51 protein-coding genes, 1 pseudogene and 1 riboswitch (1 of these 53 cut by a window edge) are annotated in these 57214 nt (G+C 64.5%); of the genes and pseudogenes, 31 read left to right on the top strand and 21 right to left on the bottom strand.

From position 1 onward, the window contains the following. Positions 1-473 (top strand): zinc-binding dehydrogenase (locus AC5RU7_RS18170; RefSeq protein WP_494053409.1); only part of this gene is annotated, 473 nt, incomplete at its 5' end. After that, on the top strand, positions 473-1093 hold the full coding sequence (locus tag AC5RU7_RS18175) for an MBL fold metallo-hydrolase (protein WP_494053410.1): 621 nt from the start codon (positions 473-475) through the stop codon (positions 1091-1093). The genes AC5RU7_RS18170 and AC5RU7_RS18175, both read left to right, overlap by 1 nt. A gap of 79 nt (positions 1094-1172) precedes the next feature. On the opposite strand, the gene AC5RU7_RS18180 is transcribed toward AC5RU7_RS18175, so the two are convergent. Next, a complete protein-coding gene (locus tag AC5RU7_RS18180) occupies positions 1173-2441 on the bottom strand; it encodes a helix-turn-helix transcriptional regulator (RefSeq protein ID WP_494053411.1) in 1269 nt (422 codons plus the stop codon). 175 nt (positions 2442-2616) lie between these two features. Here AC5RU7_RS18180 and tkt point away from each other — a divergent pair, with 175 nt between their 5' ends. The 10 genes from tkt to AC5RU7_RS18230 all read left to right on the top strand — a co-directional run bounded on the left by tkt (position 2617) and on the right by AC5RU7_RS18230 (position 11986). After that, positions 2617-4770 carry a transketolase gene (gene tkt, locus AC5RU7_RS18185; RefSeq protein ID WP_494053412.1) on the top strand — a complete coding sequence of 718 codons (2154 nt, stop codon included), beginning with the start codon at positions 2617-2619 and terminating at the stop codon, positions 4768-4770. 24 nt (positions 4771-4794) lie between these two features. Then, positions 4795-5910: a transaldolase gene (gene tal, locus AC5RU7_RS18190; protein ID WP_494053413.1), complete on the top strand. Its 1116-nt coding sequence runs from the start codon at positions 4795-4797 to the stop codon at positions 5908-5910. Between the two features lie 72 nt (positions 5911-5982). Then, complete coding sequence (gene rpe, locus AC5RU7_RS18195; RefSeq protein ID WP_494053414.1) at positions 5983-6660, top strand: ribulose-phosphate 3-epimerase; 678 nt, start codon at positions 5983-5985, stop codon at positions 6658-6660. Between the two features lie 44 nt (positions 6661-6704). Beyond that, positions 6705-7178 (top strand): ribose-5-phosphate isomerase, encoded by a 474-nt coding sequence (locus tag AC5RU7_RS18200; protein WP_494053415.1) that lies wholly within the window; start codon positions 6705-6707, stop codon positions 7176-7178. Positions 7179-7322: 144 nt separating this feature from the next. Continuing rightward, positions 7323-7685 carry a cupin domain-containing protein gene (locus AC5RU7_RS18205; RefSeq protein WP_494053416.1) on the top strand — a complete coding sequence of 121 codons (363 nt, stop codon included), beginning with the start codon at positions 7323-7325 and terminating at the stop codon, positions 7683-7685. Between the two features lie 56 nt (positions 7686-7741). Beyond that, positions 7742-7880: riboswitch (TPP riboswitch) on the top strand. A 60-nt stretch (positions 7881-7940) separates the two neighbouring features. Then, a complete protein-coding gene (locus AC5RU7_RS18210) occupies positions 7941-8564 on the top strand; it encodes an ECF transporter S component (RefSeq protein ID WP_494053417.1) in 624 nt (207 codons plus the stop codon). A gap of 18 nt (positions 8565-8582) precedes the next feature. Then, the gene (locus tag AC5RU7_RS18215; protein WP_494053418.1) at positions 8583-9383 is read left to right on the top strand and encodes a thiazole synthase; all 801 of its coding nucleotides are present in this window, start codon (positions 8583-8585) and stop codon (positions 9381-9383) included. Positions 9384-9842: 459 nt separating this feature from the next. Beyond that, positions 9843-10115 carry a hypothetical protein gene (locus tag AC5RU7_RS18220; RefSeq protein WP_494053419.1) on the top strand — a complete coding sequence of 91 codons (273 nt, stop codon included), beginning with the start codon at positions 9843-9845 and terminating at the stop codon, positions 10113-10115. A gap of 127 nt (positions 10116-10242) precedes the next feature. Beyond that, positions 10243-10995 (top strand): YcnI family copper-binding membrane protein, encoded by a 753-nt coding sequence (locus AC5RU7_RS18225; RefSeq protein WP_494053420.1) that lies wholly within the window; start codon positions 10243-10245, stop codon positions 10993-10995. Further along, positions 10985-11986 (top strand): Gfo/Idh/MocA family protein, encoded by a 1002-nt coding sequence (locus AC5RU7_RS18230; protein ID WP_494053421.1) that lies wholly within the window; start codon positions 10985-10987, stop codon positions 11984-11986. Before AC5RU7_RS18225 ends, AC5RU7_RS18230 begins: the two co-directional genes overlap by 11 nt. Positions 11987-12082: 96 nt before the next feature. On the opposite strand, the gene AC5RU7_RS18235 is transcribed toward AC5RU7_RS18230, so the two are convergent. The 3 genes from AC5RU7_RS18235 to AC5RU7_RS18245 all read right to left on the bottom strand — a co-directional run bounded on the left by AC5RU7_RS18235 (position 12083) and on the right by AC5RU7_RS18245 (position 14866). Further along, positions 12083-12670 (bottom strand): TetR/AcrR family transcriptional regulator, encoded by a 588-nt coding sequence (locus AC5RU7_RS18235; protein WP_494053422.1) that lies wholly within the window; start codon positions 12668-12670, stop codon positions 12083-12085. A 328-nt stretch (positions 12671-12998) separates the two neighbouring features. Beyond that, complete coding sequence (locus AC5RU7_RS18240) at positions 12999-14399, bottom strand: trimethylamine monooxygenase (protein WP_494053423.1); 1401 nt, start codon at positions 14397-14399, stop codon at positions 12999-13001. Between the two features lie 86 nt (positions 14400-14485). Further along, entirely contained in the window at positions 14486-14866 is a 381-nt protein-coding gene (locus AC5RU7_RS18245) for a cupin domain-containing protein (RefSeq protein WP_494053424.1), read from the bottom strand. A 424-nt stretch (positions 14867-15290) separates the two neighbouring features. Here AC5RU7_RS18245 and AC5RU7_RS18250 point away from each other — a divergent pair, with 424 nt between their 5' ends. The 6 genes from AC5RU7_RS18250 (at position 15291) to AC5RU7_RS18275 (ending at position 21477) form a co-directional block, all read left to right on the top strand. Continuing rightward, positions 15291-15704: a cupin domain-containing protein gene (locus AC5RU7_RS18250; RefSeq protein ID WP_494053425.1), complete on the top strand. Its 414-nt coding sequence runs from the start codon at positions 15291-15293 to the stop codon at positions 15702-15704. Between the two features lie 333 nt (positions 15705-16037). Continuing rightward, positions 16038-17516, top strand: coding sequence for an APC family permease (locus AC5RU7_RS18255; RefSeq protein ID WP_494053426.1), 1479 nt, complete (start codon positions 16038-16040; stop codon positions 17514-17516). 1176 nt (positions 17517-18692) lie between these two features. Beyond that, a complete protein-coding gene (locus tag AC5RU7_RS18260) occupies positions 18693-18902 on the top strand; it encodes a hypothetical protein (RefSeq protein WP_494053427.1) in 210 nt (69 codons plus the stop codon). A gap of 85 nt (positions 18903-18987) precedes the next feature. Further along, entirely contained in the window at positions 18988-19224 is a 237-nt protein-coding gene (locus AC5RU7_RS18265) for a hypothetical protein (protein ID WP_494053428.1), read from the top strand. 52 nt (positions 19225-19276) lie between these two features. Next, positions 19277-20296, top strand: a complete 1020-nt coding sequence (fbaA, locus tag AC5RU7_RS18270; RefSeq protein WP_494053429.1) for a class II fructose-bisphosphate aldolase — start codon at positions 19277-19279, stop codon at positions 20294-20296. Between the two features lie 2 nt (positions 20297-20298). Beyond that, the gene (locus AC5RU7_RS18275; RefSeq protein WP_494053430.1) at positions 20299-21477 is read left to right on the top strand and encodes an HAD-IIA family hydrolase; all 1179 of its coding nucleotides are present in this window, start codon (positions 20299-20301) and stop codon (positions 21475-21477) included. On the opposite strand, the gene AC5RU7_RS18280 is transcribed toward AC5RU7_RS18275, so the two are convergent. The 9 genes from AC5RU7_RS18280 to AC5RU7_RS18320 all read right to left on the bottom strand — a co-directional run bounded on the left by AC5RU7_RS18280 (position 21449) and on the right by AC5RU7_RS18320 (position 32400). After that, the gene (locus AC5RU7_RS18280) at positions 21449-23269 is read right to left on the bottom strand and encodes a glycoside hydrolase family 15 protein (protein ID WP_494053431.1); all 1821 of its coding nucleotides are present in this window, start codon (positions 23267-23269) and stop codon (positions 21449-21451) included. The genes AC5RU7_RS18275 and AC5RU7_RS18280 overlap by 29 nt on opposite strands. A gap of 19 nt (positions 23270-23288) precedes the next feature. Beyond that, positions 23289-23696, bottom strand: a complete 408-nt coding sequence (locus tag AC5RU7_RS18285; RefSeq protein ID WP_494053432.1) for a hypothetical protein — start codon at positions 23694-23696, stop codon at positions 23289-23291. A gap of 754 nt (positions 23697-24450) precedes the next feature. Continuing rightward, positions 24451-25956: an NAD-dependent succinate-semialdehyde dehydrogenase gene (locus AC5RU7_RS18290; RefSeq protein ID WP_494053433.1), complete on the bottom strand. Its 1506-nt coding sequence runs from the start codon at positions 25954-25956 to the stop codon at positions 24451-24453. 18 nt (positions 25957-25974) lie between these two features. Beyond that, complete coding sequence (locus AC5RU7_RS18295) at positions 25975-26790, bottom strand: HpcH/HpaI aldolase family protein (protein WP_494053434.1); 816 nt, start codon at positions 26788-26790, stop codon at positions 25975-25977. Continuing rightward, complete coding sequence (hpaH, locus tag AC5RU7_RS18300; RefSeq protein WP_354175740.1) at positions 26775-27560, bottom strand: 2-oxo-hept-4-ene-1,7-dioate hydratase; 786 nt, start codon at positions 27558-27560, stop codon at positions 26775-26777. Before hpaH ends, AC5RU7_RS18295 begins: the two co-directional genes overlap by 16 nt. Positions 27561-27563: 3 nt before the next feature. Next, positions 27564-28649: a 3,4-dihydroxyphenylacetate 2,3-dioxygenase gene (gene hpaD, locus AC5RU7_RS18305; protein WP_494053435.1), complete on the bottom strand. Its 1086-nt coding sequence runs from the start codon at positions 28647-28649 to the stop codon at positions 27564-27566. Positions 28650-28683: 34 nt separating this feature from the next. Continuing rightward, complete coding sequence (hpaE, locus tag AC5RU7_RS18310; protein WP_494053436.1) at positions 28684-30222, bottom strand: 5-carboxymethyl-2-hydroxymuconate semialdehyde dehydrogenase; 1539 nt, start codon at positions 30220-30222, stop codon at positions 28684-28686. An 11-nt stretch (positions 30223-30233) separates the two neighbouring features. After that, complete coding sequence (locus tag AC5RU7_RS18315) at positions 30234-30917, bottom strand: GntR family transcriptional regulator (protein WP_494053437.1); 684 nt, start codon at positions 30915-30917, stop codon at positions 30234-30236. Then, the gene (locus tag AC5RU7_RS18320) at positions 30910-32400 is read right to left on the bottom strand and encodes a fumarylacetoacetate hydrolase family protein (protein ID WP_494053438.1); all 1491 of its coding nucleotides are present in this window, start codon (positions 32398-32400) and stop codon (positions 30910-30912) included. The genes AC5RU7_RS18315 and AC5RU7_RS18320 overlap by 8 nt, the downstream gene beginning before the upstream one ends. Positions 32401-32621: 221 nt before the next feature. Here AC5RU7_RS18320 and AC5RU7_RS18325 point away from each other — a divergent pair, with 221 nt between their 5' ends. Next, complete coding sequence (locus AC5RU7_RS18325) at positions 32622-34541, top strand: FAD-binding monooxygenase (protein WP_494053439.1); 1920 nt, start codon at positions 32622-32624, stop codon at positions 34539-34541. Here AC5RU7_RS18325 and AC5RU7_RS18330 read toward each other — a convergent pair. After that, positions 34514-35368: a prephenate dehydratase gene (locus tag AC5RU7_RS18330; RefSeq protein ID WP_494053440.1), complete on the bottom strand. Its 855-nt coding sequence runs from the start codon at positions 35366-35368 to the stop codon at positions 34514-34516. The genes AC5RU7_RS18325 and AC5RU7_RS18330 overlap by 28 nt on opposite strands. Before the next feature lie 51 nt (positions 35369-35419). After that, positions 35420-37339 (bottom strand): alpha-amylase family protein, encoded by a 1920-nt coding sequence (locus AC5RU7_RS18335; RefSeq protein WP_494053441.1) that lies wholly within the window; start codon positions 37337-37339, stop codon positions 35420-35422. Between the two features lie 85 nt (positions 37340-37424). Between AC5RU7_RS18335 and AC5RU7_RS18340 the strand changes: the two are divergent. Continuing rightward, positions 37425-37807, top strand: a pseudogene (locus AC5RU7_RS18340) (VOC family protein). 12 nt (positions 37808-37819) lie between these two features. Here AC5RU7_RS18340 and AC5RU7_RS18345 read toward each other — a convergent pair. After that, complete coding sequence (locus tag AC5RU7_RS18345) at positions 37820-38488, bottom strand: GntR family transcriptional regulator (protein WP_494009753.1); 669 nt, start codon at positions 38486-38488, stop codon at positions 37820-37822. A gap of 125 nt (positions 38489-38613) precedes the next feature. On the opposite strand from AC5RU7_RS18345, the gene glyA reads away from it, so the two are divergent. The 8 genes from glyA to AC5RU7_RS18385 all read left to right on the top strand — a co-directional run bounded on the left by glyA (position 38614) and on the right by AC5RU7_RS18385 (position 49193). After that, complete coding sequence (gene glyA, locus AC5RU7_RS18350) at positions 38614-39954, top strand: serine hydroxymethyltransferase (RefSeq protein ID WP_494053442.1); 1341 nt, start codon at positions 38614-38616, stop codon at positions 39952-39954. Continuing rightward, positions 39951-41171, top strand: coding sequence for a sarcosine oxidase subunit beta family protein (locus AC5RU7_RS18355; RefSeq protein ID WP_494053443.1), 1221 nt, complete (start codon positions 39951-39953; stop codon positions 41169-41171). Before glyA ends, AC5RU7_RS18355 begins: the two co-directional genes overlap by 4 nt. 28 nt (positions 41172-41199) lie before the next feature. Further along, the gene (locus tag AC5RU7_RS18360) at positions 41200-41610 is read left to right on the top strand and encodes a sarcosine oxidase subunit delta (protein ID WP_494053444.1); all 411 of its coding nucleotides are present in this window, start codon (positions 41200-41202) and stop codon (positions 41608-41610) included. After that, the gene (locus AC5RU7_RS18365; RefSeq protein ID WP_494053445.1) at positions 41607-44549 is read left to right on the top strand and encodes a sarcosine oxidase subunit alpha family protein; all 2943 of its coding nucleotides are present in this window, start codon (positions 41607-41609) and stop codon (positions 44547-44549) included. The genes AC5RU7_RS18360 and AC5RU7_RS18365 overlap by 4 nt, the downstream gene beginning before the upstream one ends. Then, the gene (locus tag AC5RU7_RS18370) at positions 44542-45186 is read left to right on the top strand and encodes a sarcosine oxidase subunit gamma (protein ID WP_494053446.1); all 645 of its coding nucleotides are present in this window, start codon (positions 44542-44544) and stop codon (positions 45184-45186) included. Before AC5RU7_RS18365 ends, AC5RU7_RS18370 begins: the two co-directional genes overlap by 8 nt. Next, a complete protein-coding gene (locus AC5RU7_RS18375) occupies positions 45186-46601 on the top strand; it encodes an L-serine ammonia-lyase (RefSeq protein WP_494053447.1) in 1416 nt (471 codons plus the stop codon). Before AC5RU7_RS18370 ends, AC5RU7_RS18375 begins: the two co-directional genes overlap by 1 nt. A gap of 3 nt (positions 46602-46604) precedes the next feature. Next, complete coding sequence (gene purU / locus AC5RU7_RS18380) at positions 46605-47501, top strand: formyltetrahydrofolate deformylase (protein WP_494053448.1); 897 nt, start codon at positions 46605-46607, stop codon at positions 47499-47501. A 216-nt stretch (positions 47502-47717) separates the two neighbouring features. Further along, on the top strand, positions 47718-49193 hold the full coding sequence (locus tag AC5RU7_RS18385) for an APC family permease (RefSeq protein ID WP_494053449.1): 1476 nt from the start codon (positions 47718-47720) through the stop codon (positions 49191-49193). Here AC5RU7_RS18385 and AC5RU7_RS18390 read toward each other — a convergent pair. Continuing rightward, positions 49190-49849, bottom strand: a complete 660-nt coding sequence (locus AC5RU7_RS18390; protein WP_494053450.1) for an AmiS/UreI family transporter — start codon at positions 49847-49849, stop codon at positions 49190-49192. The two genes, AC5RU7_RS18385 and AC5RU7_RS18390, sit on opposite strands and share 4 nt — an antisense overlap. Before the next feature lie 168 nt (positions 49850-50017). On the opposite strand from AC5RU7_RS18390, the gene gdhA reads away from it, so the two are divergent. Next, positions 50018-51355, top strand: coding sequence for an NADP-specific glutamate dehydrogenase (gdhA, locus tag AC5RU7_RS18395; protein ID WP_494053451.1), 1338 nt, complete (start codon positions 50018-50020; stop codon positions 51353-51355). A 15-nt stretch (positions 51356-51370) separates the two neighbouring features. Here the strand turns inward: gdhA and AC5RU7_RS18400 are convergent, their stop codons facing one another. From AC5RU7_RS18400 to AC5RU7_RS18410, 3 genes are all read right to left on the bottom strand, one after another. After that, on the bottom strand, positions 51371-52330 hold the full coding sequence (locus tag AC5RU7_RS18400; RefSeq protein WP_494053452.1) for an AraC-like ligand-binding domain-containing protein: 960 nt from the start codon (positions 52328-52330) through the stop codon (positions 51371-51373). A 135-nt stretch (positions 52331-52465) separates the two neighbouring features. Next, complete coding sequence (locus tag AC5RU7_RS18405) at positions 52466-53572, bottom strand: alanine racemase (protein ID WP_494053453.1); 1107 nt, start codon at positions 53570-53572, stop codon at positions 52466-52468. After that, complete coding sequence (locus AC5RU7_RS18410; protein ID WP_494053454.1) at positions 53569-54159, bottom strand: TetR/AcrR family transcriptional regulator; 591 nt, start codon at positions 54157-54159, stop codon at positions 53569-53571. The genes AC5RU7_RS18405 and AC5RU7_RS18410 overlap by 4 nt, the downstream gene beginning before the upstream one ends. Positions 54160-54282: 123 nt before the next feature. Here AC5RU7_RS18410 and AC5RU7_RS18415 point away from each other — a divergent pair, with 123 nt between their 5' ends. Then, entirely contained in the window at positions 54283-56223 is a 1941-nt protein-coding gene (locus AC5RU7_RS18415) for a primary-amine oxidase (RefSeq protein WP_494053455.1), read from the top strand. Then, a complete protein-coding gene (locus tag AC5RU7_RS18420; RefSeq protein WP_494053456.1) occupies positions 56207-56665 on the top strand; it encodes a hypothetical protein in 459 nt (152 codons plus the stop codon). The genes AC5RU7_RS18415 and AC5RU7_RS18420 overlap by 17 nt, the downstream gene beginning before the upstream one ends. Here the strand turns inward: AC5RU7_RS18420 and AC5RU7_RS18425 are convergent. Next, positions 56616-57214, bottom strand: the 3' end of a protein-coding gene (locus AC5RU7_RS18425; protein WP_494053457.1) for an alkaline phosphatase D family protein. Its footprint extends 1087 nt past the window's final position; only the last 599 of its 1686 coding nucleotides appear in the window; its start codon lies beyond the right edge, outside the window; its stop codon occupies positions 56616-56618. The genes AC5RU7_RS18420 and AC5RU7_RS18425 overlap by 50 nt on opposite strands.

Raw genomic sequence — 57214 nt, forward strand, 5'->3', positions numbered from 1 at the left:
ACATCGACGATAACAAGATCGAGATGGCCAGGTCCCTGGGCGCGACCCATGGCGTGAACTCCCGGCAGGAAGACGCGGTGGAGGCCATCCGCGCCCTGACCGGTGGCAACGGGGCGGACGTGGTGATTGACGCCGTCGGCCGTCCCGAAACGTACAAGCAGGCGTTCTATGCCCGCGACCTCGCCGGCCGGGTGGTGCTGGTGGGCGTCCCGACGCCGGAGATGCAGCTGGAGCTGCCGCTGCTGGACGTGTTCGGCCGGGGCGGTTCGCTGAAGTCCTCCTGGTACGGCGATTGCCTGCCCTCCCGGGACTTCCCGATGCTCGTCTCGCATTACAAGCAGGGCAACCTGGACCTGGACGCCTTCGTCACCGAACGCATCAGCATTGATCAAGTGGAGGAGGCTTTCGAACGGATGCATAAGGGCAAGGTCCTGCGTTCGGTGGTCGACCTGACGCAGAGGAGTGCAATCTAATGGCCGTCAGGATTGAGAACGTGGTCACCTCGGGGACGTTTTCGCTCGACGGTGGCACCTGGGACGTGGACAACAACGTCTGGATCGTGGGCAACGACGAGGAATGCGTGATCATTGACTCCCCGCACGACGCCGCTACGATCATCAATCAGGTCCGCGGCCGGAAGGTCAAGGCCATCCTGCTGACCCACGCGCACAACGACCACATCGGCGCTGCCCGGGAAGTTGCCGTCGCCGTGGGTGCCCCGATCTACCTGAACCCGGAGGACCTTGTGCTCTGGGAGCAGGTCTACCCGGACTACGAACCTGACCGTTACCACGGAGACGGAGACGTGTTCGAGGTGGGAGAAACGGCCCTGTTGGCAATTCACACGCCCGGCCATTCCCCTGGCTCCACGTGCTTCTATCTCGAAAGCGAAGCAACGGTCTTCACCGGGGACACGCTGTTCAACGGCGGCCCCGGCGCCACCGGCCGGTCCTACAGTGATTACCCGACCATCCTGGCTTCCATCCGGGAGCGGCTCCTGGTGCTGCCGCCCGAGACTGTGGTCCGCACCGGCCACGGCGACGACACCACCATCGGCGCCGAGCAGGAAACTCTTGCCAAGGTTCCGCAGTAGGCAGCAATTTCACCAGGAGTGAGTAAGTGAGGCGCGCCGGGAATGCCCGGCGCGCCTCTGCTGGTGTCAAAAAGCAGCGTTACCGGAGTCCGTGGCTGTGGGCCAAGGCGATAGCTTCGGTTCGTGACCCGACGTCGAGCTTCCTGAACAGGTTTCGCACGTGGAACTTGACCGTGTTCTCGCTGATGCCCATTGTTGAGGCGATAGTACGGTTGCGGTGTCCGGCGGCGAGGTGCTGGAGTACCTCGAGTTCCCTTGCGGCAAGATTCCATCCCGCTACATCTCCGGTGGGGCGGGCGGGCGGGTCCAGGGGGAGTGATACGAAGATGTCGGCCCCCCAACCGGACATGACGTCCATCCGCAGCTGTCCGGAGAGCGCTTGGACCCGGCGTTGCAGGCCCACGATGCTCGGCGTTTCGGCGGTGAGTGCACCGCCTCCGTCATCTCGCACGTTGATCAGCAGGTTTCCGCCATCGCAGTCCCACTGTGTCCGGATTCTGGTGATGTCTGTTTGTTCCATCATGGCCAGGACAAGTCCGCGGACGATGGCACGGGCAGCATGGGCGATCTCGCCGGGGAGGGCCCTGCCATTCAAGGGTGGTTCGATGAATTGGACGTCAATGCCGCTAAAGCCCGTGAGCGGCCGCAAGTCTTCCCGCAGCCGTTCGAAGGCTTTGGCGACGGGCTCTTCTGCTATGTCTGTTGTCCGGTCACTAAGGGTCCTTAACCCGAGGAGGGCCTTGGCAGTGAGTTCTATGACGGTTGTGCGGGCAGCTGCATCGTCCAGGGACGCCGAGCGCAGGGCTGCCATGAGGGTTTCGAGAGTGGTCGAATGCAGATCGGTCAGTTCGGCCGTCACACGGATGCGTTCAGCTGATGCTGCCCGGGACTCCAACAAGTACGACGGCGGTGCATCCGCCACTTTTTCCTGGATTCGCCGCGCCGCGATGCGCCATAGGAACGTCACAAGGTCCAGGTTGGCGTCATCTCCCGAACCGGTGGGGGAGGGATCGGTGAGGACGAGGAGGGCCTGGCTGGCGGCATGCTTGTGAGCTAGCACCTGCCGGGGTTTGCCGGCCAGGTCGGCTTCCCCAAACCAAGGCGTTTCGTCGGACAGGGTGGCGCGAAGCTCGTCCAATTCCGGGATGCTGACACGGGAAATGATGTCCTCCGCACCCGCCTTCTTCTGGGGCCTGCCAGTACAGTCCTCGGTGAAGATGACCAGCGCACTGCTCTTGATGTAAGGCAGGGTGGCGTTACGGAGCCGTTCCGCTATTTTGGCCAGTGGGGCATCAGCCAGGGCAGCAACGGTCTGCAACAGTGGCCATGGCAGGTCTGTAACGGTCATGTCATCTTCCTAGTGGCTGGTCGAGGAGAGGTGGATCACACCACCCAGTCCTAAAGTATAGTAAAAACTGCCAGAAAACAGGATTACTGCTACCCCTTTGTTTCGCGATGATGGATCTAACCGAAAGTTCATGTGGTCGCGCAAGGCCAAATCATTCAAACAAAGGGGATTAATAGTGAACCCGACAGCAAATGCCGTACTCACCCCGCGTCCTGATACTGCTGTACTGGACTGGACGTCCCAGGACCAGCGCGCGGTGGACACACTCCGCGTCCTGGCAGCCGACGCCGTTGAGAAGGTAGGCAACGGACACCCGGGGACCGCGATGAGCCTGGCTCCTGCTGCGTATCTCCTTTTCCAGAAGCTGATGCGCCACGATCCGCGCGATCCGGACTGGATCGGCCGTGACCGGTTCATCCTGTCCCCGGGGCACTCCTCGCTGACCCTCTACAGCCAGCTGTTCCTGTCAGGCTACGGCCTGGAACTGGAGGACCTTCAGGCGCTGCGGACCTGGGGGGCACTGACCCCCGGCCACCCGGAGTACAAGCACACTGCCGGTGTGGAGATCACCACCGGCCCGCTGGGCCAGGGCCTTGCATCCTCGGTGGGCTTTGCCTACTCCCAGCGCCGCCAGCGCGGCCTGTTCGACGCCGATGCCCCCGCCGGCGAGAGCCCGTTCGACCACACCATTTGGGTCATTGCCTCCGACGGCGACATCCAGGAAGGCGTGACCTCGGAGGCTTCCTCCCTGGCCGGCCACCAGGAACTGGGCAACCTCGTCGTCATCTACGACGAGAACCACATCTCCATTGAGGACGATACCGACATCGCCTTCACTGAGGATGTCCTGAAGCGTTACGAAGCCTACGGCTGGCACACCCAGCGCGTTGACTGGACCGAGACGGGCGAATACGTCGAAGACGTCCAAGAGCTCTACTCCGCGCTGCTGGCGGCCAAGGCTGAGACCTCCAGGCCGTCCATCATCTCGTTGCGCACCATCATCGGCTACCCCGCCCCCAAGAAGCAGAACACGGGCAAGATCCACGGGTCAGCCCTGGGCGCCGATGAAGTTGCAGCTCTGAAGGAAGTGCTGGGCTTCGACCCCGCCAAGTCCTTCGAGGTGGATGAGGACGTCCTTGCCCACGCCCGCAAGGTTGTGGACCGCGGCGCAGCCGCCCGCTCCGAATGGGAAGAGTCCTTCTCCGCTTGGCAGTCCGCCAACCCCGAGGGCGCCGCCCTGCTGGAGCGCGTCGAAGCCCGCCGGCTGCCCGCCGGACTCGACGCCGCCCTGCCTGTCTTCGAGGCAGGTAAGGACGTCTCCACCCGCGCCGCGTCCGGCAAGGTCCTGAACGCCATCGGACCGGTCATGCCGGAACTCTGGGGCGGTTCAGCCGACCTCGCCGAGTCCAACAACACCACCATCGAGGGATCGCCGTCGTTCATCCCGGCTTCCCGCTCCACGGAAGCCTGGAAGGGCAACCCCTACGGCCGCGTCCTGCACTTCGGCATCCGCGAGCACGCCGCCGCCTCGATCGTGAACGGCATCAGCCTGCACGGCAAGACCCGCGCGTTCTCAGGGACGTTCCTGATCTTCAGTGACTACCAGAAGCCGGCCATCCGCCTCGGCGCCCTGATGGGCGTCGGGTCCATCTATGTGTGGTCACACGACTCCATTGGACTGGGCGAGGACGGCCCCACCCACCAGCCGGTGGAACAGCTCTCCACCCTGCGTGCGATCCCGGGCCTGGATGTTGTTCGACCGGCCGACGCCAACGAGGTTGGCATCGCATGGAAGACCATGCTGCAAAACCACAGCAACCCGGCCGGCATCGTCCTGACCCGCCAGAACGTTCCGACTTTCGCCCGCGGCGAGGGGACCGCCGAGGGTGACACGTTCGCTTCCCCGGCAGGTGTGGCCAAGGGCGGCTATGTCCTGGCCGAGGCATCCAATGGCGGTGCCACCGTCCCGGCCCAGGTGCTCCTGATCGCCACCGGCTCCGAAGTGCAGCTGGCAGTCCAGGCCCGCGAAGCACTCCAGGCCGAAGGCATCGCCACCCGTGTCATCTCCATGCCGTGCGTTGAGTGGTTCAACAAGCAGGACGCTGCCTACCGTGAGTCGGTCCTCCCGTCCGCGGTCAGGGCGCGTGTCTCCGTTGAAGCAGGACTGGCCCTGGGCTGGAAGGAATTCGTCGGTGATGCCGGCCGTTCCATCAGCCTCGAGCACTACGGCGCCTCCGCTGACTACAAGCGTCTCTTCCAGGAGTTCGGCATCACGGCGGAAGCAGTCACAGCCGCCGCTAAGGACTCCCTCGCAGGCCTGCAGGCCTAACAACCGATTTCAGGAGAAAAGACAATGACTACTCCCACCCAACAGCTCTCCGACGCCGGAGTATCGATCTGGCTGGACGATCTTTCCCGAGGCCGGCTCTCCAGCGGCGGGCTGCAGAAGCTCATCGAAGAGAAGAACGTGGTTGGCGTGACCACCAACCCGTCCATCTTCCAGGCCGCGATAACTTCGGGCACCGACTACGACGCCGCCATCGCCGGGCTTGCCGCGCGGGGCAGCAGCGTGGAGGAGACGATCTTCGAGATCACCACCACCGATGTCGCGGACGCCTGTGACCTCTTCGCCCCTATCGCCGCCGCGACGAACGGCGTTGACGGCCGCGTGTCCATCGAGGTGGACCCACGCCTCGCCTGGGACACCGCCGGCACCATCGCCGAGGCCAAAGAACTGTTCAAGAAGGTCGACAAAGACAACGTCCTGATCAAGATCCCGGCCACCCTTGAGGGCCTTGAGGCCATCACTTCCGTTCTGGCCGAGGGTATCAGCGTCAATGTGACCCTGATCTTCTCGCTGGAGCGCTACCGTGCCGTCATCAACGCCTTCCAGGCCGGCCTGAAACAGGCCAAGGAGAACGGCCACGACCTCTCGAAGATCCATTCGGTGGCGTCCTTCTTCGTTTCGCGTGTGGATACCGAGATCGACAAGCGCCTCGACGCCATCGGCACCGACGAAGCCAGGGCGCTCAAGGGCAAGGCAGGCGTCGCCAACGCCCGCTTGGCTTACCAGGTCTACGAGGAGCTGTTTGCCACTGAACGCTGGGCAGTCCTGGCTCAAGCCGGCGCCCGCCGGCAGCGGCCGCTATGGGCCTCCACCGGTGTGAAGGACCCCGCTTACTCGGACACCCTCTACGTCACCGAACTCGCCGCCGTCGACGTGGTAAACACCATGCCCGAGAAAACGCTGGACGCCACTTTCGACCACGGCGTGATCACCGGCGACACGATCACCGGCACATACGAGGAAGCACAAGGTGTGCTCACCGCCATCGAGCGCCTCGGCGTCTCCTACAACGACGTCGTCACTCTCCTGGAATCCGAAGGTCTGGACAAGTTCGTGGCCAGCTGGAAGGAACTGCTGGCCGATGTTGAGGGCGCGCTCTCCAGCGCCCGGAAGGCATCCTGAACCATTGAGTGCGCCCTGCGCGGGACCCATAGGGGTCCCGCGCAGTGGCCGCAGATCAGAAAGGCGGACACCATGTCCAAGCCACCCCTAAATTGCTGTATCAATCCCAGCATCCTGTCGGCCGACTTCGTCAACCTCGAAGCAGAGCTTGCCCGCATCAGCAATGCCGATGCTGTCCACGTGGACGTTATGGACAACCACTTCGTCCCGAACCTGACCATCGGCCTGCCTGTCGTGGAAAGGATCCAGAAGGTCAGTCCTGTGCCGCTGGATGCCCATCTGATGATTTCCAATGCTGACACCTGGGCCCCCCAGTTCGCTGACGCCGGGATTGCCTCGGTCACCTTCCATGTTGAAGCATCGGTTGCACCGATCAAGCTTGCCCGTGAGCTTCGCGCCCGGGGCTCGAAGGCCGGCATGGCCCTGCGCCCTGCCACGCCGGTGGAACCGTACCTGGACATGCTTTCCGAACTGGACATGCTGCTGATCATGACCGTTGAACCGGGCTTTGGCGGCCAGGCCTTTTTGGACGTGATGCTGCCCAAGATCCGCCGGGCTCGCGCCGCCGTCGACGGTTCAGGGGTGAACGTAGCCATCCAGGTGGACGGCGGCATCACGGAAGAAACCATCACCCGTGCCGCCGAGGCCGGCGCCAACGTCTTTGTCGCGGGCTCGGCCGTGTACGGCAAACCTTCCCCTGCTGAGGCAATCGAGTCGCTGCGCGCGAACGGCCAGCTTGCCTTCGCATAGCAGCAGGCCGCCCCATCACCGTTACCAATCTTGAAGGACCCATAATGCGCGTTCACATCGCAACCGACCACGCCGGCATGGAGCTCAGCTCCCATCTGATCACCTCGCTCGCAGCCAGCGGCTACGAGATGGTGGACCACGGACCGGCCGCCTACGACGCCGAGGACGACTACCCCGCATTCTGCATCAACGCCGCCGCCGCCGTCGTGGCCGACCGGGCGGCAGGCATGGACGCGCTCGGAATCGTGCTGGGCGGCTCCGGCAACGGCGAGCAAATCGCCGCAAACAAGGTCAAGGGAGTCCGGGCAGCCCTCGCGTGGAACCTCGACACAGCCAGGCTCGCCCGCCAACACAACGATGCCAACGTGGTCGCCGTCGGAGGCAGGCAGCACAGCGTCGAAGAGGCCACGGAACTGGTCAAAGCATTCCTGGCAGAACCATTTACTAATGCCGAACGCCATGAGCGCCGCATCGGCAAAATCGCTACCTTCGAAACCACGGGCGAGATCGTCGAATAACCCCCACCAACAAAACCCCGGGCCAAGGTTGTCGTCAACCCTGCCGCCAGCCATCCCGGAAAGTTCTCCCGCTGCTTAGACCAGTCGGGGATCCCAACACCGACTCTCCCGTCCCGGGGGAGCAACCCAGAAAGGAAGATTCACATGAGCATAACTTTCGAGCCGACCGCCCTCTTCCAGGGGAAGCTGGACGAAGCACCGCTCGGTCCACCCCTGGCCGAAGTGCTGGGCGACGAGATTCCGACGCGGATCACTATCCCCTTTACCAGCGATGATTCCCGGATCCTCTCCGGAGTCTGGGAAGCTGACCCAGGCCTTTCACGATGGGAGTTTCTGGAGCGCGGCGAGTCGATCTACGTCCTTGAAGGCCGCATGGTGGTTACCGAGGATGGCGGAGAGCCGACTACCGTAGAGGCCGGAACCGCAGCTATCTTCCCCATCGGTTGGAAGGGCACCTGGGAAATCCAGGAGCGCATCAGAAAATTCTTCGTCATTTTCACGCCCTGACCCAGGGAAACTGTAAGGCCTGGACACGTGCCAGGCCTTACAGTTTGTAGCCATTCATACAACGACAGGGGAGCGCCGCCATCCGGCACTGGCCATGGCCGGGGACCGCAGGTGGGCGCTGAGAGTGCGGACAGCCGCAGACCCTCGAACCTGATCCGGTTAGTACCGGCGCAAGGGAGTCGAGTTCTCGAAGTCCGGTAACGGCAGTAGCCGCGTGCCGTGCTTTCCCCTCCTGTTTCCCAGGAGGATTTTTTCATGAGCACTGCAGCAATCAAGAAGACCACCAGCAAGTCCTGGCGCGTCGTGGACATCGTGGTGGCGGCCCTGATCGCCATCGCCGGCGGCGTGATTTTCTGGGCCTGGTCCCAGGGCGCGGCCGCGGTCTCCGGGCCCATGAACGCGGTTTACCCGCCCCTGACCGGCCTGATCGCCGGCGGCTGGATGATCCCGGCAGTGCTGGGCATGCTGATCATCCGCAAGCCCGGCGCGGCATTGTTCTGCGAGACCGTGGCAGCCACCGGTGAGCTCCTGATGGGCTCGCAGTACGGCGCCTCGGTGCTGTTCTCAGGCTTGGTCCAGGGCCTGGGCGCTGAAATCATCTTCGCGATCTTCGTTTACAAGAAGTTCAACCTGCCGGTGTCGCTGCTGGCCGGTGCTGCCGCGGGCCTGTTCTGCGGCCTGAACGATTCCTTCGCGCCGTGGGGCTGGAACATTGCGTACTCCGGCGGTGACAAGCTTGCCTACATCATCTTCACCGCGATTTCCGGCGCGGTCATCGCCGGTGCCCTGTCCTGGATCGCGACCCGTGGCCTGGCGAAGACCGGGGTCCTGAGCTCCTTTGCCTCGCGCAAGGCAGCCACGGAGTCCGTCCTCTCCTGAGGCCTGAAAGGTTAGCTGATGACCATCACCACCGAAATGTGCGTGGACAGCGATCCGTTGATCATTGACGGAGTCGAAATAACTCCGCGGCTCATTATGGGCATTGGCGGAGCCCCCAGCCTGGACGGACTCGGAAGCGCCCTCGTTGCTTCTGGGACCGAGCTGACCACCGTCGCCATGCGGCGCTATTCGCCGTCGGAGGCCGGTTCCTTATTCCAACTCCTGCTCGACCACAAGATCCGGGTGCTGCCCAACACCGCAGGCTGCTTCACGGCAAAAGATGCGGTGCTCACCGCCGAAATGGCGCGCGAAGCATTGGAAACCGACTGGGTCAAGCTCGAGGTGATAGCTGACGAGCACACCCTGTTGCCCGATGCCGTGGAACTGGTCGATGCCACGGAGCAATTGGTCAACCGCGGCTTCAAGGTATTCGCGTACACCAACGATGATCCGGTCCTGGCCCTACGGCTCGAGCATCTGGGAGCCTCCACCGTTATGCCCCTTGGCTCACCCATCGGCACGGGCCTGGGCATCCTGAGCCCGCACAACATCGAGCTGATTGTGTCCCGCGCTTCCGTGCCCGTCGTGCTCGACGCTGGCATCGGAACCGCCTCGGACGCGGCCTTTGCAATGGAACTGGGGTGTGACGCTGTCCTGCTGGCTACAGCTGTCACCCGGGCACAGAATCCGGTGCGCATGGCCACCGCATTTAAACACGCAGTCCTCTCTGGAAGGCTGGCGAACCGCGGCGGCCGCATACCCCGCCGCGAGCATGCACTGGCGTCATCACCCTTGGAAGGACGAGCCGAGTTCCTGTAACGGGGTGCAGGCACCACCGACTGCAAGCCGTCCAAAACGGTAGGTAAAACCATCCTGATACAGCGTTTCCCACGACCACACATGACGGGATCATGGATGCCGGGAAGGAGCAGAGATGACGACACAAACGTCCGTCCGGCTGCTCCGCGCCGGTCTGGTGGGATCCCTGATTTTCATTCTCGGTGCGGGCGGACACCTCGCTGGTGGCGGTCACGCGCCCCGGCCCGAGGTCATGACCGCGCTCTTCGTTGTGACCTTGGTTCCGATAGTGATGCTTTCCTCACACCGGTTCTCGGTACCTGGGCTTCTTTGTTCGCTGGGCGCCGGCCAAGGGTGGCTGCATTGGTCCCTTGACGCTCTCGGCCCCGGACAGCACCCCACCTCGGCTCTGCTGTTGCCCGCTTCCCGCATGCCGGACACCTGCCGGCTCCTGGCACAGACACTTCCGTGGGGATCGTCATGTCTTCCGCTGACGCAGCGAGCGGATGGCTGATGTTCACTGCCCACGCCGTTGCCACTCTGGTCACAGCGCTGCTCCTGGCTCGTGGCGAGGATGCGTTGCGCCTTGTAGCCACCTTGCTTGAGCCGCTCGTGCGACTCCCTGACTTCATCGCCTTGCCGCCGACGGTCCGCACCCGGTGGCGCACCGACGTCGTAACTTCCCCGGCAGCCGCCTCGCTGCGACTTCCTACCCGGCGAGGTCCGCCACCAGCCGTCCCCGCGGCCACCTGAGTACCCGCCTTCCGTCTGGAACACAGGAAACCAGGGACCGGCCGCCGCCGACAACAGGCGTGCGCCCCATGCCCCGCCTGGGTTTCTTGACCTCACCATCCCTTAGTTCCGCGAAAGGCATTCTGCCATGAAGACATCACCTCGCCGTACCCTTAGCACCGTCGCCGCCACAACATTGGCTGCCGGGCTGGTGGCCCTAAGCACAGGCACAGCTTCCGCCCACGTCCGCGTCGACCCTGACGGCACAGCCGAGGGCAGCTACACCCAACTAACCTTCCGGGTGCCAAACGAATCCGAAACGGCCAGAACCAGCAAACTCGAAATCTCCCTGCCCACGGAGACGCCATTCACCTCCGTCTCCGTGAAGCCCGTGGTCGGGTGGAAGGCAGAGGTGGTGAACAGCGAACTGCCGCAGCCCGTCACCGTCAACGGCGCAACCGTCACCAAGGCGCCGACCTCCGTCATCTGGACCGCGGATGAAGCTCACCAGATCGGTCCGCATGAGTACCAAACCTTTTCCATCTCGGTCGGCGTGCTGCCCAAAGCCGGTACTGAACTGATCCTGCCTGCGTCCCAGACCTACACCGACGGGAACACCGTGAAATGGGAACAGGAAACCAGCGAGAGCCAAGCCGAGCCAGAATACCCGGCCCCCGCCTTCACCACCACGGCAAAGACGGATGGCCACTCACAGGGCAGCACTGCAACTCCCAACGCCCACGTTCCGGCCGCGGCTGCGTCCAGCATCTCCGCTGCCACTGATGCGGGATCGGCAGTAGGATGGCTCGGCCTTGCAGCAGGGCTGATCGGGCTGATCACCGGTGTAACTGCCCTCGCACGTACGCGCACCATTCGTCGAGGAGATTTAGATGAGCGATAAATTGCGTTGGGGCGTGCTCGGCACCGCCCGTATCGTCCGTAAGACAATCCCGGCGCTGCAGGAGGCGAAGAACGGGGAAGTCGTTGGCATCGCCTCCCGCACCGAGGGAAAGGCCAGGGAATACGCGGACAGGCACGGGATCCCGCAGGCGTTTAGCTCCTATGGCGCGCTTCTTGCTTCCCCGGACATCGACGCTGTGTATATTCCGTTGCCGAACGCACTCCACCTCGAGTGGATACTGAAGTCCTTGGACGCAGGCAAGCACGTACTCTGTGAAAAACCACTGGTGACCAGCGCCGCCGAATGCGATGAGGTTAGACAAAAGGCCGAGGAGACCGGGCTTAAAGTCCTGGAAGGCTTCATGTACCGCTTTCACCCGCGTTTCGAAAAGCTGCAGGAACTGCTCGCGGGCAATGCCGTAGGCAAACTGACCTTTATTCACGTCGGGCATTCGTTCGACGCCGGCAGCGGTGACAACATTCGCTGGTACAGCCAGCTCGGCGGCGGCGCACTTTTCGACACGGGATGCTACTGCGTCAACGTCAGCCGTATGGTTACCGCCCAGGAACCGAGCCGAGTCAACGCATTCGGCAACTACCGCGACGCCAACGACGAGGGTCGAATCGACACCAGTATTGCGGGCATACTGCGCTTCCCCGGCAGCGTAACAGCGCTGTTCGATACCGGAGTAAACCTCGAACGACGCAACTTCCTGGAACTGACCGGAACCGAGGGCCGCCTCTACCTCGATAATCCGTTTGGCCTTCTTGAGGAGGATTCGGTTCTGGAGGAGCACCACTTCGGAAAGGACACGATTTATCACAAGATCAAGGGAGAAAATCACTTCGTACGGATGAGCGAACACTTCTCTGACAGCGTCCTGAACGGTACTCCGCTCCGCTACGATCTCACGGACGCGGCCAACAATGCCCGGGTGCTTGAAGCCCTCGATCGGGCGGCACGCAACGAAGAGGCGTTCCGCTCCGACTGAAACAGCTGTGGCACTGTCATAGCGGTGGGTGACCAGCAAGGAGACCCTTTCGGTCGTTGACTCTCCGCGTTGCCGCGGTTAGCGGCAGAGTTGTCCTCAGACGCCGGCCCTGGTCAGCAGTGCATCAAGCGTCATGAAGAACAAGGCGCGGTGGTCGGCCGCCGTTGGGTCGGTCAGGTATTGAAGGGCCGCCCCGTCGTAGATCATCAGGAAAGACCTTACGAGCTCAGGGATGCCAATACGGCACTCGTCGCCATTGCTTTGGGCTGCCGATGAGAATATGCCTCCCAGCTCCACTTCGTAGGCAGGATAAATCTTCGCGGCCAGCGGGCTGACGGCGGCGCCGCGTGTTGCCCACAAAATGAGCTCGATCTCAGCAAGGAGACTGCCCGGCTCTTCTTCCAGTGCTCGCCAATAGCCTTTAGCCACTTGTTCCACCGCATTACGAAGGCCTAGGTGGGCCGGGACGTCCCCGGAAAAGCTGCTCAGGTTTTTTAGCCAAGCCTCGGCGGCCGCCTCCATGAGCTCTTCCTTGCCGCTAAAGCAATAATTGGCAGTGGCCAAGGGAGCATTGGCCTCTTTAGCAATGGCGCGCATGGTTACAGACTGAACACCCTCGCGCCTCATAAGTTCCACGGTTGCTGAAATCAGCTGTTCTTTTCGATCTTTTGAGGACACCCGCATAATTCACTCTCCAGTCTCGCGTTCGGCGGCCCTCCTGGGGCACCTCTTAAGACTATGGCCTGGCGAGTGAAAGGTTCATTTCCTGTCTAGAACGCTTGACCCGAACTTGTGTTCGTTTCCCTTAGTGCCCATAATTTGCCCGGATTTCGAGAGCTTTTAGGAAACACTTCCACCACTCCACGCAGTAACCGAACTGGTTCCTCCCCACGAGAGGTGCCGTTGTCGATGCCACGAAGGTCATGAGGTAGAAGTAGTAGGGCTGACTCGTACACGTGGCAGGCCGCCGCCTGGTAAGCCCAGCCGACGGCCTGACGCCACGTGACCTTGGTTAGGTGGCGGCTACGGTCTCCGTGAGATCGTCAGGTGCCACGTTGTCCAGATCCTGGGAGGCTCCGTGCAGGTAGCGCTCCATCGAGTCATCCATTGCATTGATCCAGCGTGTATGGTGCTTCGTCGCCATGGTGCCGGTGACCACTGAACGGTGGAGCATATCGCGGTACCCCAGGATGTCATCGTGCTTGTGGTGCATCCAGTCCTTGAACAACTGGCAGACGGCGTCCAGATCGAAGGGAGGGTAGTCTGTTGCCTCAATGAGTTCCCGCAGGTAGTCCGTCTGGAAATCGGCTTCTGCGTCGTGATCGGACAGTGCGGCCTGGCGGTCGAGCCAGAGCTGGATATCCGCCTTGCGCTCCGTGAGGGATGGAAGGTCGATCTTTCCGGTCATCACATCGCGGGCAAACCATGCTTGCGCGTCGAACATGTTGAACGTGTAGTACTGGTCCTGGGCGCCCAGGTAGAACAGGTTGTCGTTCTGTAGCCACACCACACCCTTGTAGAGGTTGCCAGGGTATAGCACGTTCGGTGATCTCAGCGACAGCTCCCCGGGTAGGAACGGGTATTTGTGCTGGTATCCGGTGCAAAGGATGACGGCGTCAAAGTCATCGTGTGTACCGTCGCTAAAGTACGCTGTGCGGCCCTGGAAATGGGTGACGAGCGGGCGCTCCACCGTGTTCTCCGGCCAGTGATAACCCATCGGGGCCGTGCGGTAGCTGAGGGTGATGGATGCGGCGCCCATCTTGTGAGACTGCATGCCGATGTCCTCTGCGGAATAGCTGCTTCCGATCATGAGCAGCTTCTTGCCGTAAAAGCGCTCGGCGCCGCGGAAATCGTGGGCGTGCAGAACCTCGCCCGGGAAGGTTTCGATGCCCTTGAACTCGGGGACGGCGGGGACGTGGAAGTGGCCGGTGGCCACTACGAGCTTGTCGAACACATGGGTCTCCGTGAGGTTGGTTTTGAGGTCCTCAACCGTCACCGTGAATTCCTGCGTGGCCCCGTTGTAGCTGGTGTGGCGGGCAACCGTATTGAATTTGACGTACTTGCGAACGTCTGACTTTTCCACGCGGCCCTTGATGTAGTCGAAGAGGACCTCGCGCGGCGGGAAGGAGGAGATCGGACGGCCGAAGTGCTCGTCAAAGGAGTAGTCCGAAAACTCCAGGCACTCCTTGGGCCCATTCGACCATAGGTGCCGGTACATGCTGGAGTGCACCGGCTCGCCCTGACCGTCCAACCCGATCCGCCAGCTGTTATTCCACTGTCCGCCCCACTCGCCCTGCTTCTCAAAGCATGTGATCTCGGGGATCGAGGCGCCTTTCTGACGCGCTGATTCAAACGCCCGCAGTTGTGCCAGGCCGCTGGGGCCGGCGCCAATGATTCCGACTCGTAATACCATGGTCTTCTCCTCTACAAAGATGTTTTAGGTCGCCGGTGTGCGGCGGTGTAAGTTGCGCTACGGGTCTTGACCGCCCGTTGGTTGGTCTAGGCAGCGAAATTGCGGTCACCGACGAAGAACCCCAGGGCATACTCAGGGGTCTCGAACTTCACTGTTGTGCCCTTGGGGAAGAACAGAACGTCGCGCTCTTTTGCGTGCGTAACCTCGCCCGTCAGCTGATCGGTGAGGATGAACTCACCCTTAATGACGACTTTCATTTCGTCGTACGTGTAGGTGTAGACCAGCGGCTCGGAAGCCTTCAGCTCAAAAAATCCGGCGGACATGACCGAGCCCTGCGGGTTGTGGAGGGAGTCGCCGATGGCAGCTACAGTGCCAGGTTCGTTCATTGACGGCAGGCCGACATAGCCGCTTTCTACCTTGTGGATGGATCCGGCCTTGCTGAGCGTTCCGATGAGGGTGGTTTCCATGATTTCTCCTTTGAAATGGGGGAAGAACTGGTGGTCTGTGATGCCGTGCAGAATTGCCCTGAAGGTCAAGTTGGTACCCCTGTAGGGGCTCTAGGGATCGAAAAAAGCCGACATGCCCTAGCCTCGCGGGTGGCCTCCTGGGCGCTGGCCCGAGCTAAATGCTGTGATGCCAGTCACGTTTGCTCGCTACAAAAAAGGTGACATGAACAAGCGTGCAAGTCAACCGTTCATGTTCGCTTTTTTCACGTTTCGTTGATGCGGCATTCGAGCCCGGGCACCTATCCTTTTGAACGATTGACTTGAACGGATGTCCCTGTCACAGTGGACATCGCCGTGACCCACATCACGATGACGCAACCTGGCCCCGGATCCAGCGAAGCATTCGGACGGCAGATCGCGCGCCTTAAGAAAGGGTTCAAAAACTATGGCTACTACCAGCAACTCTCAGCCCTTGGCACCTATGGCAGGGGAAAAGATCGACTTCTGGCCGATTAAGTCCATGAAGCCTATGAAGGACGAATGGCAACGGTTGCACTGCAGATTCATCAATGCCGATCCAGTAGGCAGCTGGGATGATTTCATACTCTCGGAGTGGGAACTGAGGTCCTGCGGTTGGGAAGACTTCCACCCGCATAGCGAGACAAACTTCGTTCTGGAAGGTGAGCTCCACGTGGAGAGTGAGGGCAAGACTGTCATCCTGAAGCCGGGCGATTCAGCTCGCGTTAATCCCGGCCAGCTCGGCCGATACTGGGCCCCGGTCTACGCACGCATGGTCACGATGTACGGACCCAATCCCGAAGGTCTGAAGTCGCACTCCTTCCGATACTTCGAAATATAAACCCGAGTAGCACACAGATCGTCGAACCACTGACGAAGCGTTCGTCTCAAAGGCGTCGCAACCATCAAGCTTGGCAGGAAGAGCAATCACCAAGGCTCACCTGGAGCAGTTCAACCTGTGACCCTTGGGTGTCTGCGAACTAAGAAACAGCGGCAGCGAACCCTTATCTCCGCCTCGTGTCTGCACAATCGGGAACCCCCTTCAGCCTCACGGGTGATTCATACCCAGCCACCCACTTTTTGATCACTTAGAGGTGCCTGGCAAAGGCAAGTGCCCGCGTCACCCCTACCAGCAGAATTCTTTAGTTTTCACCGCTATTCAAAGGAGAATTTTATGAGTGAAAATAGCTTGGATACAGCCAATCACCTGAAAAGAACAATCGACTGGAAGCAGGGGCTGTCCATTTCACTGGGCGTGCCCCTGCTGATATTGCCGTCGCTGGGTTATATCCCACTGTATCTATCTGCCGCGGCAATCCTCGTCTGGGGATTATCAGTCATTCAGGGCTTCATGCAAAACGCCGCGTATGCTGAAATGGCCACAACCTTCCCTAAGGCCTCAGGCCTTCCGGGCTATGCCCAGCACATATTTCGCACTGAGAACTACAAGGGCAAGTATGACAAGGGCAAGCTGATCGGTGGCTTCAGCGCCTGGAGCTACTGGTTTGCCTGGAACCCGGTGCTGGCAATCTTCGCCATCCTGGTCGGCGGCTACCTGCATGGGCTGTTTCCGGTGCTGGCTGGGACATTCACCGAGTATCAGCTCTCGTTGATCTCGGGCTTGGTAATTTTCGCCGGACTGTTCGTGATCAACTGGTTCGGTCTCAAGGACGGCGCCATCCTGGGTTACATCCTTGCGGCAGTTTCCCTGATACCGCTCATAATCCTGACCGTCGCGCCTTTTGCCACCGGCCATGTCGACCTGGACAACATCACCGGCAGTTGGATGCCGGCTGATTGGGCCTGGGATATGCACCACATCCTGATTCTCTTTGGCATCTTCGCGATTGCACAGTGGAGCGCCTGCGGTTGGGAAACGGCCGCCATTTACGGCCCTGAATACAAAAACCCCTCCAAAGATGTTCCCAAAGCGCTCTTCGCCTGCGGCATTATCTGCTTCTTCTCATATGTCCTGGTGCAAGCTGCAGTAATCGGTGTGCTTGGCGTTGACGGCGTCATCGCCGAGCCGATTTCCCCCCTAATTCCAGTCGCCCAAGCGGTATTTGGCGGGACGGGCACGACCATCACGATCATCGTGTTGATTGCGGCCATGATACTCATCATCCAAACCGCATACCTGGGTTCCTCGCGCGCTCTGCACTCCATGTCAACCGAGAACAACCTTCCCAAGATCTTTGGCAAAACCAACCGCCACGGAACCCCGTTCATCGCCTTGCTCGTCACCGCAGCGTTCAACATGGTCCTCATTTCGATGGGCTCCATGACGGCAATTCTTGCGGCTGCCGCGATCGGTTACACCTGTGCCAACGGCATCAGCCTGTTCGCCTACGTCAAGGCCAAAAAACATCCGGCATTGGCAAACCTGGAAAGACCCTTCAAAGCACCCAAGGGATGGAAACGTGTCGCCATGCTCTTCGGACTGTTTAATCTGCCCTTGTGCCTGATCGGTGTCGTCTATCTCAACAGCCTGGAAATTGGCTGGGCGCCAACCTGGCTCGGCTTTATAGTACTGGCAGTCTATATACCCATCTGGTTCTACTCTCAGCACGAATCAAGGCGGACGAAACAAGAACCATCCCCTGCTCGCTCTTCAGACGATGTCGAAGATCTCGAAAAACTTCCAATTCCATAAGCAATACTCACGACTACAAGAAAGTTTAGGACCGCAGGCGGCTTCAACTGCTCATCGCAATGCCGATGCTCGCACACCGTCGCTCATTCAGGACCTTTGGAAAAATATAAGTTTTTCGTACCTAGTTATCATCGTGAAAATCGCCGAGGTGCCTGGTTGCGTTTTGCCCGGAGCCGGGTAAAGCGCGACCAGGCCTTCGGCTGCCGCAAGGGTGGACAAATGTGACGCCGAGACCGAGGCTGGACGGGACTCGGTTCTGGATTCGCGTCGAGCTGGCTCGCGGCGAGCCTGAGGCTTGGCATCGATTCGAGCTCCCGGGCTCCCTGGCTCCGAGCCAAGTACACCAGGTCCTGAATGCAGGCTTTGACTGGCGTTCCAGCTCCACAAACTTGGGGGAAATCAAAGCAGCGGAACCGCCGGCGGAGGCGACGACGTCACTCCCCACGTGATGGTTCACTTTTCGACCGCTACCGACAGCTTCACTCGAAATTTCGGGGCGAGGTTATACCGGTAGAACGCAGGCCGCGCGTTGCTGCGAGCACCGCGAGGTCGTGGATGAGTTGTTGTATCTCGAGGTCGCGGTTTCGCGGTGGCGGGATTTGTGACAGTTGGACAAATTCCCCGGGGCGAAGAAGAACAAGCGGTCGGCCTGGTGACGGCATCGCAGTAACCTCGAGGACGACTGGATCATCGGGCTCTACTTTTCCCACACAGACTCTCCCTTATCGCGTTTCCTTTGCTGTTCCAGGGGTGTCGCGCACTTTGCGCACCGCGCTGCAGTTCGGACACAGACCACTTGGACTTCGCTGGGGCCTGCACAGTGTCGCCGCTCGGTTTGTATCTGGGTCAGCTAAGCCTCCATCGTCCGGCCCGGAACGGGTAGGAGAAATCCCAATTTAGGATTGTTTAAACCACCCTTTTGAGCGGGGGCACGGCCGGACCGTCGCCGCCCCGAAACTGACTTCCGCGCTGGCCTCCGGCAATTGGAGCGATGCGCTCCACGAATTGGACCGGCTGCTAAAAAGGCTGGACTATATGATTTATGCGCGATACCTTTGCTACAGCAAACACGATATGTGATGCCACTCACACCGCAAAGCCTGGGGATGAGTGCCGCAGCCTCGCCGAAGGCAGGCGCAACGGTAACCCGCCCAGCGAAAACAGAAAGGAAAGACCATGACCGCCTTCCTTGACTCCATCGATATTCACGTCACTAGTCGCCGCGTCCTGGACGAGCGCCTCAATGAAGCCGTGAAGACGCTCCAGGAGCTGGCAATGCTTACGGGCGATCACGGTATCTTGGTCGTTCGCAACCGGCCGGGACACTATACGGCCGCGCTCTCAGACCAGGTTCCATTCGGCATGACGCACGAAGTCGTTCGCTAGTTCTGTCTTGTCCAGAGGCTTTTGGGGCCGGCCGTGCGATGCACAGCGCAGCTGACCCGCCGTGGCGCAAAAGAAGGAATAGAACATGTTCAAGGAGGCAACCGGGGGAAGGCGCTTGTTCCCGGGCCAGCAGCCTGTCCATGAGTGGGCTACCCTGCAGCAAGGGGACTGTGTTCAAGTGTGGTCCAACGGTTCATTCCTTTACCCAGCCTTTGTAGATGACTGCGCCGACAACGGCCAGGTGATCTGGGTCATCGAGCACGGCACCGGCTCTCGCCGTCTATTTGTTCGTGATGATCCCGTCACCCTGTACACCAGCTAAGACCCAATTCCGTCCAACTGCGGTCGAATACCCCCCAATCAAGGAAGTCAGCATGCCCGTTGCAACCCCAGAGATCTACTCCGAGATGATCGACCGCGCGAAGGCAGGCGGCTTCGCTTACCCGGCCGTGAACGTGACTTCCTCGCAGACCCTGAACGCCGCACTGCGCGGTTTCGCCGAGGCTGAGTCCGACGGCATCGTCCAGGTTTCCACCGGCGGTGCCGCCTACTGGTCCGGCGCCTCCACCAAGGACATGGTGGCCGGTTCCCTGGGCTTTGCAGCCTTCGCCCGCGAGGTGGCCAAGAACTACGGCGTGAACATCGCGCTGCACACCGACCACTGCCCCAAGGACAAGCTGGACGGCTTCGTCCTGCCGCTGCTGGCCGCCTCCGAGGCTGAGGTCAAGGCCGGCCGCAACCCGCTGTTCAACTCCCACATGTGGGACGGCTCCGCCGAGACGCTGCAGGAGAACCTCCGCATCGCCCGCGAGCTGCTGGAGCGTACCGCCGCCGCCAAGATGATCCTCGAGGTTGAAATCGGCACCGTGGGCGGTGAAGAGGACGGCGTTGAGAACGAGATCAACGAAAAGCTCTACACCACCGTTGAGGACGCCCTGGCCACCGTTGAGGCCCTGGGTGCCGGCGAGAACGGCCGCTACATCACCGCGCTGACCTTCGGCAACGTCCACGGCGTCTACAAGCCCGGCGGCGTCAAGCTCCGCCCGGAGATCCTCAAGGACATCCAGGCCCAGGTGGGTGCGAAGATCGGCAAGGAAAACCCGTTCGACCTGGTGTTCCACGGCGGCTCCGGCTCCTCGGACCAGGAAATCGCTGACGCCGTGTCCTACGGCACCATCAAGATGAACATCGACACCGACACCCAATACGCCTACACACGTCCGGTGGCCGACCACATGTTCAAGAACTACGACGGTGTCCTGAAGGTGGACGGCGAAGTGGGCAACAAGAAGACCTACGACCCCCGCGTCTGGGGCGCCTCGGCAGAAGCAGGCCTCACAGCCCGCGTCGTGGAGGCCACCAAGCAGCTCGGCTCGGCCGGAAAGAAGCTGTAGCCATGGACCGCCATCAGCGGAATAACCTCATGGAGGCCGAGGTCACCCTGCTCGCCGAGTTGGAGCCATGTGCTGCGAAGCGTCAAAGACCAGCGCCACGGGTTGGACCGTCTCCTGCTGACCGGGATGAAGGCGCCCCCTCCACGCGACAGCCCAAGCCGGCCAGCGAGCGGGAGGTAGACGGCAAGCGGCTGATTGACGGCTTTGACGGGGTGCTCGCGGACCTGGACGGCGTCGTCTATACCGGACCGCAGGCGATCGACGGCGCCACCGAAGCACTCGACAGGCTCGCCGGCGAGGGCAAAAGCCTGGCGTACGTGACCAATAACGCTTCGCGCTCACCCGAGGAGGTTGCTGCCCATCTGCGCGAACTAGGAGCACCTGCCACCGCTGAGCAGGTCTTCGGATCTGCCTTGGCCGGTGCAGAACTGCTGGCTGGCGAGGTTCAGCGCGGTGCGTCTGTACTCGTCGTCGGCAGTCGGGTCCTCGCGGACTCCGTTCGGTCACAAGGACTCATCGTCGTACCCACTTCGGATGACCGGCCAGACGCAGTCATTCAGGGGTTTTCCCCCGAACTCGGTTGGAAAGACCTGGCAGAAGCTGCCTACGCGATCACGGCGGGCGCTACATGGGTAGCTACGAACCTGGACATGACTCTTCCGCAGGAGCGGGGGTTCGCTCCCGGAAACGGATCACTGGTGGCAGCGGTTACCGCCGCCACCGGAAAAGTGCCCCTGGTGGCAGGAAAACCAGAAGCAGCCCTGTTCGAGACGGCAGCGCGCCACTCAAGCGTCAAGCGCCCTTTGGTTGTTGGCGATCGACTGGACACCGACATTCTGGGCGGAAACCGCGCAGGTATGGCTACAGTCCTCGTCCTCACGGGCGTCGATTCAGTCCAAACGGCACTCGTTGCCCCCGTAGACGAGCGCCCAAGCTACGTGATCCGCTCCCTGCGCGAACTCTACGAGGAGTACCCAGCAGTCACAGCCGAGGACGGCGCCTACTCCTGCGGCGGGGCAGTGGCCAGGGTGTCGGGTTCCGCGCTGAGCATCAACGGCCCTGAAGATGACCTCAACAGCTGGCGGGCAGCCTGCGCCGCATGGTGGGCGGCCCACGCTGATACGGCACCCGCCGCTAAACCGGAGATCGTGTTCAATCCGGTTCTTCGACAGCCAGGCTGAGTCGGTCCACCCCGTGCATGGCGTCGGCCGCCCTGACGAGGGTCAAGTGTGAGAATGCCTGGGGAAAGTTACCGGCCATCCGACCTTCATCGCTTGCGTACTCTTCGCTCAGCAGGCCGAGCTCGTTTGCGAGCCCCACGAGTTTGTCCATCAAGGTCTTTGCCTCGCCGTGCCGACCTGTGCGTGCGTATTGTTCCACCAGCCAGAATGAGCATGCGAGGAAAGGGTGTTCGCCCGGCTCCAAACCATCAACGCCGCTCTCTGTCCGGTAGCGGAGCAAAAGGCCGTCGCCGGTCAGGAGTTCCTGTTCCAACCGTGCGACCGTGCCGAGCATGTGGTCGTCGTTGTACGGAAGGAAACCGACCTGGGGCATCACCAGTAACGCCGCGTCTGTTTGAGTTCCACCGTAGGTTTGGGTGAATGAGCCGATGCTCCTGTTGAATCCCTCGCGCATGATCTCCTCACGCAACCGGTCACGAAGGTGCTCCCACTTCTCCACATCGCCAGTCAGCCCGTGCAGCCGTACCGCCCGGACCGCGCTGTTGAAGGCGGCCCACATCATGACTCGGGAGTGGGTGAAGTATTGTGCTTCGCCGCGCATCTCCCAAAGCCCGAAGTCCCTATCATCGATATGCTTTTCGACGAAGCCCAAGAGTGCCTGCTGAAGTGCCCAGGAGAAATGGTCTTCTTTTCCTCCGGCCATACGCAGTCTCTCCAGGGCCACCATTACTTCACCAACAACATCTGCTTGGAACTGCGATACGGCGGCGTTGCCAATGCGCACTGGCTTAGAGTCGGCATAGCCAGGAAGGTGGGTAAGTTCGCGTTCCGGAAGTTCCCGCTCGCCCCCGACCCCGTACATGATCTGCATTTGCTCAGGGTCACCGGCGAGGGCACGAAGGAGCCAGTTGCGCCACTGAAGCGCCTCGGTTTCATAGCCGTGAGTCAGCATGGACTCCAATGTCAGGGCTGCGTCGCGCAACCAGCAGTACCGGTAGTCCCAGTTCCGCGGTCCCCCGAAATCCTCGGGGAGGGACGTCGTGGGCGCTGCGACGATGCCGCCGGTTTCCATGTGCGTGAGGGCGCGAAGTACCAACAACGAACGCTTAACCGCGCCTCCATAGGCACCGTCTTGTCTGCAGTGGCTTCCCCAACGGCTCCAATACTCGGTAGCCACTTCGAGGGCAGCATCTACGTCCGTTGCTGCAGGCAAGGGGCGGTGCGAAGGGAACCACGTTAGTTCGAAATCCACCGTCTCGCCCTCGGAGATGAGGAACGTTCCTTCATGTCCGTGCGCATGGGCTTGTGGCAGATGGGGGCCTCTCAGCGCGAAAGCATCCGGACCTGCCATTGCCAACAGAACCAACGATGCTGTCGACCCACTGTCGATAACACGGCTCATCCACGGTAGGACAGTGGAATATCCTGGCCGGATCCGGAGTTCTTGCCGCATTTCCATGCTCCCGGCCAAACCTGTGACACGGCGGACTAAGGACGAACTGCTGTCTCCCAAGGGCATGAAATCCGTCACCAGGATTCGTCCGTCGGAAGTTTCCCACATCGTTTGCAGCACAAACGTTGATTCGACGTAATGCCGGTCGACAACCACAGCACCTGAATCGCTGGGGGCTAACAGCCAGTGACCGTGTTCATCAGAACCTACAAGCCGGCTGAACACAGACGGTGAATCGAAGCGCGGGAAACAAAGCCAGTCCACGCTGCCTTCCCGGGAGACGAGAGGACCGGTCTGAAGATCCGAAAGCAACGCGTAATCCTCTATGAGTGCAGCCATGTCGACACTTTTTCACATTTCAGCCTTGCCCTGCAGTATGAACGTGAATCCAGCCGGTCCCACCGCTGAAGCGGACGTCACCGCGGCAAGCAGTGCACCGCCATTTTCCCTGAAACCATTGCCGTTCAGCTGTACTGCGGCAGGGGCTGATTTCCGGACAATCAGCTTCAGCGCTGGACTGCACCATTGCAGCCAACATGCCCCGGATATCGGTTTCGTAGTTGTCCAACGCGTGGAAGTCGCGCAGTTCGCATAGGCGCCCGTACAGGCATGCCCTGTCGTGCAACCAACGGGCAATCGCAAGCACCGCCTCGTCGTTGACCGAAACAGTCAAGACCGGGGGAGTGGAATCCGCTGCCGGGCAGGCTAGGGGCGTTGGGAGGTCCTCGAACGAGCCCTCGGCCAAGTCGTTGATAATGGCGGTCATCGGTGCTCCTTTGCGCCGTTTTGTTTCCTTGCCTCTAATTGCGCGGCGGCCGAGGCAGGCACCTGAAAAAGTCGGGCTGCTCGACGGGCACAAGCGGGACTACGAGCCACTGGCCGCCGTAAAATTCGACGTACGAATCCGAGGGGCATCGTGCGTAAGCTTCTTCTCGTGTCATGTCCGTGTCTGCCTTTCTTGCTGGTGCATGGTTGTTGGAGGGTCATGCGGAAGGTAATCCATACGCGAACTGTCCGCCAAAACAAGCAGTTCAGATGTGATTCCGATCACCACTTTCTCTGTACCAGCAACTCTACGGCACTATAAAACATCTAGTCCAGTCTTTTTTATGGCTTAATCTTGCTGAATGAATGGCTACTAGGCCTGGACGGCTCGCCGTTGGACGCCTCACCGCGCGACGCCGTCCAACCCGATCCTGTTCCGATATCTCGAAGCCGATGCCAAGTTCAAGAAGTACGACGCCGTGAAACTGAAGCTCACGCCGCATTGAAGGATCGGCGGCCTGAGAGCTGCACGCCGGCTCTTAGCTCCCTGAGCATCGACTCCCACATTGATCCGCCTTACAGTCCGAGATGCGGCGCCACCAGGTCGCGGCCTCCAGTACTTATCAGCGCGGTCGCCAGCACGTGTTTATACCTAAGAATGCTGGGAGCATGCGCTAGAAGTATTCGGAACACATGAGCCTCCCTGCCGCAACGGCAGGGAGGCTCATGAAACGGGTGGAGCGGTGTACTCGGCGTCAGCCGGCGTAGGGGTCTGCGATGCCGATGTATTGGGTGGTGGTGTATTCGGCGATGCCTTCGGTGCCGCCTTCGCGACCGAGGCCTGATTGTTTGACGCCGCCGAAGGGTGCGGCGGCGTTGGAGATGACGCCTGCGTTGAACCCGACCATGCCGAACTCAATTTGCTCGGCTACCCTGAGCAACCGGTTGAAGTCGCGGCTGTAGAGGTAGGACGCGAGGCCGTACTCGGAGGCGTTGGCGAGGTTGATGGCTTCTTGCTCGGTTCGGAAGGTAGTGACGGGGGCGACGGGGCCGAAGATTTCCTGGCCCAGGATCGCGGCATCGTTGGGGACATTGGCCAGGACGGTGGGCTGGTAGAAGTAGCCTGGCCCGTCCACGGGAGCCCCACCGGTGACAGCGACGGCACCGGCGTCAACGGCGGCACTCACCAAAGCGTGGACGTCGTCACGGGCGCCGGCGTCGATGAGCGGGCCCACCTGGGTGGCTGGGTCGGTGCCACGGCCGGTGGCCAGGGCGCCCATGGCGGCGGCGAACTTCCGGGTGAACTCGGCGGCGACGGATTCGTGGACGAGGAACCTGTTGGCGGCGGTGCAGGCTTCGCCCATGTTCCGCATCTTGGCTGCCATGGCCCCTTCGACTGCTTTGTCGAGGTCGGCGTCCTCGAAGACGATGAACGGGGCGTTCCCGCCGAGCTCCATCGAGGTGCGCAGCACGTTCTGCGCGGCATCGGCCATCAGGCGTTTGCCCACCGGGGTGGACCCGGTGAAGGAGACCTTCCGCAGCCGGGAGTCCTTCAGCAGCGGCCCGGAAATCCCCGACGCGGACGAGGAGGCGACGACGTTCAATACCCCGGATGGCAGGCCCGCGTCGAGCATGGTCTGCGCGAAGTACTGGGCCGTCAACGGAGTGAGCTTGGCGGGTTTGAGGACCATGGTGCATCCCGCTGCCACGGCCGGGGCGACCTTGCGGGTGGCCATCGCGAGCGGGAAGTTCCAGGGGGTGATGAGCAGGCAGGGCCCGACAGGTTTGTGCTGGACCAGGATCTTGTTCTTGCCCTCAGGAGAAGTGAGGTAGCGGCCGTAGTCACGGACGGTTTCCTCCGAGAACCAGCGCAGGAACTCCGCCCCGTACGTGACCTCGCCGCGGGCCTCGGCCAGCGGCTTGCCCATCTCCAGCGTCATGAGCAGCGCGAAGTCCTCGGCGCGTTCGGTGACCAGGTCGAAGGCCCGGCGGAGGATCTCCGCCCGGACCCGTGGTGCGGTCCGCGCCCAGGAAGCCTGCGCCGCGTCGGCCGCGTCCAAAGCCGCAACGGCGTCCTCACTCGTGGCCGAGGCGAGGGTGGCGAGCACCTCCCCGGTGGCAGGATCGTCCACGTCGAACGTGCCGCCGTCGGACGCGTCCACCCACTCGCCGTTGATCAACAGGCCGGTCGGGACCGACGCCAGCAGCGCGGCCTCACGCTCCGGCGAGACGGCAGGGGGCAGCGCAGAAGTAACTGTCATGGGGGAAGTCCTTAAGAGTCAGTAGCTGGCGCGGGTGTCGTCGCCGGCTTTGGGGATGTACTGCGCGGCGAGGGCTTCGGAGCCGCGCGCGAGGAGTGCGACGTCGGCACCCACCAGGATGAAATCAGCGCCGTGGTCCAGGTAATGCCGGGCGGTATCCGGGTTGAAGGCGTTCACGCCCGCGGGCTTCCCGGCCGACTTCGCGGCCGCAAGGCAATGCTCGACGGCGGCCCGCACCTCCGGGTGTTCCTGCTGTCCCAGCAGGCCCATCGAGGCGGCGAGGTCGGACGGGCCGATGAAGACCGCATCCACGCCGTCCACCTTCAGGATGTCCTCGACCGCGTCCACGGCGGCGGTGGACTCGATCTGGACCGTGACGCTGATGGTCTCGTTGGCCCGGGCCAGGTAGTCCGGCACCCGGTTCCAGCGGGCGGCCCTGGCCAGGGCCGAACCCACGCCGCGGACGCCTTCGGGCGGGTAGCGGGTGGCCGCCACCGCGGCCTCGGCTTCGGCAACGGAGTTGACCATGGGGATGAGCAGGTTCTGCACGCCCAGGTCCAGGTACTGCTTGATCACCACGGTGTCGTTCACCGGCGGCCGGACCAGGGCGTGGATGGGGTAGCCGTAAATGGCCTGGAGCTGGGCGAGGATGGACTCGAGCCCGTTGGGGCTGTGTTCGGCGTCCACCAGGAGCCAGTCCAGGCCGGACCCGGCGCAGAGTTCGGCGATGAGAGGGCTGCCCGAGCACACCCACATCCCGGCCAGCGGCCGGCCTGCTTCACCTTTTTGTGCGGCAAGGGCGTCGCGGAAGGTGTCTTCTATTCGAAGCGGCATGTGACACTCCCCAGGGGTCCGTAGTCGGCGTGCACGGTGTCGCCCTTGTAGACCCACATGGGGCGGGTGAAGGAGCCGGCCAGGATGATGTCCCCGGCCTTGAGTGAATCGCCGTGCGCTGCGATCTTGTTGGCCAGCCAGTGGACGCCGTTTGCCGGGTGGTCCAGGACGCCGGCGGCCACGCCGGTTTCCTCCACGGTCTGGTTCTTGTAGAGGATGGCGGAGACCCAGCGCAGGTCCACCGCGTCAGGCTTGACCGGGTTCCCGCCGATCACCATGGCACCCATCGCGGCGTTGTCCGAGATGGTGTCCACGATGGTTCGGCCCTCCATTTCGATCCTGGAGTCCAGGATCTCGAGGGCCGGGACCACGTAGTCGGTGGCTTTCAGGACATCGAAGATGGTGACGCCGGGGCCCTTGAGCCCGTCCTTGAGGACGAACGCCAGCTCCACCTCCACCCGCGGGTGCGTGTAGCGGTCCCACTGGACCGAGCAGCCGGTGTCCAGCACCATGTCGTCGAAGATGGCTCCGTAGTCCGGTTCAGTGATGCCGGTGGCGGCCTGCATTGCCTTGGACGTGAGGCCGATCTTGCGCCCCACCAGGGTCCTGCCGGCTTCCTCGTTGCGGCGCCGCCACAACTGCTGCACGGCGTAGGAATCCTCCACGGTCATGCCCGGGTACCGGGCCGTCAGGAGGGGAACAGGGGTGCGGGTCCGGCCGGCTTCCACCAGCTCGTCCGCGATGGCCTCAATCGTCGTCGGCTCCAGCATGGGTTAGACCTGCGCTCCCAGCTTGAACCCCGTCCGGTCACCTTCCGGCGAGCCCTCCTTGCGGGTGTAGGAGAAGCCGTCGGCGCCGACGGTCACTGCCATCTCGGACTTTTCCTCGCGTTCAATGACCGGCTGGGGGTTGCCGTCCAGGTCCAGGACCAGGGAGGCCTCGGTGTACCAGGACGGGACCACGGGGTTGCCCCACCAGTCGCGGCGCTGGTTGTCGTGGACGTCCCAGGTGATGGTGGGGTTGTCGGGGTCGCCGGTGTAGTAGTCCTGGGTGTAGATCTCGATGCGGTGGCCGTCCGGGTCCAGGATGTAGAGGTAGAACGCGTTGGAGACGCCGTGCCGGCCGGGCCCGCGCTCGATCCGGTCGCTGATGCGCAGGGCGCCCATCTTGTCGCAGATCTGGATGATGTTGTGCTTCTCGTGCGTGGCGAACGCGACGTGGTGCATGCGCGGGCCGTTGCCGCCGGTCAGGGCGGTGTCGTGCACGGTCTGCTTGCGGTGCATCCACGCGGCGTACGTGACGCCGTCGGAATCCTTGATGTCCTCGGAGACGCGGAAGCCCAGGTCCTCCAGGTACTTGCGGCCGCGGGGGACGTCCGGGGTGACCTGGTTGAAGTGGTCCAGGCGGACCAGTTCGCCGGCGGAGTAGAGGTCGTAGCGCTGGGTTAGGCGCTCCACGTGCTCCACGTCGTAGAAGAACTCGTACGGGAAGCCCAGTGGATCCTCCACGCGGACGGAATCGCCCACGCCCTTGGTGAAGCCTTCCTTGCGGCGCTCCACCCGGCAGCCCAGTTCCCTGTAGTAGGCCTCGGCGGCGTCCACCTCTGCAGGGGACTTTACCCGGTAGGCGAAGGCGGCGACGGCGGCCACCGGCCCCTTGCGGAGGACCAGGTTGTGGTGGATGAACTCCTCCAGGGACCGCAGGTAGATCGCGTTCTCGTCCTCTTCGGTGACGTGCAGGCCCAGGACGTCCACGTAGAACTCGCGGGACCTGGCGAGGTCGGTGACCACGATCTCCATGTAGGCGCAGCGGACGATGTCCGGTGCCGGGACAGTGGGGGTGGGAACGAAGTTGGTCATGGTGTGCTCTCTTCTTTGAGTGGGGAAGTAGGTTCTAGCCCTCGTTGGCGGCGGAGTCTTCGACGCTGCCGAACTTGGGGGTGTGGACGGTGCCCAGCGTGATGTGCACGGCCTGCTGGTCGGTGTAGAAATCGATGGAGCGGTAGCCGCCCTCGTGGCCCAGGCCGGAGGCCTTGACGCCGCCGAACGGGGTGCGCAGGTCGCGGACGTTGTGGCTGTTCAGCCACACCATGCCGGCCTCGACGTTCTGGGAGAAGTTGTGCGCCCGGGTCAGGTTCTGGGTCCAGATGTAGGCGGCCAGGCCGTACTTGGTGTTGTTGGCCAAGGCGAGGGCTTCGTCGTCGTTCTCGAACGGGGTGATGGCCACCACCGGTCCGAAGATCTCCTCCTGGAAGATCCGGGCGTCGGGGGCGACGTCGGCGAACACGGTGGGTGCGATGTAGTTGCCTTCGGGCAAGTGGTCGGGGCGGCCGCCGCCGGCCAGGAGCCGGCCTTCGGACTTGCCGATCTCCACGTAGGAGGCCACCTTTTCGTAGTGCTCCGGGTGGACCAGGGCGCCCACCTGGGTCTTGGGATCGTGGGGATCGCCCACCACGATGTTCTTGGCCCGGGCGGCGTACTTCTCGCAGAACTCGTCGTAGACGGCCCGCTCCACCAGGATGCGGGAGCCGGCGGTGCAGCGTTCCCCGTTGAGGGAGAAGACCCCGAACAGGGCCGAATCGATCGCGGCGTCCAGGTCGGCGTCGGCGAACACGACGCAGGGGGACTTGCCGCCCAGTTCCATGGAGAGGCCCTTGAGGTTGGCCGCCGCGTTCCGGAAGATCGTCTGGCCGGTGGTGGTCTCACCGGTGAAGGAAATCAGGGGCACGTCCGGGTGCTTGACCAGGGCGTCGCCGGCTTCCTCGCCCAGGCCGTTGACCAGGTTGAAGACGCCGTCGGGCAGGCCGGCTTCCTTGAAGATGGTGGCCCACAGCGAGGCGGACAGCGGGGTGAACTCGGCCGGCTTCAGGACCACGGTGTTGCCGGTGGCCAGGGCCGGGGCGAGCTTCCAGGACTCCAGCATGAACGGGGTGTTCCACGGCGTGATCAGGCCGGCCACGCCGATCGGCTTGCGGTTCACGTAGTTGATCTGCGAGCCGGGGACCTTCATGGCGTCGTCGAACTGGGCCACGATCAGGTCCGCGAAGAACCGGAAGTTCTCGGCCGCGCGCAGGGCCTGGCCCTTGGCCTGGGTGATCGGCAGGCCGGTATCGAAAGTTTCCAGTTCAGCCAGGCGTGCTTCCTGCGCTTCGACGGCGTCAGCGATCCGGTTCAGGACGCGGGCCCGCTCGCGGGGCTTCATCTTCGGCCACGGGCCGTTCACGAAAGCTTCGCGGGCGGCTGCAACGGCCAGGTCGATGTCCTCTTTCTGGCCCGCCGCGGCGGTCGCATAGTTGCGGTTGGAAACAGGATCCAGGACGTCGAAGGTCTTCCCGCCCACGGAGTCAACGAACTCGCCGTTGATGTAGTGCTGGATATGGGCGGGCAGGTCCTTGGGCACGTAGTGCCGGGAGGTTTCTACGGAGGTCGTCATCGTTGATGTCCTTACTGGTGCTTTGCTTGGGCGAGGTATGCGTCCAGGGTGGCCGCCCGGTGCTGGCGGGCGGCTTTTTCGATGGTGTCCGGATCGGCGCCGGATTCGATAAGCTGCAGCAGCCCTTCGTGCTCCTCCACCGATTCGCGGGCCCGGCCGGGGACGAAGCGGAACGTGGAGGACCTCAGTGCAGCCAGCCGGTTCCAGCCGCGGTGGACCAGGTCCAGGATGTGCGGGTTGGGGCAGTGCTCAAAGAGGACGCTGTGGAAGTCCTGGTTCAGTTGGGTAAAACGGACGGGGTTGAAGTGTTCCAGGCATTCGCGCATTTCCTCGTTCACCGCGCGGGCCCGGGCGATGGCCACCGCATCGATCAGCGGGGCGGACAACGCGGTGGCCGCACCCTCCACGATGCTGAGTGTTTGCATGGTGTACAGGTATTCGGTGGGGTCGATGCCGGCTACGGTGGCGCCCACGTTGCGTTCGAACTTCACCAGGCCTTCGGCCTCCAGTCGGCGGATGGCTTCGCGGACCGGGACCACACTGAAGCCGAGGTCCTTGGCGATGGTGCCCAGCACCAGCCGGTAGCCGGGGGTATAGGTGCCCTCAACGATCCGCGCCTTGACGGCCTGGTACGCCTGTTCGGACTTGCTTCCGGGAGCGGCCACTTCGGCCAGGTCGGTCAGTGCCTCAGTCATCAGCTTTTCCTGCCTCCCATTCCTTGTACCTGGCCTGCCATTCGGCGTTCATCGGGTACAGGCCGTCCACACTGTTGCCCTCCTTGACCATTTCGAAGATGAAGGCTTCTTCCTTCTCCTGTTGGATACAGTCGTCCACGAGTTCCTCGGCGATGGCCGGCGGGATGACCAGGATGCCGTCGGCGTCCGCCACGATGATGTCTCCGGGCTGGACGGTGGCGCCGCCGCAGGCGATGGTGATGTCCGTGTCCCAGGGGATGTGGCGGCGGCCGAGTACCGCGGGGTGCGGGTTGGCGAAGTAGGTGGGCATGACCAGCCCCGCCACGGCAGTGAAGTCGCGGACGCCGCCGTCAGTGATGATGGCTGCGGCCCCGCGGACCTGGGCGCGGAGGGCCAGGATGTCGCCGACGGTGCCGGTGCCCTTCTCGCCGCGGGCCTCCATCACCAGGATTTCGCCTTCGTTGACCGAGTCGATGGCCTTCTTCTGCGCGTTGAAACCGCCGCCGTGGGTCTTGAAGAGGTCCTCGCGGTTGGGGACGTAGCGCAGGGTCCGGGCCAGGCCCACCACCTTCCGGTCCGGGCGGGTGGCCTGCAGCCCGTCGATGCTGACGTTGTTCAGGCCGCGCTTTCGCATCTGCGAGGACAGGGTGGCGGTGGCCACGGACTCCAGCTTGGCCTTCAGCTCAGGGGAGAGGGAAGGCACAGGGGAGAGGGAAGGTGCGGCGGCCTCCGCAGCAGGTGCCAGCCCGGCGGCCTCGCGGGAACCGTACGCTTCCTCGCGCTGCAGGTCATCAACCTTGGGCCCGGCACCAAAGTCCCCGAACGGCGTCGTGCCTTCCTCCACGGTGGTGGCCAGCCGGCCTGTGGTGAGGTTCCCGGCGGAAACTTCCACCTCGAGCACATCGCCGGGCTTGGCCACGGAGGCGCCGGCGGGGGTGCCGGTGAGGATGATGTCGCCCTCTTCGAGGGTAAGCAGCTGGGACAGGTCCGCCACCAGGCGGGCGAACGGGAAGAGCAGGTCCTCCGTGGTGTCGTCCTGGACCAGGTCGCCGTTGTGCCAGGTGCGGATGCGCAGCCTCGCGGGGTCGACGGCGTCTGCCGGGATCAGAGCCGGGCCCACCGGGGTGAAGCCGTCCCCGCCCTTGGACCGGAGGTTGGACCCTTTGTCCGCCCAGCGGAGGTCGTACACACCCAGATCGTTGCTGGCGGTGACGGCGGCAACGTGGCTCCATGCGTCCTCGATACTGACGCGGCGGGCCGCCTTGCCGATGACCAGGGCAATCTCGCCCTCGTAGCCGAGCAGTTCACAGCCTGCCGGCCGCTCCACCCGGCCGCCCGTCAAGGCCAGAGAGCTGGAGGGCTTGAGGAAGTAGGAGGGCTGGGCGGGGGTGCGGCCGCGCTGGGCCGCACGGCTGGGGTAGTTGATGTGCACCGCAATGACCTTGCGGGCTGATGCCAGCGTGTCCTCGTTGACCTGCTCCAAAGCTTCTCCTTATCAGGTACGAAATCGTATACGATCACTATTCACCCGTGGCCCGCCGTTCGTCAACCCCTCTTTTCCTACGAAGTTTCCGCGCGAGTGGAGCCACTTGTCGCCCGCGTCACATCGGGCGTACAGTGGATGCCAAGTTCCAGCGTTTCCATTATCGAATCACTTGTTCTGATATAGAACAGCCCAGCCGCCACAAAGAAGTGAGGAATACCGTGCAGTTCCACCACCACGGCTACGTATCCGGCGACCCGCGCGTCCAGCCGGCCGCCGGCGTCGGCATCAACCGCCCCGAAGAACTTCCGAATGAAGTGGATGTGCTGATCGTCGGCACAGGCCCCGCCGGCATGCTCGCCGCCGCACAGCTTTCGATGTTCCCCAACGTCACCACGCGCATTATCGAGCGCCGTCCCGGACGGCTGGCCATCGGCCAGGCGGACGGCATCCAGGCGCGCAGCGTCGAGACATTCCAGGCGTTCGGCTTTGCCGAGAGGATCACGGCCGAGGCCTACCGGATTACCGAGATGGCCTTCTGGAAGCCGGACCCGGCCAACCGTGCCAACATCATCCGTTCCGCCCGGGCGGTGGATGACGAGACAGGCATCAGCGAGTTCCCGCACCTCATCGTCAACCAGGCCCGCGTCCTGGACTATTTCGCGGAATTTGCCGCCAACTCGCCCTCACGCCTGAAGCCGGACTACGGCTACGAATTCCAGGGCTTGGAGGTCGCGGACAGCGGTGAATACCCTGTCGCCGTGACCCTGCTCCACACTTCCGGGCCCAATGAGGGGCAGGAGCGCATTGTCCGGGCCAAGTACGTGGTAGGTGCCGACGGCGCTCGCAGCAAGGTGCGCCAGGCCATCGGCTGCACCCTCGCCGGCGACCAGGCCAATCACGCCTGGGGTGTCATGGACACGCTTGCCGTCACTGACTTCCCGGATATCCGCACCAAGTGCGCAATCCAGGGCGAAAAAGGCAGCATCCTGCTCATCCCGCGCGAAGGCGGACACCTGTTCCGCATGTATGTGGACCTGGGAGAGGTGGACCCCGCCACCCACCACGCGGTGCGGAACACCAGCATCGACGACATCATCCGCAAGGCGAACGAGATCCTCCACCCCTACACCCTGGGCGTCCGCAACGTGGCCTGGCACAGCGTGTACGAGGTGGGCCACCGCCTCACGGACCGGTTCGACGACGTCCTGCCGCAGGACCGCGGCACCCGCACCCCCCGCGTCTTCATCACCGGCGATGCCTGCCACACCCACAGCGCCAAGGCCGGCCAGGGGATGAACGTGTCCATGCAGGACGGCTTCAACATCGCGTGGAAGCTGGGCCATGTCCTGGAGGGCCGCAGCCCCGAAAGCCTGCTGGCCACCTACTCCGCCGAACGCCAGGTGGTGGCGAAGAACCTGATTGACTTCGACAAGGAATGGTCATCCATGATGGCCAAGAAGCCCGAAGAATTCGAACACCCCTCCGACCTGGAAGACTTCTATGTCCGCACCGCCGAATTCCCGGCCGGGTTCATGACCCAGTACGCCCCGTCCCTGATTGTCGGGACCGACGACCACCAGGACCTGGCCGCGGGCTTCCCCGTGGGTAAACGCTTCAAATCCGCCCCCGTGGTGCGGGTGGCGGACACCAACCCGATCCACCTGGGCCACCACGCCACCGCGGACGGGCGCTGGCGGATCTACGTGTTTGCCGACGCGGCGCAGCCGGGGACCGGTTCCGCCACCGACCTGCTGGCCGAATGGTTCACCAACTCACCGGGATCACCGCTGGCTGCCACCCCTGCCGGGGTGGACCCGGATGCATGGTTCGACCTGAAGGTCATTTACCAGCAGGGGCACACCGCCGTCGACATCAACCAGGTTCCCGCGGTGTTCAAGCCGCAGGTGGGCCCGTTCAAGCTGACCGACTACGAGAAGGTGTACGGCACGGACCCGAACGCGGACATCTTCGACCTCCGCGGCCTGGACCGCAACGGTGCCGTGGTGGTGGTCCGCCCGGACCAGTACGTGGCCAACGTCCTGCCGCTGACCGTCACCGCGGAACTGGGCGCGTTCTTCGCGCAGTTCCTGAAGCCGGGGCAGCAGCCGCGTCACGCCGTGGCGGCCGCCGCGCGGTAGTCGGCGGCTGCGTAGACGCCCAGGATCCGCACCTCGGTGGTGAAGAAGTCCAGTTCCTCGAGGGCCAGCTTCAGCGGCAGGTCCTCGGGGTGGCCTTCGACGTCGGCCATGAACATGGTGGCGGCGAATTCGTTGCCCACCATGTAGCTCTCCAGCCGGGTCATGTTCACGCCGTTGGTGGCGAAGCCGCCCAGAGCCTTATACAGGGCAGACGGGACGTTGCGCACGCGGAACACAAAGCTGGTGACTGCCGGTCCGGGAACCTCGTCCCGGGCCGGCAGTTCCTTTTCCCGTGCCAGGACCACGAAGCGTGTGGTGTTGGAGGGATCGTCCTCCACCCGGGACGCAAGGACCTCCAGGCCGTAGATCTGCGCGGCCAGCGGGGGAGCCAGGGACAGCTTGCGGGGATCATTCCACTCGGCCACTTCACGGGCGGATCCTGCGGTGTCACCCGCTATGACCGGCCGCAGGTTGGCCTCCCGGATCAGGCGCCGGCACTGGCCCAGGGCGTGGATGTGGCTGTGGACCTCGGTGGCCCCCTCGATGGTGCTGCCCGGAATGCCCAGCAGGTCGAAGTGGATGGGCAGGAAGTATTCGCCCACGATCTGCAGGTTGGATTGCGGCAGCAGGATGTGGATGTCCGCCACCCGGCCGGCGATTGAGTTCTCGATGGGGATCATGGCCAGGTCGGCCTCGCCGCCGGCCACCAGCTCGAAGGCGTCCTCAAAGCTGGCGCACGGCACGCTTTCCATGTCCGGGAACATCTGCTGGCAGGCAATATTGGAGTTGGCGCCGGGCTCACCCTGGTACGCAATCTTCTGGGGCATGATCCGTATGGTTTCACGGCCCGCCCCCGGTTGGGAAAACGGGCGCCGGTGCTAGGCGGGAGTGACGCGCAGCCAGAGATACTGCCGGGGGAGCAGCGTGACGCCTTCGCCCAGGTCCAGCGTCGCTTCCGAGAGAAGGTCGACGGCGGCCGGCAGGAATCCGCCGAAGGTCTCCGCTGGCAGCTGCCGGGAAGAGTCGCCGAAGTTGGCGAGGGCAAGGATCCGCGTCTGGCCGCCGTCGGCCGCGCTTGCCGGCCGCTGGTACCCCAGGATACTTCGGTTGTGGGTTTCGAAATCGAGCAGCGTGGTTCCGGCCAGCTCAGGGGCAGCTCCGCGGACTTCGATCATCCGCTTCAGCCCGGCGTGCACGGCGCCTTCCGGAGTGGAGGGGTCGTTTCGGCGGGCGTATTGTTCCACGGGGTAGTGCGGCCGGTGCACCCAGCGGCTGTCCCCTCCGTGGCCCGGCTCCTGCGCATAGTCGTAGTCATTGAGCTGGGCCACCTCGTCGCCCAGGTACAGCAGCGGGATGCCGCCGGTGCTGAAGGCAACCGAATGGGCCAGGAGGATCCGTTCCACCGCCTCGGCGGGGTTGACCTCCATGCCGCACAGTGACGCCGTCGTGCCCGAGATCCGGCAGTCGCCGGTGCGCGGGTTGTCCTGGAAGGGCACGCCGCGGGCGAAGCTGCCAGGAAACCGGTTGACGTAGAAGGAGTTCAGGAAGCGGCGGTGGTCGAAGCCGTTGATGCCCAGTTCCGCCGCGTCCTCGTCCGCGAAGGTCCAGCCGATGTCGTCGTGGCTGCGGACGTAGTTGACCCATGATGTGCCGGCCGGGATGTTGTGCCGCCGCTTCAGGGCCTGGGCCAGCAGCGAGGTGTCCCGCGTGGCCAGGGACTCCCAGATCAGCGCCATCTGCAGGGGGTTGTAGGAGATCTGGCACTCGGCGGGGTCGATGTAGAGCGCCACCTCGTCCGGATGCACGATGGCCTCGGATTTGAAGAGCAGCGACGGCGCCGCCAGACGGCACACCGCGTTGAAGGCGCGCAGCAGGGTGTGCGCCTCGGGCCGGCTCTCGCAGGAGGTTCCCAGCTGCTTCCAGATGAAGGCCACGGCATCCATCCGAAGGATGTCCACGCCCTGGTTCGCCAGGAACAGCATTTCCCCGGCCATGGCGCGGAAAACGTCCGGGTTGGAGTAGTTCAGGTCCCACTGGTAGGTGTGGAAGGTGGCCCAGACCCACCGGCCGTCCGCCATCTGGATGAAGGACCCAGGGTGGTTTTCCGGGAAGATTTCACGCACGTTCTGTTCGAAGGCGTCCGGCATGGTTCGGTCCGGGAAAATCCAGTAGTAATCGCTGTATTCGGGGTCGCCGGCGGCTGCCTTGCGGGCCCACTCGTGCTCGTCCGAGGTGTGGTTGAAGATGAAGTCAACCACCAGGCTGATCCCGTTGCTGCGCAGGTCCGCCGCCAGGGACCGCAGCTGCTCCATGGTTCCGAGCTTCGGGTTGACCTCCCGGTAGCTGGACACCGCGTAGCCGCCATCGGAATGCGGCTCGGGAGCCAGGAACAGCGGCATGAGGTGGAGGTAGGTCAGGCCCAGCTCCTTGAAGTACGGGATCCGGGCGCGGACCCCCTCCAGGCTTTCCGCGTACCGGTCCACGTAGCAGACGCCGCCCAGCATGGTGTTGGACTGGAACCAGCCGCTGTCGCCTTCGCGCCCGGCGTCCAGGTCCTTCAGTCCGGGCGGGCGCTCCTGCCAGGACCTTGCCGCCTGGACAATGAGGGCTGCCAGCTGGTCCTGCCAGTCCGGCCGCGAGCTGTACAGGGAGCCGAAGAGATCCGCCAGCAGGGGCAGGGTCCGGTCCAGGCGGCGGTCGAAGGCCGGGTCCGGCAGCAGCCCGTTGCCCCGTTCACGGGACAGAGCTGCCAGCACGTGCTCCAGCGGCGTTTCGTCCACCCTGGCGGTCTCCTGCATAGCGCGTTGCCCTTCCTGCGTCCGCCGGCGGTTCCGGCTTGCCTCTACGGAAGTATTCCACGTCACACCCAATACACTGGGCACCATGTCATGCCGCATCAGCGAACTGGTCCTCAACTGCGACGACCCAGAGAGGCTCGCCCGGTTCTGGTGCGGCGTCCTGGGCTACGTGGAGCTCGACCGTGAGGACGGGGCAATCGAAATCGGTCCCGCCACCGGGTTCGGGGGCTGCAGCCCACCATCATCCTGAGCCCCAGCAGCAATCCGCGGACCGGAAGGCTGCCGCTGCACATCGATGTCAATCCTGTGGACCGGGACCAGGCCGCCGAACTGGAGCGGCTGCTCGCCCTTGGCGCCCGGCAGGCCGACGCGGGGCAGGCCGGCGACGAGCCGCGGCATGTCCTGCAGGATCCGGAGGGCAACGAATTCTGCCTCCTGCGGAAGCGGCTCGAGCCCCTGGGCTCGTAAGCCCGGCCGCGCCTAGAGCACGCTGCGGATTGCCTGCTCGAAGCTGGTGACGTGCTCCAGGGCGAGCTTGCCCGCCCGCTCCGCATCGCCGTCGGCAATTACCTCCAGTAGTTCCACGTGCTCGGAGACGTGCTCGGCCACGGACGGCACCTTGTCCAGAACCATGCACCAGATCCGGGTGGCGAGATTGTCGTAGCGGATCAGGACGTCTTCAAGATGGGCGTTTCCGGCCGCGCGGTAGATCAGCCGGTGCACCGTGATGTCGTACCGCATGAGGTCGTACGGATCCTCCGCGGTGGCCATTTTCGCAATCGACGCCGCGGTATCGCGCAGTTCCGCACGAAGGGCAGGCGTGGCCAGCTTGGCGGCGCGCCGCGCGGCCAGGGGCTCCAGCGATTCCCGGAGTTCCGAGACATCGGCGAGTTCGGTGATATCGACGATGGTGGCGAAGGTTCCGCGCCGCGGATAGGAGATCACCAGGTGGTCGCTTTCCAGCCGCTTGAGGGCTTCCCGGACGGGAGTCCGTCCGATTCCCATCTCGGCGGCCAGCTTGCCGTCATTGATGGCGTCCCCCGGCCGGATGTCCAGCATGATCAGCCGGTCCCGGAGATGCCGGTAGGCGCGCTCGGCCAGCGAGAGATCCCCTTCGATCTCCAGGTGGTTCTCCAGCATCAGGCTCATCAGGCGCTCTCCAAAAAGTTGCTGTTGACTGCTTAGTGACCTGCAACATACTATTGCGTTAGTTCTAATATATCAGTTACAGATCAGTTGTGGATCAGTAACCCAAGGGCTTTTCAAGGAGAACCATGCAGAACGTACTGAACGCCTCACTGGCCCAGGTCGACGCCGATGTAGCTGCCGCCGTAGCAAAGGAGCTGGAGCGGCAGCAGTCCACCCTCGAGATGATCGCATCGGAGAACTTCGCTCCGTCCGCCGTCATGGAGGCCCAGGGGTCTGTCCTGACCAACAAGTACGCCGAGGGCTACCCCGGGAAGCGCTACTACGGTGGCTGCGAGCACGTGGACGTCATCGAGCAGCTCGCCATCGACCGCGTCAAGGCCCTGTTCGGTGCGGAATTCGCCAACGTGCAGCCCCACTCCGGCGCGCAGGCCAACGCCGCCGCCATGTTCGCCCTGCTGAACCCGGGCGACACCATCCTGGGACTCTCCCTGGCCCACGGCGGCCACCTGACCCACGGCATGAAGATCAACTTCTCCGGCAAGCTCTACAACGTGGTCCCGTACCACGTCCGCGAATCCGACCTCCGTGTGGACATGGCCGAAGTGGAGCGCCTGGCCCTGGAACACAAGCCCAAGCTGATCGTGGCCGGCTGGTCCGCCTACTCCCGCCAGCTGGACTTCGCCGAGTTCCGCCGCATCGCCGACCTTGTGGGTGCCTACCTGATGGTGGACATGGCCCACTTCGCCGGCCTGGTGGCTGCAGGACTGCACCCCAACCCCGTCCCCTACGCGGACGTCGTCACCACCACCACCCACAAGACGCTCGGCGGCCCGCGCGGCGGCGTCATCCTCGCCAAGGAGGAATACGCCAAGAAGATCAACAGCGCGGTCTTCCCCGGCCAGCAGGGCGGCCCGCTGGAGCACGTTGTCGCAGCCAAGGCAGTAGCTTTCAAGCTTGCAGCCGCTCCCGAGTTCAAGGAACGCCAGGAACGCGTCCTGCAGGGCGCCCAGCTGGTGGCCGAACGGCTCCTGCAGCCGGACGTCGAGGCTGCCGGTATCTCCGTGGTCAACGGCGGCACCGACGTCCACCTGGTCCTGGTTGACCTGCGCAACTCCGAACTCGACGGCCAGCAGGGCGAGGACGCCCTCCACCAGATCGGCATCACGGTCAACCGCAACGCCGTTCCGTTCGACCCCCGCCCGCCGATGGTTTCCTCCGGCCTGCGCATCGGCACGCCGGCCCTGGCAGCCCGCGGCTTCGGCGCCGCAGAGTTCACCGAGGTCGCGGACATCATCGCGACGGCGCTGATTGCCGCAGCCGGCACGGGCACCCTCGCCGAGGACATCGCCGCCGAACTCCGCGGCCGGGTCACGGCACTGGCCGAAAAGTTCCCCCTTTACCCGCACCTCAACGATGACGCCGCCCTGGCCGCAGCAGAGGCTGACCTGATTGGAGCCGCCCAGTGAGCACCCACCAGCTTCCGGAGCACCCGGACTTCCTCTGGCGGAACCCGGAACCCAAGTCCTCCTATGACGCAGTGATCGTGGGCGGCGGCGGGCACGGCCTGGCCACCGCATACTTCCTGGCCAAGAACCACGGCATGACCAACATTGCCGTCCTGGAAAAGGGCTGGCTGGCCGGCGGCAACATGGCCCGGAACACCACCATCATCCGTTCCAACTACCTCTGGGACGAGAGCGCCGGCATGTACGAGCAGGCGCTCAAGCTGTGGGAAATCCTGCCGGAGGAGCTCGAGTACGACTTCCTCTTCAGCCAGCGCGGCGTGATGAACCTGGCCCACACCCTTGGTGACGTTCGCGAGAGCATGCGACGGGTAGGCGCCAACAAGCTCAACGGCGTAGACGCTGAGTGGCTGGACCCGCAGCAGGTCAAGGAACTCTGCCCCATCCTGAACGTCAGCGACAACATCCGCTACCCGGTCATGGGCGCTACCTACCAGCCGCGCGCCGGCATCGCCAAGCACGACCACGTTGCCTGGGCCTTCGCCCGCAAGTGTGACGAGATGGGCGTGGACATCATCCAGAACTGCGAAGTCACCGGCTTCCTGAAGGATGGCGACCGCGTGGTGGGCGTCAAGACCAACCGCGGCACCATCAACACCGAAAAGGTGGGCCTCTGTGCCGCGGGCCACAGCTCCGTCCTGGCCGAGATGGCCGGCTTCGAGCTGCCCATCCAGTCGCACCCGCTGCAGGCCCTGGTCTCCGAGCTGCACGAGCCGGTCCACCCCACGGTGGTCATGTCCAACCACGTGCACGTCTACGTCTCCCAGGCGCACAAGGGAGAACTCGTGATGGGTGCCGGCATCGACTCCTACAACGGCTACGGCCAGCGCGGCTCCTTCCACGTGATCGAGGAGCAGATGGCCGCCGCCGTCGAGCTCTTCCCCATCTTCGCCCGGGCCCACGTACTCCGGACCTGGGGCGGCATCGTGGACACCACCCTGGACGCGTCGCCGATCGTGGGCACCACCCCGGTGGAAAACATGTTCGTGAACTGCGGCTGGGGTACCGGCGGGTTCAAGGGAACTCCGGCCGCCGGAATGACCTTCGCCCACACCATCGCCACCGGCGCCCCGCACAAGCTGAACGCACCGTTCTCCCTGGAGCGCTTCGAAACGGGCGCCCTCATCGACGAACACGGCGCCGCCGCCGTAGCCCACTAGCCGCCGCCACCACAGAAAGACAACGCACATGCTGCTGATCTCATGCCCCAACTGCGGCCCCCGGGATGAAACCGAATTCCACTACGGCGGCCAGGCCCACGTGGCGTACCCCGAAAACCCGAACGAACTGAACGACGTGGAGTGGTCCCGGTACCTCTTCTACCGCGCGAACACCAAAGGCACGTTCGCCGAGCGCTGGGTCCACAGCACCGGCTGCCGCCAATGGTTCAACATGCTCCGCGACACCGTGAGCTATGACATCAAGGCCGTCTACCCTATGGGCGCGCCCCGCCCCGACCTGGCCGGACGGCAGACCGCGGAATCCGGCACTGCCAGCACCGCCGCCGACAGCACCACCACCGGGACCGCCGCACCCGACACCTCCGGCACAAGCATTTCCCCCGCCACCCCTGCAGCCCCGGAAGGAGCAGCCCAGTGACTTCCCAGAACACCCGCCTCGCAACCGGCGGCCGCATCGACCGCACCATCTCCTGGCGTTTCACCGTCGACGGTGAGGAATACACCGGCCACCCCGGGGACACGCTCGCCTCCGCACTGCTCGCCAACGGCCGCGTCGCCGTCGGCAGCTCCCTCTACGAGGACCGCCCCCGCGGCATCCTGGCTGCCGGCGTGGAGGAACCCAACGCCCTGGTCAAGATCGCTCCCCGCTTCCCGGGCCACGTGGCCGAGTCCATGCTGCCCGCCACCACGGTGTCCCTGGTGGACGGCCTGAAGGCCGAACTGCTCAACGGACTGGGCCGGCTGGATCCGGACGAGGACCGCGCCGAGTACGACAAGAAGTACGTCCACACCGACGTCCTGGTTATCGGCGGCGGCCCCGCCGGCTTGGCTGCCGCCCGCGAAGCCGTCCGCACCGGCGCCCGCGTCATGCTGCTGGACGACCAGCCCGAGCTGGGCGGGTCGCTGCTCTCCGGCTCCACTTCGCCGGAGCTTGCCGAGACCATCGAGGGCAAGCCGGCACTGGAATGGGTTGCCGATGTGGAGGCCGAACTGGTCTCCGGCGCCGAATCCACCGTCCTGAACCGCACCACCGCGTTCGGCGCCTACGACGCCAACTACGTCATTGCCGTGCAGAACCGCACCGACCATCTCTCCAGCCCCGCCGCTCCCGGCGTGTCCCGCCAGCGGATTTGGCACATCCGTGCCCAGCAGGTTGTGCTGGCCCCCGGCGCCCACGAGCGTCCGCTGGTGTTCGAGAACAACGACCGCCCGGGCATCATGCTCGCCTCGGCGGTCCGTAGCTACCTGAACCGCTTCGCGGTGGCCGCCGGCCAGCGCGTGGTCATCAGCACCACCAATGACAGCGCCTACGCCCTGGCCGCCGACCTCCAGGCTGCCGGCGTCAAGGTTGCCGCCGTCGTGGACGCCCGGGCGCAGATTTCGCCGGTGGCAGCCGCTGCCGTCGAGGCAGGCACCCGGGTGCTGATCGGCAGCGCCGTTGCCAACACCTCGGCAGACGCGGACGGCCGCCTGAACGGCGTCACCATCCGCAGCCTCAACGACGACGGCGAACTCACCTCGGGCGTCGAGCAGATGGCCTGCGACCTGCTGGCCGTGTCCGGCGGCTGGAGCCCGCTGGTGCACCTGCACTCCCAGCGCCAGGGCAAGCTGCGCTGGGACGAGGACCTCGCCGCGTTCGTGCCCAGCACCGTGGTCCCCAACCAGCAGACCATCGGCTCCGGCCGCGGCTCCTTCGCCACCCAGGACTGCCTCGCCGAAGGCATTTCCGCCGGTGCCTCCGCAGCCATCGCCGCCGGCTTCAGCTCCGCCGTCGAGCCGTCCCCGCTGGGTGAGCCGAAGGCCGTCGCCCCCACCCGCCAGCTGTGGCTGGTGCCGGGGGAGAACGGTACCCCGGACGACTGGCACCACCACTTCGTGGACTTCCAGCGCGACCAGTCCGTGGCCGACGTCCTGCGGTCCACCGGAGCCGGCATGCGCTCCGTTGAACACGTGAAGCGCTACACCTCGATCAGCACCGCCAACGACCAGGGCAAGACCTCCGGCGTCAACGCCATTGGCGTCATCGCCGCGGCACTCCGCACGGCCGGCGAAGCATCCCGCGGCATCGGCGACATCGGCACCACCACGTACCGCGCACCGTTCACCCCGGTGGCCTTCGCGGCACTGGCCGGCCGCCAGCGCGGCGAACTCTTCGACCCCGCCCGCATTACGTCCATCCACCCGTGGCACGTGGCCAAGGGCGCCCTGTTCGAGGACGTGGGACAGTGGAAGCGGCCCTGGTACTACCCGCAGGCCGGCGAGGACATGGACTCAGCCGTGCTGCGCGAATGCGCCGCAGTCCGCGAGTCCGTGGGCTTCATGGACGCCACCACCCTGGGCAAGATCGAGATCCGCGGCAAGGACGCGGGCGAGTTCCTGAACCGTGTCTACACCAACGCGTTCAAGAAGCTGGCCCCGGGTTCGGCACGGTACGGAGTCATGTGCACGCCGGACGGCATGATTTTCGACGACGGCGTCACGCTCCGCCTCGACGAGGACCGCTACTTCATGACCACCACCACCGGCGGTGCCGCCAAGGTGCTGGACTGGCTGGAGGAGTGGCTGCAGACCGAATGGCCGGAACTGGACGTGCACTGCACCTCGGTGACCGAACAGTGGAGCACCATCGCCGTCGTCGGGCCGAAGTCCCGCGCCGTGATCGCGAAGCTGGCACCGGAACTCGCTGCCAACGGCGGCCTGGAAACCGAGGCTTTCCCGTTCATGACGTTCCGGGAAACCACGCTCGCTTCCGGCGTCCGTGCCCGGGTCTGCCGGATCTCCTTCTCCGGTGAACTGGCCTACGAAATCAACGTTCCCACCTGGTACGGGCTCAACACCTGGGAAGCGGTGGCCGCTGCGGGTGCCGAGTTCAACATCACCCCGTACGGCACCGAGACCATGCACGTGCTGCGCGCCGAAAAGGGCTACCCCATCGTGGGGCAGGACACCGACGGCACCGTCACCCCGCAGGACGCGGGCATGGAATGGATCGTCTCCAAGGCCAAGGACTTCATCGGCAAGCGCTCCTACTCCCGGGTGGACCAGCAGCGCGAAGACCGCAAGCACCTGGTCAGCGTCCTGCCGGTGGACGGCACGCTGCGGCTGCCCGAAGGCACCCAGCTGGTGGAAAAGGGCCGCTCCACCAACCCGGCCTACGGGCCCGTGCCGATGGAGGGCTTCGTCACCTCCAGCTACCACAGCGCAGCACTGGGCCGGTCGTTCGGCCTGGCCCTGATCAAGAACGGCCGCAACCGCATCGGCGAAACCCTGGTGGCCGCCGCCGGCGACCAGCTGGTGGACGTGGTTGTGGCAGAAACAGTGCTTTTTGACTCCGAAGGGACCCGTAAAGATGGCTGAAACAGCAGCATCCCCCGCCCAGAGCTCCGCGGAAAAGAACCTCTCCGTCCGCATCAGCCCGGCAGCACAGCTGCGGGAGGCCTTCACGGCCGGCTCGCTGGCGGGCACGGTGGAACTGTCCGAGCGGCCCTTCCTCACCTTGGTGGGACTCCGGGCTTACGCCGGCTCCGAAGCCGGGCAGCGGCTCGCTTCGGTCACCGGCGGCCTGCCCGCTCAGTGCGGCGGCGTCGTGGCCAACGGTGATATCTCGGTCCTCTGGCTGGGACCGGGCGAGTTCCTGGTGGTTGCCCCCACAGAGGCGCACGAGTCCCTGGGCGGCGACCTGATCCAGGCCCTGCAGGACGCCCTGGCCGACGGCCAGGGCCAGGTGGTGGACCTCTCCGCCAACCGGACCACTTTCGAGTTGAGCGGCCCCCGGGCACGGGCCGTCCTCGAGAAGGGCTGCCCGCTGGACCTGCACCCCCGGGAGTTCAAGGCCGGGACCGCCTACTCCACCGAGATCGCGAACATCCCCACGATCCTGTGGAAGACGGGTGAGGACTCCTTCCGGATCTTCCCCCGGGCGTCCTTCGCCGAATTCGTGGGCCGGTGGCTCCTGGACGCCATGCGGGAGTATGCGTCACCCGAGGTCCCCTAATGGCGCTCAGCGTCCTTGACCTGTTTTCCGTTGGCATCGGGCCCTCGTCGTCACACACGGTGGGCCCGATGCGGGCGGCCAAGCAGTTCGCCGACGGATTGAAAGCTGACGGGCAGCTCAGCTCCACCGTCCGCGTCCAGTCGGAACTGTTCGGTTCGCTCGGTGCCACCGGGCGGGGGCACGGCTCCGACAAGGCCGTTGTCCTGGGGCTGCAGGGCCTGGAACCGGAAACCGTGAACACCTTCACGGCCGATGACCAGGTGGCGGCGGCCGCCCTGGACGCTGAACTCCACGTTGCCGGCACTCACCGGGTGGACTTCAACTGGGACGAGGACGTTGTGCTGCACCGGCGCAAGTCCCTTCCGGCGCACCCCAACGGCATGACATTCCGGGCCCTTGACCACAACGGGTCCGTGCTGAGCGAGCGGAGCTTCTATTCAATTGGGGGCGGCTTCGTAGTCGACGGCGACGCCGAGGGCGCGGACAAGGTGGTGGCGGATGACACCGTCCTGCCCTACCAGTTCAGCACCGCGGACCAGTTGCTGGAGATCTGCAGCCGCGAAAACATGTCCATCTCCGACGTCATGCTCGCGAATGAGCTGACCTGGCGGACCGAGGCCGAGCTCCGGGAAAAGCTCCTGGGGCTGTGGGCCGTCATGCGCGAATGTGTGCAGAACGGCTGCAACGCCGAGGGCATCCTGCCCGGCGGGCTGAAAGTGCCCCGCCGCGCGCCGGCCCTGTTCCGCACCCTGACGGCCTCCGCGGCCAGCGCGGAAGCCGCGGCAGCAACGCCGTCGCCCGTCCAGGCCCCGGCGGACCCGCTGCTCGCCATGGAGTGGGTGAACCTGTTCGCCCTCGCCGTGAACGAGGAGAACGCCGCCGGTGGGCGGATCGTTACGGCCCCCACCAACGGTGCCGCCGGGATCGTGCCGGCCGTGCTGCACTACTACGTGAAGTTTGTTCCGGGAGCCGACGACGACGGCGTGGTCCGCTTCCTGCTGGCGGCGGCCGCCGTCGGAATCCTCTTCAAGACGAACGCCTCTATTTCGGGCGCCGAGGTCGGCTGCCAGGGCGAGGTGGGTTCGGCCTGCTCCATGGCCGCCGCCGGCCTTTGCGAGGTGCTGGGCGGAACGCCCGCCCAGGTGGAAAACGCCGCCGAGGTGGGGATTGAGCACAACCTGGGCCTGACCTGCGATCCAGTGGGAGGCCTGGTGCAGATCCCGTGCATCGAGCGGAACGCCATCGCCAGCGTCAAGGCCATCAACGCGGCCCGGCTGGCCCTGCACGGGGACGGCAGCCACAAGGTCTCGCTGGACAAGGCCATCAAGACAATGCGTGACACAGGAGCTGACATGAAAACCAAGTACAAGGAGACCTCCCGCGGAGGCCTTGCCGTGAATGTGATCGAGTGCTGAGCCATGACTGCTACTGAAACCTCCGTCCCCGCCCCGAAGACGCCCACCAGCGTGGAGCATGTCCTCACCCTGGACTGCCCCGAAGGGCCGGGCATCGTCCACGCCGTCTCCGGCTTCCTGCTGGAACACGGCTGCGACATCATCGACAACAACCAGTTCGGGGAGCGGTCCGAGGGCCACTTCTTCATGCGCGTGCATTTCGTCTCCGAGGGGGACGACTCCACGCTGCAGGTCCTGCGGGACTCGTTTGCCCCCGTGGCCGAAAAGTTTGGCATGCGGTGGCAGTTGGAACGCCAAGGCTCCAAGCGCAGGGTGCTGATCATGGTGTCCAAGTTCGGCCACTGCCTGAACGACCTGCTGTTCCGGGCACGGATCGGCGAGCTGCCGGTGGATGTGGTGGCCGTGGTGTCCAACCACCGGGACCACCAGGCACTGGTGGAGTGGCATGGCATCCCGTTCCACCACATCCCGGTCACGGCTGACACCAAGCCCGAGGCCGAAGCCCGGCTGATGGAGCTGGTGGACGGACTGGACGTCGAGCTGGTGGTGCTGGCCCGCTACATGCAGGTCCTCAGCGACGACCTGACCCGCAAGCTGGACGGCAGGGCCATCAACATCCACCACTCGTTCCTGCCCAGCTTTAAGGGCGCCAAGCCGTACCACCAGGCCTACGCGCGCGGGGTCAAGACCGTGGGCGCCACCGCACACTACGTCAACGCCGAGCTGGACGAGGGACCCATCATCTCCCAGCAGGTGGTGGACGTGGACCACACCTACGGTCCCGAGGAACTGGTGGCCGCAGGCCGCGACACCGAATGCAAGGCCCTGTCCAACGCTGTCCGCTGGCACTGCGAAGGACGGGTCATCCTGCGGGGCAACCGGACCGTGGTGCTCCGCTAGCCGGACGGTCCCGGCCGCAACAACTGTTCATGCCCCTGTCTGGCGCCAACTGGCACCCGGCAGGGGCATTTTGCATTTAAGGCCTTGTTGCCGGCCCGCGCGGCGTTGCGCTGACCGACAACAACTGATCACTGCACGACAAAGCGCTGCACAAGTCCTTTGCCAAGCTGAGTCCCACAGACATTTCCCCCACTCATGACCGCTAAGAAGGATCCAATGAGTATTTCCAATTCCGAGTCCCGGACCACTGACGCTCCGGCCAAGGAGCATTCCACTGCCCTCCGCGCCGGCAGCATCGGCGTGCTGGGCATCCTTTTCTTCGTCCTCTCGGCGCAGGCGCCCCTGACGGGCATCGTGGGCGCCTCGCCGCTCGCCGCAGCGCTCGGCAACGGTGCCGGCGCCCCCGGCGCCTACCTCATCGTGGGCATCGTGATCGTCATCTTCGCGGTGGGCTTCGTGGCCATGAGTCGCAGGATCCAGGCCAACGGCGCCTTCTATGCCTACATCACCGCCGCGTTCGGCAGGAGGACCGGTGCCGGCGCAGCCTGGCTCGCATTGCTGGCCTACAACACGGTCCAGGCCGCAATGTACGGGCTCTACGGGGCCGTGTTCTCCGGGCTGCTGGCCTCCATGGGACTCGAGGTGCCGTGGTGGCTGCTGGCCCTGGCCACCATGGCGGGCGTCCAGGTCCTCGGGTCGCTGAACATCGAACTCGGTGCCCGGCTCCTGGCCCTGCTGGTGGGCCTGGAGGTCGCGGTGCTGCTGCTGTTCGGCTTCACCGTGCTGTTCCGCGGCGGGGGACCGGAGGGCCTTGAGCTTGCGGCGTCCTTCTCGCCGGCGGCAATCGGCGCCGGAGCTCCCGGCGTGGCCATCATGTTTGCCGTGGCGTCCATGTTCGGTTTCGAATCCACGGCGATCTATTCGGCGGAAGCCAAGGATCCGCACCGCACCGTTGCCCGTGCCACCTATCTTTCCGTGGGCGTCATCGCCGTCTTCTTTTCCTTCACCTCCTGGATGCTGGTCAGCTACTACGGCCCCTCCCAGGTGATGGATGCTGCCGGGGCGGCGCTGGAAACAGGGGACGCCACCGTCTTCGTCCTGGGGCCCATGGTGGAACTCTTCGGCCCGTGGGCCGGGGTGGTGACCGGCGTCCTGCTGGTCACGTCGCTGCTGGCCGGCATCATCGCCTTCCACAACGGCATCAACCGGTACCTCCACTCCCTGGCCCTGAACGGCTCCATGCCTGCAGCCGTGGCCAGGACCAACCGGCACCGCGCCCCGGCCGTGGCAGCGTGGATCCAGACCGGCGCCGCCGTCGTGCTCGTTGCCCCCTTCGCCCTCCTGGGCCTCGACCCCGTGCTGAGCCTCTTCTCCTGGTTCAGCGGGCTGGCAGTTGCGGCACTGCTGGTGCTGTACATCCTCTGCTCGGTGGCCGTCGTCGGGTTCTTCCGCCGGGAGCGCATCACAGGCCAGCCGTGGCAGACCCTGGTGGCTCCGGCGCTCGCCGCCCTCCTGCTGGCGTGGATCCTGTTCCTGGTGGTCAGCAACTTCACCGCGCTGATCGGCGGCAGCACCGAAACCGCGGTGGCCCTGCTGGTGGCCGTCCCCGCCGTTTACGTGGCAGGCGTGCTGGTGGAGGGGCAGGTGCAGCGCCGGCAGGCAGCCGCGAACCTGGGAAGCAGCCGCCTCTAGGACGCTTGCCCGGCAGGGCCGGGAGGCAGCTTTTCACTGGCCCGCGGGGGAGCAGCAGCTCCCCGGCGGGCCAGCCTGTGTGCCAGCACGAAGACCCCCGCGAGCAGCACCGCCGCAGCGCCCGCCACGCCGCCCCCGGCAGGCCACAGCCCGGCCAGGCCCAGGAGGGCCGGAGCAGTTGCCGTGACCTGGCTGGACAGCACCAGGCTCCAGCCGGCCAGCGGATCCAGGCGCGTGACGCCCAGTGCCGCGGAGGCAAAAAGCATGCCCCACAGTATGGACCAGCACAGCCACAGGACAGCCAGCAGCGGGTCGGTGCCCAGCCAGGCTGCGGCGAGGACCAGTCCGACGGCGGCCACCTTGCCGCAGAACCAGCCGACGCCCTTGGATCCAAGGCCCAGCAGGACATCCAGGCCCACGTAGGCGTAGGTGGTGCCGAACAGGAACATCCCCGCGACGGTGAGCGGCGCAGTGCCGCCTACCGCCAGGCAGGCGATGCCGAGCGCCAGTTGGGTGCAGCCCACCAGGAGGCTGAAGGCCCCGGCGTCCCGGCGGGGAAGGAACCCCAATGTTCCCAGGCCGTTGATCAGGAGTGCTGCCCCGGAGAGCAGCAGGCAGATGTCGGCCATCAGAAGGCCGCCCGGTGGTTCGCACAAGTCGGGCGTCTTTTCACAACACGGAATTGGAATGCCACATTCCGGATATTAGGGTGGAATCCGCGCCGCTGGCTACAGGCCTCCGGTCATAATCGTATAAGTTGAAGTATCAACTTTTGTACGCGCCGGAGCCGCCGGTGCGGCGGGGAATAGGCAAGGAAGCAGTTCATGGACGCACGGCTGGAGGCTATTCGGGACACCGTCCTGGCGCGGAATCCCGGCGAGGCGGAATTCCACCAAGCGGTGGTGGAGGTCTTTGAAAGCCTCGGCCCGGTCCATGACCGGCACCCTGAATTCCTCGACGCCGCCATCCTGGAGCGCCTCTGCGAACCCGAGCGCCAGATCATCTTCCGCGTGCCGTGGACCGATGACGCGGGGCGGGTGCAAATCAACCGGGGCTTCCGGGTGGAGTTCAACTCGGCGCTGGGTCCCTACAAGGGCGGGCTGCGGTTCCATCCGTCCGTCTACCTGGGCATCGTAAAGTTCCTGGGTTTCGAGCAGATCTTCAAGAACGCCCTCACCGGGATGCCGATCGGCGGAGGCAAGGGCGGGTCCGACTTTGACCCGCGCGGCCGCAGTGACGCCGAGGTGATGCGGTTCTGCCAGTCCTTCATGACCGAGCTGTACCGGCACATTGGCGAGTACACGGACGTCCCGGCAGGCGACATCGGCGTGGGCGGGCGCGAAATCGGCTACCTCTTTGGCCAGTACAAGCGCATTACCAACCGGTATGAATCCGGCGTGCTGACCGGCAAGGGGATCTCCTGGGGCGGCTCGCTGGTCCGCCCGGAGGCCACGGGCTTCGGCACCGTGATCTTCACGCAGGAAATGCTGAAGACCCGCGGCACCTCGTTCGACGGCCAGCGCGTGGTGGTGTCCGGGTCGGGCAACGTGGCCATTAACGCCATCGCCAAGGCGCAGTCCCTGGGCGCCACTGTGGTGGCCTGCTCCGACTCCTCCGGCTACATCGTGGACGACGCGGGGATCGACGTCGGGCTCCTGCGCGAGGTCAAGGAAGTGGAACGCGGCCGGCTCAAGGACTACGCCGTCCGCCGTCCCGGCGTCTTCTATGTTGACGGCGGTTCAGTGTGGGACGTCGATGCCACCGTGGCGCTGCCCTGTGCCACGCAAAACGAGCTCGACGGCGGTGCTGCCGCGAGGCTGGTGCGGGGCGGCCTCCTCGCGGTGGGTGAAGGGGCCAACATGCCGTCCACCCGGGACGCCGTGGCAGTCTTCCAGGAGGCAGGGGTGCTCTTTGGCCCCGGCAAGGCCGCCAACGCCGGCGGTGTGGCCACCTCGGCGCTGGAGATGCAGCAGAACGCCAGCCGGGACTCATGGTCCTTTGAGCACACGGAGGAGCGGCTGACGGACATCATGGTGGGAATCCACCACCGGTGCGCTGCCACCGCCGACGAGTACGGCGAGCCGGGAAACTATGTCCTGGGCGCCAACATTGGCGGGTTCGTCAAAGTGGCCGAGGCCATGCTGGCGCAGGGCCTGATCTAGCGGACGCGGTGTAGCCTAGCCGCCGCGCCGCCAGTCGCTGGGGGAGACGCCGAACGCATCCCGGAAGGTCCGGCTGAAGTGCGCGGCATCAAGGATTCCCCACCGGGCGGCGATGGCGCCCACCGGCTGTCCCGCGTGCAGGGGGTCCCGCAGGTCACGGCGCGCGCCCTCCAGCCGCTGGCTTCGGATCCAGTTGGCCACCGTGGTGCCGGATTCGTGGAAGACGTTGTGCAGGTGCCGGGTGGAGATGAAGTGCGCCGCGGCAATGCTGGCGGGTGACAGCGTAGGATCCGATAAGTTGGCCTCGATGTATTCCCGGATGGATACAGCCAGGAGCGCTTGCGGTTTCATCCGGTCCGGGGTCATGTCCATCTCGGCGTGCAGCATGGTGGAGACCAGGTCCAGGGCGTTGGTTGCCAGGCGGGAGCCGCTGGGACCGTTCAGGACCTCCAGGTTGTCCGAGAGTTGGCGGATGAATTGCCCCACGATACCGCTGAGTCCGGTGGCGTCCATGCGGACGGCGGCGAGCTGCCCCACGTAGTCCGGCGGCAGGGACAGGGCGTCGCAGGGGAACATCACCACCATCATCCGCGCCTGCTCTTCAAAGGTGAGGGTGTAGGGGCGGTTGGTGGCGTAGATGGCAAGGTCGCCCGGCTGGAGGACTGCCTCGCGGTTGTCCTGGATCAGCAGGCCGGTGCCCTCCAGCTGGAGGTTGAGCTTGAAGTAGCGCTCGCCGGCCCGGGCAATCAGCGCCGGCGTGCGGTGCACCTCGTGCGACGTGGCAGTGACTTCCACGATGGACATGCGGTCCAGCACGCGGGAGCGCATCTGTCCGCGGAAGCCGTCCACGTCCGCGGTGCTGGCGGCCAGGGGCACGAAGGACTCGGCCACCAGGTGCTTCCAGTGGTCGAAGGATGTGGCGATGCGGGACGTGAGCTGCTGCCCGGCGGACCCGGACGGGCTATGTGCTGGCATGGATGATCCTGACGACGACGGACGGCCATCTGACTCTCCCCCGGACTATGTCGTGGAACACAGTCCACTCAGGTTATTGCGGCACCAATCTTTTTTCAACAGTTGGCGAAAAAAAGACCTCCCCCGGCTGAGGGGTTAGGTGTTCCTGCCACGGGCGGCCACGCGCCAGCGCTCCACAAGGCTTCCGTTGCTGACGACTGCGACATCGTCCACCAGGTTCATGGCCAGGCACACGTGGTTGGGGATGACGCGCAGCCGTCCGCCCAGCGCCGGCGGTTCTTCCGGGCTGTGCCACTCCACGGTGGCGTGGTGCTCCGAAAGGGCCGTGATCCTCGCCTCCGGATGACCAAGCAGTCGCCCGTAACCGGTGGCCCAGGAGGGCTTGTCACTGCCGAGGATCTTGCTGCCGGCGTCGACGATAAAGCGGGGCGTCATGCCGGGTTCCACCGCATGATGGCTCACCACGGTGGCTGCCACCGTGAGCGCAATATCCTCCGGGGCGCAGCGGCCCAGCTCAAGCTGCTGGGCGTCGCCGAAAACGTAGACGCCCGGACGGACCTCCGTGGCGCCGGAATTTCCAGTGAGCAGCGCAGTGGGTGTGGATCCTCCGCTTCGCACCCTTGCCGTGAACCCGCTTGCCGCCAGGGCTTCCGCCGCAAGCTGTAGTGCCTCCTGCTCCTGCGCCGCCGCCTCGGCGGGCATGCCTGGAGCGTAGCTGTGGCCGGGAAAAGTGAACACGCCCGCAACGTCCAGCCCGGCGTCGGATGCTGCCCGGGCAACCTCCGTTGCAGACTGCGGGCGTACCCCGCTGCGGTGATGGCCGCTGTCCACCTCCACCAGCACCCTGACGTTTCCCGCCGCCGGCCCCAGTCCCTGGCCAAGCCGGGCGGCACCTTCCGCGGAGTCCACACCCACGGTGAGTTCCGCCCTTCCGGCGAGGCGCCTGAGCCGTCCGGCCTTCCGGTCGGACAGCCACAAAGGGTAGGCGATGAAAAGGTCGTCCACGCCGGCATCGGCGAAGACTTCCGCCTCGCCAATGGTGGCGACCGTCAGCCCCGTGGCGCCCGCGGCAAGCTGGCGGGCGGCAATCTCCGGGATCTTGTGCGTCTTGGCATGGGGCCGAAGGATGAGTCCCTTGGCCCGGACGGTATCCGCCATGCGGGCAATGTTCCGGTCAAGGATGTCCAGGTCGACCAGGATGCCCGGCGTCTCGATGTCCGCGGGGATCATTTGCGCCGTCATGCGGCTAGCAGGGTGAGGTAGCCGTCAAGCTGGGCGGCGTGGCCAAAGTCGGCCCCGCCTTCCGGGGCAAGCGCCGCCTCGATCTGGGCGCCGAGCAGCATGTTGAGGAGCTGGCCGGCCAGGATGGAATCGTCGACGGCGGCACGGACGTCGCCGGCTTCGCGCGCCTCTGACAGGAATCGCTGGATGGTGTCCAGCCACGCGGCCATGGACTGCTGGTGGATCTGCGCTTTCTGGGCGTCATTGACGGCCTTCTGCCAGAACGGGATCACGATCCGCGCTTCGTTGACGCGCTCCTCGTCCAGGGGCAGTACCTCCAGGCAGAAGGCCCGCAGCGCTGCAATGCCGTTCTTGCCCGCAGTCACTTGTGCAATCCGCTGGTTGGTCCGGTTGAAGACGTGGCCGAAGGCAAATTCGAGGAGGGTGTCCTTGGTGGGGAAGTAGGGCTTCAGGGCGCCATTGGCAAACCCGGCCTCCATGGCGATCTCGCGCATGGTGGCCCCTTCGAGGCCCTGCCGGGCGATGATCCGCCACGTGGCGTCAACGAGCTCCAGCCGGCGCTCGTCATGGTCAACTATCTTCGGCACCGCTGGCACTCCCGGGAAATATTTCGCTCAGACTCTTGTGAGCCATGTTACGGACGTTTATTCTCTACAACTATAGAAAATAAACCACCAGCGGCCGACTGCGGCCCGGACAAAGGTTTCACCATGACTCTTGCACCAACCCGCACTGCATCCCCCTTCAGCCTGGCAACGGCGCCGGAAATCCTTGAAGTACGTTCCATCCTGCAGGCGGCAGGCCAGTTGGAACCACAGCACCGGATTGCCTACCTGGGCCTCCTGGAGCCACCGCGTGGCGCGGCACCCAAGGAGGCGGACCGCCGCTTCCGGGTCTTTGTCCACGATGTCTCCGGCGCGGCGCCGCGCGACGTGATCGTCTCGGTCACGCAGCAAAAGGTGCTGTCCGCCGTCGAACTCGATACCGCGGCGACCGGCGAACTGCCGGTCCTTGAGGAGGAATTCGAGCTGGTGGAGGCCCTCCTTGCCACCGACACACGCTGGCTCAAGGCTTTGGAGGACCGGGGCCTGGATGTTGAAAAAGTGCGTGTGGCGCCGCTTTCGGCGGGCGTCTTTGAATATGCCGAGGAGAAGGGCCGGCGGATCCTGCGGGGCCTGGCGTTCGTCCAGGACTTCCCCGAGGACAGCGCGTGGGCCCATCCCGTGGACGGCCTGGTGGCCTACGTGGACGTGGTGAACAAGGAGGTCACGCAGGTGATCGACCTGGGCGCCATGCCCATCCCCGCGGAGCACGGCAACTACACCGATCCGGAACTGACCGGCCCGCTCCGCACTACCCAGAAACCCATCAACATCACCCAGCCTGAAGGCCCCAGCTTTACCGTGACCGGCGGCAACCACGTGGAGTGGGAAAAGTGGAGCGTGGACGTGGGCTTCGATGTCCGCGAGGGCGTGGTCCTGCACAACCTGGCGTTCCGGGACGGTGACCGGCTGCGGCCGATCATCAACCGGGCCTCCATCGCCGAAATGGTGGTCCCGTACGGCGATCCGTCGCCCATCCGGTCCTGGCAGAACTACTTCGACACCGGCGAATACCTGGTGGGCCAGTACGCCAACTCCCTGGAGCTGGGCTGCGACTGCCTGGGCGACATCACCTACCTCAGCCCGGTCATCAGCGACGCCTTCGGCAACCCGCGCGAGATTTGGAACGGCATCTGCATGCACGAGGAGGACTGGGGCATCCTGTCCAAGCACAGTGACCTGTGGAGCGGCGTCAACTACACCCGGCGCAACCGCCGCCTGGTGATCTCCTTCTTCACCACCATTGGCAACTACGACTACGGCTTCTACTGGTACCTCTACCTGGACGGCACCATCGAGTTCGAGGCCAAGGCAACCGGCGTCGTCTTCACCTCCGCGTTTCCGGAGGGAGGCTCGGACAACATCTCCCAGCTGGCCCCCGGCCTGGGCGCCCCGTTCCACCAGCACCTGTTCAGCGCGCGGCTGGACATGGCAGTCGACGGGTTCACCAACCGGGTGGAGGAAGAAGACGTGGTCCGGCAGGCGATGGGCCCGGGCAACGAGCGGGGCAACGCCTTCTCCCGAAAGCGCACCGTCCTGGCCCGCGAGTCCGACGCGGTCCGGGAGGCCGACGCCCGCGCCGGCCGCACCTGGATCATCTCCAACCCGGAGTCCCGCAACCGCTTGGGCGAGCCGGTGGGCTACAAGCTCCACTCCCACAACCAGCCCACCCTGCTCGCTGACCCCGAATCCTCGATTGCCCGCCGCGCCGCATTCGCCACCCAGGACCTTTGGGTCACCCGCTACGCCGAGGAGGAGCGGTACCCCACGGGCGACTTCGTCAATCAGCACGCCGGCGGCGCCGGCTTGCCCGGGTACGCGGCCCAGGACCGGGATATCGACGGCCAGGACATCGTGGTCTGGCATACCTTCGGCCTGACTCACTTCCCGCGGGTGGAGGACTGGCCCATCATGCCCGTGGACACCGTGGGCTTCAAGCTCCGCCCCGAAGGTTTCTTCGACCGCAGCCCGGTCCTGGACGTGCCCGCCAACGTCAACGCGGCGTCGGCGTGCCACAGCGAAGGCACCAGCGTTGGCTCCTGCCACTAGCCGGGGACTTCATTCCCGGCTGTGCGCGCTGGTCACTGCGGCGTCCTGCCTGGTGCATGTGTGGGTGGCCGCTTCCGGCGGGCACGGCGTCTGGCTCGGACTCCTGATGGTGGCGCTCGCCGCCGTCTGCGTCCCCTGCACCGTCCACATCTGGCGCCACGGAAGAGTGGGGGCACTCCACCGGGTGACTGCCGCCGCCGTGGCGATGGCCGGCCTGCACGCGGTCCTGCTGCTGGGCGCGGGAGGTGCGGGGCACGCCCACGGCGGGGGAGCGCCGTCGTCCGCTTTCGAGGTGACCAACAGTAGCCGACTGCTGCTGGTTATCGGACTGGAACTAACGACGGCGATGCTCGCCGCCACGCTCGTGGCACGGCTGCGGCGGCAGGCGGGGCTTAACCCCGTTCCCTGGCAGGCTCCCCGGCGCGGCGGGAAGAGACGGTAATCTCCGCCACGCGTTCCAGCCGGGGGTGAAGGTTGTCCCCGCCGTCCACCACGCCTTTCTGCCACCATAGCTTCAGCCCCCCGGGCACCACCTCGAGGCTGGCCAGGTTGTTGTCGAACCACGGGCCCTTGATGCCGGACCACTGGAACGGCGGCGCTTGGACTTTAGCCGAGCGGGCAATGGCGGCGCCCACGGGGGCGGCCAGGCCGTAGGACATGACAGCGCCGAAGGACCGCAGCAGCCGGGGCAGCGGGTTGCGGATGGGGGAGCAGACCGCCTGGATGATCCTGCTGCCTTCGCTCCGCTCCACTTCAGAGACGTAGGAAAAGTGCACATCGCCGGAAAGGAAGGTCACCGTTTCCGGTGCCGGGCCGCGCCGGCCATCTGCCACCTCCATGGCCATCGCCGCCACTTGCCGGAAGCTCTTTTGGAAGGCTGCCCAATGCTCCAAGTCGAAGGCCTGGCGCAGCTTCTCGGCGGCGCGGGCAGCGCGTTTCCCCCACGCGCCCTCCGAAACGGCCTCGTCCCAGGATTCGAGGTGATGCAGGC

The organism is Arthrobacter sp. K410C (assembly GCF_059090105.1).

What these genes read in the sequence shown, in the direction of transcription:
- AC5RU7_RS18175 (WP_494053410.1), top strand. Translation starts at nt 473, where the DNA reads ATGGCCGTCAGGATTGAGAACGTGGTCACCTCGGGGACGTTTTCGCTC.
- AC5RU7_RS18180 (WP_494053411.1), bottom strand. Translation starts at nt 2,441, where the DNA reads ATGACCGTTACAGACCTGCCATGGCCACTGTTGCAGACCGTTGCTGCC.
- tal (WP_494053413.1), top strand. Translation starts at nt 4,795, where the DNA reads ATGACTACTCCCACCCAACAGCTCTCCGACGCCGGAGTATCGATCTGG.
- rpe (WP_494053414.1), top strand. Translation starts at nt 5,983, where the DNA reads ATGTCCAAGCCACCCCTAAATTGCTGTATCAATCCCAGCATCCTGTCG.
- AC5RU7_RS18200 (WP_494053415.1), top strand. Translation starts at nt 6,705, where the DNA reads ATGCGCGTTCACATCGCAACCGACCACGCCGGCATGGAGCTCAGCTCC.
- AC5RU7_RS18205 (WP_494053416.1), top strand. Translation starts at nt 7,323, where the DNA reads ATGAGCATAACTTTCGAGCCGACCGCCCTCTTCCAGGGGAAGCTGGAC.
- AC5RU7_RS18210 (WP_494053417.1), top strand. Translation starts at nt 7,941, where the DNA reads ATGAGCACTGCAGCAATCAAGAAGACCACCAGCAAGTCCTGGCGCGTC.
- AC5RU7_RS18215 (WP_494053418.1), top strand. Translation starts at nt 8,583, where the DNA reads ATGACCATCACCACCGAAATGTGCGTGGACAGCGATCCGTTGATCATT.
- AC5RU7_RS18220 (WP_494053419.1), top strand. Translation starts at nt 9,843, where the DNA reads ATGTCTTCCGCTGACGCAGCGAGCGGATGGCTGATGTTCACTGCCCAC.
- AC5RU7_RS18225 (WP_494053420.1), top strand. Translation starts at nt 10,243, where the DNA reads ATGAAGACATCACCTCGCCGTACCCTTAGCACCGTCGCCGCCACAACA.
- AC5RU7_RS18230 (WP_494053421.1), top strand. Translation starts at nt 10,985, where the DNA reads ATGAGCGATAAATTGCGTTGGGGCGTGCTCGGCACCGCCCGTATCGTC.
- AC5RU7_RS18235 (WP_494053422.1), bottom strand. Translation starts at nt 12,670, where the DNA reads ATGCGGGTGTCCTCAAAAGATCGAAAAGAACAGCTGATTTCAGCAACC.
- AC5RU7_RS18240 (WP_494053423.1), bottom strand. Translation starts at nt 14,399, where the DNA reads ATGGTATTACGAGTCGGAATCATTGGCGCCGGCCCCAGCGGCCTGGCA.
- AC5RU7_RS18245 (WP_494053424.1), bottom strand. Translation starts at nt 14,866, where the DNA reads ATGGAAACCACCCTCATCGGAACGCTCAGCAAGGCCGGATCCATCCAC.
- AC5RU7_RS18250 (WP_494053425.1), top strand. Translation starts at nt 15,291, where the DNA reads ATGGCTACTACCAGCAACTCTCAGCCCTTGGCACCTATGGCAGGGGAA.
- AC5RU7_RS18255 (WP_494053426.1), top strand. Translation starts at nt 16,038, where the DNA reads ATGAGTGAAAATAGCTTGGATACAGCCAATCACCTGAAAAGAACAATC.
- AC5RU7_RS18260 (WP_494053427.1), top strand. Translation starts at nt 18,693, where the DNA reads ATGACCGCCTTCCTTGACTCCATCGATATTCACGTCACTAGTCGCCGC.
- AC5RU7_RS18265 (WP_494053428.1), top strand. Translation starts at nt 18,988, where the DNA reads ATGTTCAAGGAGGCAACCGGGGGAAGGCGCTTGTTCCCGGGCCAGCAG.
- fbaA (WP_494053429.1), top strand. Translation starts at nt 19,277, where the DNA reads ATGCCCGTTGCAACCCCAGAGATCTACTCCGAGATGATCGACCGCGCG.
- AC5RU7_RS18275 (WP_494053430.1), top strand. Translation starts at nt 20,299, where the DNA reads ATGGACCGCCATCAGCGGAATAACCTCATGGAGGCCGAGGTCACCCTG.
- AC5RU7_RS18280 (WP_494053431.1), bottom strand. Translation starts at nt 23,269, where the DNA reads ATGGCTGCACTCATAGAGGATTACGCGTTGCTTTCGGATCTTCAGACC.
- AC5RU7_RS18285 (WP_494053432.1), bottom strand. Translation starts at nt 23,696, where the DNA reads ATGACCGCCATTATCAACGACTTGGCCGAGGGCTCGTTCGAGGACCTC.
- AC5RU7_RS18290 (WP_494053433.1), bottom strand. Translation starts at nt 25,956, where the DNA reads ATGACAGTTACTTCTGCGCTGCCCCCTGCCGTCTCGCCGGAGCGTGAG.
- AC5RU7_RS18295 (WP_494053434.1), bottom strand. Translation starts at nt 26,790, where the DNA reads ATGCCGCTTCGAATAGAAGACACCTTCCGCGACGCCCTTGCCGCACAA.
- hpaH (WP_354175740.1), bottom strand. Translation starts at nt 27,560, where the DNA reads ATGCTGGAGCCGACGACGATTGAGGCCATCGCGGACGAGCTGGTGGAA.
- hpaD (WP_494053435.1), bottom strand. Translation starts at nt 28,649, where the DNA reads ATGACCAACTTCGTTCCCACCCCCACTGTCCCGGCACCGGACATCGTC.
- hpaE (WP_494053436.1), bottom strand. Translation starts at nt 30,222, where the DNA reads ATGACGACCTCCGTAGAAACCTCCCGGCACTACGTGCCCAAGGACCTG.
- AC5RU7_RS18315 (WP_494053437.1), bottom strand. Translation starts at nt 30,917, where the DNA reads ATGACTGAGGCACTGACCGACCTGGCCGAAGTGGCCGCTCCCGGAAGC.
- AC5RU7_RS18330 (WP_494053440.1), bottom strand. Translation starts at nt 35,368, where the DNA reads ATGCCCCAGAAGATTGCGTACCAGGGTGAGCCCGGCGCCAACTCCAAT.
- AC5RU7_RS18335 (WP_494053441.1), bottom strand. Translation starts at nt 37,339, where the DNA reads ATGCAGGAGACCGCCAGGGTGGACGAAACGCCGCTGGAGCACGTGCTG.
- AC5RU7_RS18345 (WP_494009753.1), bottom strand. Translation starts at nt 38,488, where the DNA reads ATGAGCCTGATGCTGGAGAACCACCTGGAGATCGAAGGGGATCTCTCG.
- glyA (WP_494053442.1), top strand. Translation starts at nt 38,614, where the DNA reads ATGCAGAACGTACTGAACGCCTCACTGGCCCAGGTCGACGCCGATGTA.
- AC5RU7_RS18360 (WP_494053444.1), top strand. Translation starts at nt 41,200, where the DNA reads ATGCTGCTGATCTCATGCCCCAACTGCGGCCCCCGGGATGAAACCGAA.
- AC5RU7_RS18370 (WP_494053446.1), top strand. Translation starts at nt 44,542, where the DNA reads ATGGCTGAAACAGCAGCATCCCCCGCCCAGAGCTCCGCGGAAAAGAAC.
- AC5RU7_RS18375 (WP_494053447.1), top strand. Translation starts at nt 45,186, where the DNA reads ATGGCGCTCAGCGTCCTTGACCTGTTTTCCGTTGGCATCGGGCCCTCG.
- purU (WP_494053448.1), top strand. Translation starts at nt 46,605, where the DNA reads ATGACTGCTACTGAAACCTCCGTCCCCGCCCCGAAGACGCCCACCAGC.
- AC5RU7_RS18385 (WP_494053449.1), top strand. Translation starts at nt 47,718, where the DNA reads ATGAGTATTTCCAATTCCGAGTCCCGGACCACTGACGCTCCGGCCAAG.
- gdhA (WP_494053451.1), top strand. Translation starts at nt 50,018, where the DNA reads ATGGACGCACGGCTGGAGGCTATTCGGGACACCGTCCTGGCGCGGAAT.
- AC5RU7_RS18400 (WP_494053452.1), bottom strand. Translation starts at nt 52,330, where the DNA reads ATGCCAGCACATAGCCCGTCCGGGTCCGCCGGGCAGCAGCTCACGTCC.
- AC5RU7_RS18405 (WP_494053453.1), bottom strand. Translation starts at nt 53,572, where the DNA reads ATGACGGCGCAAATGATCCCCGCGGACATCGAGACGCCGGGCATCCTG.
- AC5RU7_RS18415 (WP_494053455.1), top strand. Translation starts at nt 54,283, where the DNA reads ATGACTCTTGCACCAACCCGCACTGCATCCCCCTTCAGCCTGGCAACG.